Origin of the sequence: Nocardia arthritidis, assembly GCF_011801145.1 — a bacterium.
Lineage (GTDB): Bacteria > Actinomycetota > Actinomycetes > Mycobacteriales > Mycobacteriaceae > Nocardia > Nocardia arthritidis_A.
In genome coordinates, this window is record NZ_CP046172.1 from 2,181,275 (window position 1) to 2,238,945 (window position 57,671).

The window sequence follows — 57,671 nt, forward strand, 5'->3', positions numbered from 1 at the left end:
CTGGTCAAGAACGGTGGTCTGAGTCGCGCGTATTCCGGGTATCGTGAGGCATTGGTCGATATCGGCAATGAATCAAAAATGGAGTACTTCTTCACCCAGACCGAAAAGGGAACGGAGGGCCCCGACTGGGTCAAGGATGCGAACGAGAACTTCTACAATCACATCACCGCATACTCTGCCGACGACAAGACGGTTACCGCGACCGTCTGCCGATACGTTGTACCTACTAAGGGGTTGGAAAAAGGGCAGACACAGTCGAATATCTTGACCCTCGACATGTCAGTTGTCGACATTCGATTGGAAAACTCGTCTAGTCAGCCTGGAAAGGCTGGAATTGCCAACCGAGACCCAGCCACACACGACCCAGCGGCCCACCGGCCGCCGGGATGGAATGTGTTCGGAACATGGAAGATCACCAGGATCAGCAGGAACCGGGACTTCGACCCAGAAGGCTGCAAAGCTTGGTTCAAGCAGCAACTTCCAGACCTACGAGAAGTACCCGAATCGAAGCTACTGAAGGTGCCTGATTCTTTCGAGATCCCACCCAGGGCGCTCGCCGCCCAATACCCCGAATGGATCCGACAACAGTAAATTAGTCCTCGGTTCGGGCGGTAGCCCTCTATGCGGAGCCCAAGGTCGGCTCTATAAGCCCGGCGACATCGCGGATCCGGTCGCACGGCTTTTCGCTGGTGAACGGCCCACTTACGCTTGTCTGGACGTCCAGGGATCCATCATTTGTCTTCATAACTATGAAGCAGGATTCCGCATCCGGTCGGTTGTAAGTGATCGCATCCCGGCCGTTAACCTTTATTTCGGTAGCCGAGATGCCTTCTCGTTTGCGGAATTCATCCAGAGTGATGTTCGTCGAGCTGATCGTCAGCGTGCGAGTAGGAACATTCTGCCCTCGTACTACTTCTTTGTGGTCAAATTTGCAACCGATGAATGAGTAGGTGTCGTGGATTTCGTCGTCTCTCTCGCGGGTGCTGGGGTCGAATCCCGCCTGCGATACAACGGTGTCACTTACATTTGTGCATGGATCAAAATTTATAGACTGCCGACCCTGATTGTACTGCGTCGGAGCAGGCTTGACAGAAACTGAGATGCTTGGCGGCCTCGGCGTGGACGACGCACTCGGAGATTTGTTTTCCGTTTCGCTTGATGAGCATCCGGTGATGAGCAGGGCAATGGAGATCAGCGGCGTCACGATCAAGATGCGACTCATAGGCGCGTGTCATTCCTCATTGTGGATTCGTTCAAGAACTTGAGCGTATCGGCGTTGCGCTGATCCGCCTCTTCTATCAGACCGCCTGCACGGAGGTAGGCTTCCTGCAACCTCATCGCACCTTCGATGAGCTGGCTGATGACCTTGATGCCCTCGCCTGCTTTTCCGGAGAAGCCGGCCTGTAGCTCTTGCCCTGAAGAAAACCCTCCAAAGCCTTTGCGGTCGCGTAGTGTATTGAGCTTGTTTCGTACGCCAATCAGTTGCTTGATCATCGTGTCGTACAGCCGCACAGCCTCCCGTACAGCCTGCTCATCGAACTTGATGCTCCCTGCCCGCGCGGCTTCGTTGAATGCCTTGATCTCGTTGCTGCCGAAGTTGATCTGCACGTCGGCCATCGCTACCCCCGATCGAGTGTCTTGGTCGAGGCTATCAGCCGCCCAGCGCGGCGAGCCTGCTTGTCTTTCATGACACGCTCCGAGGTTCCTCATGGACCACGAGCCGTCAACTCCGGCGCTGCGGCATCAGACCAGTCTGGCGGTACAACAAGCTCGGACTTGGAGACTGCACCTACATTTTCTTCCGTGGGCAACCTTGTCACCGCATCGAACTCGCAATGTCGAGGGGCTGACCTGGCAATTTGCTATCGGGTTGCGCTGTCGAGTGATCGGTCTTACATTGGATGTGCGTCCTCTTCTTGAGGGTTCCCGGTGATCGCTGGCAGCGGATCCGGATGTAGCGCCACAAGAGCACGAACAGCGCGGTAAACGCGTAGTTGTGCTGTGGCTTCCCGACACGTGAGGTGACCGGCGCTGTTGCGTCGGAGCCGCTGGTCGGTGCGCATTCGCCTCGATCCTGTTCGAGCATCGTGTGCCGCGAACGGCGTTGATCGCCTGCGGTTTTCGCGGTCGTCGGCGGGGTCGCCGTGGAAGTGGGTCCGCCAATGCGGGAGTCCAGTCGCGATCAACGTCCCCGTTGTCGTCGAGTTTTCATTGCCAGTGCGTTGCCGGTCGCTGCTGCCGAAGCGTGCAGCGATCTCGCGGTAGCCGAGTCCGGGCAGGTCGGCGTCCTGTCTGGTCAATCGGGTGTGGCCGGGCCCGTCATGCCCAGTGGCGGGACAGTGTCCGGTGTTGAGGCCGTGGTGTGTCAGGTCCGTGGGATGGTCGTCGAGATCACGCGACAGTTCGCGCAGGTGAGACGGCACATTGACCGGTTGGTGGATGCCGCCTTAGTCCGCCTGATGTCCGGACTCGCGCGGCGGGTGCGGCGACAGCTGTATGGACAGCTGGGCCGGCCACGCCCCAGCGCCGACGGGTGGCTCGGCGATGACTAGCACGCAAGGGCCGCTGGATGGCTTCCTCACCGCGTTGGATCTGGAGCGAGTGGCTGCGACAGAGCTGCGTCACCTCGCGGACGCCGACACACAGGGCAGCAGGGTTTCCGACCTGACCGATTTGTCTGAGGACCTCGACGTTCGTTGGACGCAGATCGAGTCTCGGCGAGCACGTGACGGCGCCGTTAGAACTCGTCGCAGACTCGCGCTGACTGTGGTGAGCGTGTGCGTGGTGACCGGCGTGGTCGCCATAGTCGTATTCCTGCACGACACCGACCGAATCGGTGCGCCTATCCGCCCCCCGATGGCCACGGACCTGAACAGCTCGGGGCAGGGTCCCGCTGCGCAGGCGGGCAGGCAGACCATGACCACCACGGTCGTGGACGGCGGGGTCCTGATCACGGGGATCAATGCGCGATGAGCACCGCGTTCGAACTCGAAGAGCTGGCGTTCCCGCAGCAGATCGCTCCTGCGGTCCTGGTTGTCGGGACGGGCGGCGGCGCAGGCGTGACCACCACGACGTGGGGACTGGCGGCGGCCATCGGTGCGACCACCGACTGGGACGCGGTCGCCGTCGATGCGACTACCGCCGGCGACGACCTCGGCCTGCGCGGAGCCGACGAGCTGATGCGGCCGATGTCGTTGCAATCCTGGCTGAACGAAATCGCCGACGGCGCAACGTCGATCACGCGCGAACTGCTGCTGTCATCAAGCATCGGCGCGGGGTTGCTATGGCGAGACGACACAGCGTTGCCCGCACGAACCACCATCGGCACGACCGCGCGACTGCTGAGGATGTCGGGCTATCTGGGCATCTACGACGGCGGCGGGCACGTCTCGGCTAGGCGGCTGCTGCCGCTGATCTGCGACGGCCACACCCGCCTGATTGTCGCGACCCCGGCTCGACGCGGCGCCGCGAACCGGTTGTTTGCAAGTCTGAAATGGCTTGAGCACAACCTCGGCGGCGACGTCGTCGCCGACACCACAGTTGTTGTGACGCACCAGGATCAGCGAACGGAATCCGTCGCTGACGAGATCCGCCGAAGCCTGAGCGGCTGGGTGCGTGACGTGTTCGAGATTCCCTACGACCCGCATCTGGCGGGTGGGGTCGCTATCAGCGTCGACCAGCTGCATTCCTCAACCACCACGGCCTACGCCGACATCGTGATGGGAGTCGGCCTGTGAAGCGACCGATCGCCACCCCCGCAATCTGGATTGCGGCACTCGCCGCGACCGCAATGCTCGCCGGAACGACACCCGCCGTCGCCGCACCTGCACCGGCAGACCCGAGCGGATCGGGATGCCCCTCGGTGGCGGGGATCTTTGTGCCCGGCACGTGGGAAACCAACCCGCAGGCCGACCCCGCACGCCCGATCGGGCTGCTCGCTCCGATCGGCACCGGACTCGCCGAGCGGTTTGGTGAGCGGTTCCTGGCCCGATTTCCCGGCTATAGCGCCTCAGCGTGGGACCGCGGGATGAGCTACGGCGCCAGTGAGGCCACTGGCATCACGGCCGCCAGCGCAGAGATCACCGATCTCGCTCAACGCTGCGGCGCAGCGAAATTCGTGTTGTCCGGTTACAGCCAGGGCGCCGACATCATCGGCGACCTCGCCGCGAGCATCGGCTGCGGCAAAGGACCGATCCCGCCGGAACGTGTGATCGCGGTCGGGTTGATCGCCGACCCGAAGCAAGGCACGGCGGGCGGCAAAGTCGTCGGCCCTGCACTGGACGGGCAGGGCATCGCCGGACCGCGCCCTGGCGGGTTTTGCCAGCTGTCGGCCGTGACCGCGCAATTGTGCGATCCACGGGACAAGTACTGCAACACCAACGCCGCGACCAACCCGATCCTGGCCGGCCTGGGCCGGATCCTCAGCGGGAAAAACGACCAACCCTCCGCGCCTGGGCCCGACGGCGCGCTAGCCGTCGGCGACAACCCGGCAGGTGCCACCGACCAGGCGGGTGCGCTCGGCGTCGATGCGGGGCAACTGCAGGCACTGACCCAGTCGCTGATATCCGATTTCGGGCGCGGCGATCTGCCGAAGCTGGCTGCCGATCTCAATACCGTTGTCTCACAGGCCCTGTCCGGACGAATCGACCCCGGCGCGGTCACGGCGGTGCAGGACACATTGCGGTCTCTGACTGATCTGCTCGGCTGGACAGGCGGCAATCCATCGGCGACCGAACGGCTCGCACACGCACCGGCCGGGTCGCCCGAACACCAGGCGAGCCAGGTGCTGACCGCTGCGAAGAACAGCGACCTCGGCACGGCCCTGGATTCGTTGGCCACGATCGCTACGCAGGCTACACAGGCCAGCGGAGGTCCCGCGCCCGATGTCGCCGGAGCGGCGAACGCATTGGTGTCCTCGACCGCGCCGCTGACCGCGATGTCCGCGGACACCTTGTCGCAAGCGACGACGGTGTTGTCGATCCTGAAACCGTCGATGGTGTTCGAGCAGGTGGTCAACGTCGCGACCAACACCCTCGGCTTCGCCACCAATGTCCCGAAGATTCTGGACACCCTGCGCCAGATCGCCACCATCGTCGCGGACGGCGGCATAGACCTGCCCGCGAAAGTCCGTGGCCTACACGAGCAGTTCGGCACCTTGAACAACCTGTGCAACCCCCTGGTGAAAATGGCCGCTGGGGTCGACCTGCACGCGGTGTCGAAGCTGCTGGCAGTGATCCCAGACCCACAGGGCGTCGCCCAGATCGCGTCGGTGATCGTCGGCATCCTGGCGAACCTGGACGTCGTCAAGCTCGCGTTGCAGGTCGGCGGGCTCCAAGAACAACTCTGGGGCATCGCTGAGGCGATCACCGGCGGCGGCGACCTCGTCGACATCGGCGCCCGGCTCGTCGGCCTGATTCCGACGTTGCTCGGGTTCGCCACCACCGCGGTGAACACACTGACTGGAGCCGCCAAGACCCCCACTGCCGCGCTCGATACCCCGCAGTCGGGCGCACCGACAGCCTCGATGAGCGGCGCGTCGAACCTGGCGGGACTGGCCGAGTCCTTGGTCAACAGCGCATCGCGAGGCGCGGCTGACCTCGGCCAACTGATCGCCGACGGCGTCTCTGCTGCATCGTTCTTCGCCTCGGGCGCGCATCAGGGCTACGACCGATTCGTCGTCGATGAGTCCGGGCGCACCGCTGTCACGTGGCTGACGGACTGGTTCGCCGGGCGTATCCGGCAGGTCGGAGCCGTGTGATGAGCGCGGACATGACGGTGACTTCCGGCGGCAAGGCGATCATGGTCATCGGACTGGTTGTCTTGGCGGTCGTCATGCTGATCATCGTCTCCGGTCGATCCCGGCATACCGACCCCACCTGTCTTCCCGACATGCCCCGGGGCGAGACGTCTCGTGGGACCGCCCGTGTCGTGATGCCGATGGCGGCAGGCACTTTCGTTCCGAGTTCGCCGTACGGGCCTCGGGGAGGAGAGTTTCATCGCGGACAGGATTTCGCCGCCGCGGTCGGCACGCCGATCTACTCGGCCACCGACGGCACGGTGGTGGCAGCCGGGCCTGCCGACGGGTTCGGGAATTGGATCGTCATCGACACCACGGATAGTGACGGCCGGACTGTCTCGACGGTCTACGGGCACATGTCGGCCGCGGGCGTGCTTGTCCACACGGGCGACACCGTGCGAGCAGGCCAGCACATCGCCGATGTCGGCAATGAGGGCGAATCGTCCGGGCCGCACCTGCATTTCGAAGTCGTGCCCGGGGGACGGCTGTCCGGCGGCAAACAGACCGATCCGATGCGATGGCTAACCAGCCGCGGTGCGGACGGCACCGCGACGGACGCCGCCGTCCTGGTCGCCAACCGCGGCGGGTTGATCGGGCGACCCGGTTACCGCAGCGGGTGTGGCCCTTCGCCGGGTGCGGCGCGACTGAAGGTGGGCTCGGTGCCGGGGGCGTTCGAGCCGTGGATCGCCCGCGCGGCCGCACTGTGCCCGGAGGTGACCGCGCCGCTGCTGGCCGCCCAGTTGCAGCAGGAGTCCGGGTTCAACGTGGACGCGCGCAGCCCCGCAGGCGCGGTCGGGCCTGCCCAGTTCATGCCCGGGACGTGGGACGCGCACGGAGTCGACGCCGACGGCGACGGCCGAAAGGATCCCCGTAGCATCCCCGACGCCGTCTTGAGCCAGGGCCGCTACGACTGCGAACTGGCCGCCACCGCGAAACATGGCCTGGCAGAAGGCGCATTGCGCGGCGACCTCACCGAACTGTGGCTGTCGATGTACAACTGCGGCGCCGGGGAGACCCTGCGGCAGGGACAGGTCTGCCAGAACGACGAGACCCGCAATTACGTGCGCGCCATCCCGGCCGCCGCCCGCGCGTTCGCCAGCAGTGAATCGGTCGGCTCCTCGGTCGGCGCGGCGATCGTCGCCGAGGCGATGCACTGGAGTGGATACCCCTACGTGTGGGGCGGCGGCGGGCCAGACGGACCCACCGCAGCCCAAGGCGGCGCGCCCGGATTCGACTGCTCCGGCCTCACCATGCGCGCGGTCGCCGTCGCCACCGGAGGCCGGATCATCCTGCCGCGCACCAGCCAGGAACAAGTCGACGATCCGCGTGGGACTCCCGTACCGGAATCGGAGATCCAGCCGGGAGACCTGGTCTTCCCCGCCGGGCCCGCGCCGGGCCACGTCGCCGTCTACGTGGGCGACAAAACCGTCGTGCATGCCCCGCACACAGGCGACGTTGTCAAGACCGCCCCCATGAGCGTTGTCGGCTCCAACCCGTCAGTCAGGAGATTCGGATGAGCACCGAACACCACCACCAGCAGCAACCCCAGCCGGACGACATGTCGGCGGCCACCCAACCGGCCCACGGCCAGGGCGGCACAACGGAATACAACGCCGAGGCGATCGTAGACCTGCGCCGCCAGCGCCTGCGTCCAAGCCCGGGATCAGGCGGGCCGTTGGAGCCGGACGGTGCCGTCGAGGATCCCGACGAGGCCATCGGAGACCTGGAGGAGTCGATCCCGGACCCGTACGGGGTCGGGCAACACAATCTGCGGCCCGACACCATTCCCGGAGACGATGGCCACCGGGCTCGTCCGGTCGTGCTCAAACAGGCCGACGGCGTAGACACCGACCCGGCCGAATGGGGCTGGCGCGGCCGGGTCAACGCGTTCGGGGTCCGGCTGCGTCCCCCTCGCGACGGCAGCGAGGTCGCCTATCGGCGCGCAGTCGAACGGATCCGGCAACCATTGCCGGGCACCCCGGTGATCCTGGTCGCCAACCCCAAAGGCGGCACAGGAGTCACCCCGGTGACGATCGTGCTGGCCAACATCTTCGGCGTGCACCGCGGCGGCAGCGTCGTGGCTTGGGACGCCAACGAATCCCGCGGCACCCTCGCCGCGCGCGCCGCGGTCACCACAGACACCGAGCCGACCGTGGTCGACGTGTTGGCCAATGCACGCGCGTTGTGCTCCCCGGCTGCGGACGCCTCGAGCCTGGCGCGGTACCTGCGACTGCAACCCACTCTCGACGAAGTCCTGGCCTCGGATCACTCGGGCCGCCTTGAGGTGATCGGGCGTAACGAGTGCGCGGCGATCATGGCGGTGCTGAGACGGCACCGGTCCATGGTGGTGATCGACAGCGGCGACAACGACCGTGCAGAACCGTTTTCCTGGTCGGTCGATAACGCCACTCAGCTGGTTGTGCCGCTGGTGTGCCGCCGCGACGTCGCCTACATGGCGCTGAAAATGCTCGACACGATCGCCGCGGACGGGCGCCGGGACCTGGTGACCGGAGCGGTGGTCACCCTCGCCGCACAATCCGGGGCCGAACCGGCCGCACGCGAGGCGATCGTCGGCGCGCTCGAACACGCAGGCATCACCCGAATCGTGGATGTGCCGCACGACCCGGTGCTGGCGGGAGGTGAGCGCATCGTGTGGTCGCGCCTGGCGGCCTCGTCGGCACGCGCATGGACACAGGTGGCCGCGTCGGTCGCAGACGGGCTCGCTGAAGCGTTGACTCGCATGTCGGCACCGCTGGAAGCGGCCTACCTTCCCGACAGCTACCGCACCCCGAGCAGCCTCGACCCCCAGCGCTGCCGCCGCTGCACCCCCGATGACACGCACACCGGCACGCGGTGCGGATCCGGCTGTCCGAGCGCGAACGTCGCGGTCCCCCACCACGGCCGGCCCTACGGCGAACGGCGGTGAACGCCATGACAACCCAACCGCACCCACCGTCACGCAGAAAGGTCACACCCATGACAACCATGACCCGGTCACAACGGCTGCGCACCGCCTGGCGAACTGCGGTAAGCGCTGCCGTAGCGTGCCTGATCGTCACGATCAGCGCCGCGACAGCCGAAGCGGCGATCCCCAACCCACTCGGGGGCGTCGCCCCCGATTTCGGGCTGTTCGGACAGGCCATGGACTCCACCTGGAAACGCCTCGTTGCGTTCATCTGGGCCCTGGTACTGATCGGCTGTGTCGTGCGAGTGATCGTCGGCGCCTTCAAAGTGCGCCGCGCCAAAGCCCGCGGCTATACCAACGACCTGGCCGAAGGCTCCGAGGAACTACAAGACGCCCTGATCGCCCTCGGTCTAGTCGCGCTGGCCTCGCCGATGATCGGCACCGTCCTGTTCGTCGTCGGCGGCTGAGCCCGGCCGTACACCGAAGGGAAACCCTATGAGCACCACAGGATTCGGGTCACTCTCGCCCGACGCCGAGTCGCCGTCCACACCACCGGCACGCCCGGGAGCGGCAGGCTCGCGACGACGTAGGCTCGCACCACCAGTATCGATGCGGTGGCTGCTGGCCGCGGGCGCCGCCGGTCTGCTCTTCATAGTGGCCCCGTTGTCGATGCACGGCTGCAGCGACAACAGTCCGGGCGGCGGGCAAGTCCGCGCGGGACACGGACCGACCAACGTGACCGGTGGGGTGCCGACCGGCTACACCCGTGACCGGGCAGGCGCGGCTACCGCAGCGGTCAACATCGTGCAGGCGCTGACGCAGGCCGGGCAAGGCCGCGTGACAGCGTCCGCGGTGCGGTCGGCGTTGGCCGCGTCGAATCCCGGACCGGGGTTGACGAAATCGCTGGACATCGCGTCCGGAGGTGAGCACGACAGCAATGTCCTCAACGTGCTGCCCGCGGCGGTCACCGTCAAATCGGTGAACGCCGACACCGCCCAGGTCGCGGTCTGGACCGTCGCGGTCTCACGAGACTCGATCGCCCCCGGTGACCCGGTTTCGGTCATGACGCTGTGGTCGAGCACCACCGTGTCGCTGGTCTGGGAACACGGCGACTGGAAAGCCAAAGACCTCGTCACCCACAACGGACCGACTCCGGACCAGGTCGTGGCCCCCGGCTCCGGATCACCGCTGACCCGTCCTCTCCAGGGCGGCTACTACACCTTCTACGTCGACTAGGGGCCCGTGATGCGGCGAGTTCTGATGCTCTTGATCGTCACAGCGCTGTCCGCGCTGACACTGGTCGGCGCGGGCGCAGCCGGGGCGGACCCCGAGCCTGGCCAGGTCGCCCCGTCGGGGTCACTGCCGAACGGATTCCCCGCGGACCTGCGCAAGTTCATCGGCAACACCCTCGAATTCAAAGCGGCGTGGTTCGCGGGGACGTGCAAGGACCGCGGCGGTGACATCGGCGCCTACATCAACGCCGCGATGGCCAACGAGGACCGCCTCATCTACTGGTCGATGACCGAAGAACAGAAGAAGAGCCTGCTCTACGTCGGCGCGGGCAGGGTGCTTGGTCCCGGCCAGATGGACCCTCGGCTGGCAGCCGACGTCGAGGCAGGGCGAGAACCGCCGAAAGAGTTGCTGCCCAGGGTATTCCCGTCAGGCGACCCGGCTTACGCGTTGCCGCAGCCGGCGTGTGCGGACGACCTGAAGCGATGGGCGAATCCCCAATGGAATACATGGGGTTTCGCCTGGTCGGCTACACCGGACAAACAATCCCTGACCGAAATGCGCAAGACGAGCGGCGCGGACACGGTGCCCGACGAGGCATGGACCGCGCCATGCAGCAGCGGTCTGCCCGGAAACTACTGCACCCACGCGTTTTTCGTGAACTGCGAGCAGGCCGATGCACCGAGCGGAGACCAGCGCAACTGTGTCGCGTGGAACACGCCCGTGGCGCGTCTGTTCGCCGGTACCGCGAACTGGATTGACCAGAACAAATCGCTATCCGACCGGATCGACGACACATTGCGCGACACGGGCGTGTACGCGGCCGGCAATGCGATTGTCAGCGCGTTCAGCTGGGTGTTCGGCACCGCGATTCCGACCGCGATCAAATTCGTCGCCGACCCGCAGTCCGTAATCGACGACTGGGCCAACGCCACCAAAGCCTCAGCCGTCGACCTGAGCAGCAAGATTCTACACGGCCTCGTCGCCGTGGGCGCCTTCGACCCCTCCCAGGGATGGTTTCTACGCTGGTACGCGCTGTCCACCGCTATCGGCATCGCCGTCATGGGCCTGATGACCCTGCTCGCGTTGTGGCGAGCGGCATCCAAAGGCGAAACCGCGAAAACCATCGCCGCCGACCTGTTCGGATACCTCCCGGCAGGCGTCCTGCTCATGCTGTTCGCACCGTTCCTCGCGCAGCTGATCGTCGGCGCAGCAAACGCCATGTCCGAGAGCATCGTCCACATCTCCGGCCCGGACATGGGCGAAATGGTGAGCAACCTGGAACACTTCAGCGGCCAACTCACCGCGCCCGCGCTGCCCGGCGGTGTCGTCGTCGGACTCATCCTGTTCCTACTGCTCATCGCGGGTTCACTCGCCGTGTTCTTCGGCCTGTTGATGCACGCTGTCGCATTGCCAGCCTTGGCGATCGCGTCCGGCATCGGGTTCGGCATGTGGGTCCACCCGAAATGGCGGACCAAGGCCCTACGTCCAGTGCTGCTGTTCATCGGCCTGGTCGTCTCCAAACCTCTGCTGTTCCTACTGCTTGCGCTCGAGACATCCGTGGTCAATGCGGCCCTGACGGGGCAACCGGCCGGGCAAGGGAACCTCGGCACCCTCGGGCAACTGTGCCTGGTCGTGGTCGCCTTCATCGTCGTCGGTCTCGCACCGTGGTCACTGCTGCGGTACGCGCCGCTGCTGCCTTCACGCAGCGACGCCAACGGATTCGGCGGTCACTCCAGCTCCCTGCTCGCCGGCGCCGTGGGCGGACTCGGCGCGCACGCCCTGTCACGACGGTCCCGCCACGACTCCTCGATGTCGGACACCGAGACATCGAAGGGACAGAAGGACCGGCAAGGCGGTACTGACGGCGGCGATCCGAGTTGGCGGACCGCCGACCGGGACGACGGCCGCAGCCCGACCGAAGCCCATCTGGGCGCCACGATGGGCAGCCGCCGAAACGACGCGAGCTCCACCTCGCAAGCCGGACATAGTGACCGCAGCAGCGGGGGGATCGGCAGGAAGCTGGCGTCCGGCCTTGGCAGCGGTCTCGGCAAGGGCGCGGCGATCGTCGGTGCCGCAGGCGCGGTGGCCATTCCCGTCGCGGTGGCCGGAGCCGCGGCGGCCCTGGAGAAGGGCCGTGCCGCCGCCGAAGCCGCACCCGGGGAGGCCGAGGAATGACCGACCAGCAGCGCACCTACATGCTCGGCGGCGAGATCGCCCGCCGCTCCTGGCTCGGCCTGTCACAGCCCGTGCTGGCCACCTGGGGATGCTCGATCCTCGCCGCGATCGCGCTGTATGTGATCGGTGGCGGAGCGACCTGGTCGATCATCGTCATCGCTGTCGGGCTGTCCTCGGTGTTCGCCGCGACTATGGAATTCGGCGCCAAACGATCCTTGGCATCGCGGTGGCTGCACGCGCTGCGGACCTGGACGCGTCGCCGCCGCGGCGAACACGTCTACCGCAACCCCGCCGACCCCGCCTACGGCCGCCCCGGGCTCGACCCCGGCTGGACGGAGCCGCCGCCGTTGGCGAACACCAATCCGCTGGACGTGGCCGGAACCGGCCTGGACGAGATGTTCATCCTGCGCACCGCGAACCCGGGAGAGCGGACCTTCTTCACCGTGATGCTGGCTGTGGAAGGTGTGGCAGGTGGACTGCGCGGCGACGCCGCCTACGCCGCGACCTCGGCGGCGTTCGGTAGCCTGCAGGCACAGCTGGCCCGACCGGGCAGCTTCATCCGCGGGATGCAACTGGTCCACCGGTCGGTGCCACTGGACATGGCTCCCCACCAACGGTGGGCGGAAGAGCAGGTCGGCAGGCTCGGCGACCGACGGTTGCTGCCCGCGGTCGAGTCCTACGGTGCCTTGATCGACGTGCTCGCCCCGCTCGCCGAAGAGCATCGGGTCTTCGTCGTGCTGCGTATCCCGCAAACCGACGAGTTCATGGCCGCCACCGCACGGGCGGCGCGGGCGAAGAACGCGCCGATCGAAGGTGGGATCGCCGCGGTAATCCGCGACGAGGTCGAACGCGCCGCACGCCTGCTGGTGCTGTCCGGGATGGGTCGTGTCGAGGTCTACGGACGCAAACGTGCCTGCGCGGTGCTGCGCGGCTGTATCGATCCCGACTACCGGCTGGGCCGGCACGCCGACTCCGAGTGGGACACCTGCTGGCCCAGCTACATCGGCGGAACCGACTGCGTGGCGATCGGCGCTGCGGGCGCCTGGCGCACCCGAGTCGGGTTCATCCCGCCGAGCGCCATCGAACCGGTCCCACTCGGCCCGCTGTGGCTATCACCGTTGTTGACCGGTGTGGACGCCGATCCCGGCGACGACGAAACGCCGCCGATGCCGACCATCCGCACGGTGTCGGTGCGCATCGACTTCGTCCCCTCACACAAGGCCCGCGCCGCCGCCAAAGGCGACTTCACCGCCGACGAAGCCCGAAAACAGAAGGAACGCGCCAAAGGCAAGATCAGCGACGGCTCCGCCGAAGTGCTGGCCTCCGCATCCGACCGCCGCCGCCAGGACTTGATGCCCGGCTCCGGGTACCACGGCGCGGTCTACGCCATCACGGTCGCCGTCACCGGCCGCGACGCCGACGACCTCGACCGCGCCTGCCTGCGCGTCACCGAAGCCGCAACAGAATCCGCGCTCGCCGAAATCCGCTGGTGCTCAGGGGATCACGACGTCGCCCTGTTCTCCACGCTGCCGCTCGGGCGCGGCCTGGCCGAAACGAGGCACACCCGATGACTCGCAGACTCACTCGCAAATGCAACCGCGCCCAGCGCTCCGACAAGACTGGTGGTAAGCCGCGATTCGGCCTAAAACTCCCGTGGCGCGCACGCCGGGGTCGCAGAGCCACATCGGTGGCCCAGCACGCCGAGCAGCCGCGCCGCAGCGTGCCGAGACGACGGCGGCTGCTCGACAGGTACGGCTGGTACGAGCAACGGCCCGAAGGGGCGTGGACCACGACCCGCCAAGCCGAGGCGCTCAATCTGGCCACCAGCCGCCGCTCCTCGCGGCACGAAGGCGTGGTCGCGGGACTCAACATCGTCTCCGGCGAACTCGAGATCCTCGACCCGTTCGCTCTCTACGGCGACGCGATCTCCGGCATCAACGTCTGCGTCATCGGCGATATCGGCCAAGGAAAATCCGCCCTGATCAAAACCGCGTTCGGGCTGCGCCAACTCGTCGCCGACCGGCAAGTCGTCGTCCTGGACAAGAAACCGCAATCCGGGCGCGGCGAGTACACACCGATCGCCCGGACGCTCGGGGCGGCGTCGATCCGATTCCGAGCCGGCGGCGGTGGAGCGTGCGTCAACCTGCTCGATCCTGCGATCAGCACCGGCGGCGAACATGTCGGCGGCCTGTCGGGCATCGTGCCCGCCGGCCAAGAAGCGCTCGTGCTGGCGGTGCTGGCCGACAGCATGGGCCGCGAGCTCGACGAACGAGAGAAATCCGCCGTCGGACTCGCGCTCGAACTCGTCAATGTCGACGCCCGCGACCAAGGCCGCGCCCCCGTAATCCGAGAGTTGGCGATACGACTGCTCGATCCGCACACGGGCGACTTCGACACCGTCGGCGGTCGATGGGCCGGCCGCGGTCTCGAGTGGGGCCTCGAGCCCGGCCTCGCGTTGCTGCGACTGGCCGACCGCGACCTCAAGGGGCTGGTCGACGCGGAAACCAGCCCGGAAATCCGCGACAGCCTCGACACCCACCCTCTGGTCCATTTCGACCTGTCCGCCCTGCCGACCGACGGGCCCGCACTGCGGGTCGTGATGACCGTGATCAACACCTGGCTGGCCAACCGGCTCGCCGCCCGCTCCTCGCGCTTCGCCCAAACCATTCTCGTGGTCGAAGAAGGCTGGCACGTCGCCCAGGGCAGCACCGGCGAGGTGTTCCAGACGAACATGAAACTGTCCCGCGGGCTCGGTCTGTGCACCGTCTCGGCATTCCACCACATCAGCGACCTGCCGACAGACTCACCGGCGCGGGCACTTATGCAGGAAGCCTCGATCGTCGTGCTCATGGGGCAAGGCCGCGAAGACGACGTCCGCGAAACCTGCCGCATGTACCGGCTCCCACCGGGCACCGAGGAAACCCTGATGCGCCTGGGCCGCGGCCAAGCCCTGGTCAAAATCGGACGCCGCGACCCATTCCTGTTGCAGCACATCCGATCCCCGCTGGAGGTCGAACTCACCGACACCGATCGCGCGGTGAAAGGGGTTTCCGCAGCATGACCACCCAACGACCGCTACCCAATCCCATCCGCATGGAACCGGTCCTTCCGGCCGGGGTCGTGCTCGGCCTGCACATCGTCTGCGGCGGGTTCGTCGCCGTGTTCGGCGGCGGGGCCCTTTCTGCGTTGCTGTGTCTGCGCGGCCCTGCCGCTCCTGGCTGGCATGAACTCACCCCTACGCTGGCCCGGCTGACCGAACACTGGAGTGATCCCGCCGCCGCGTGGCCAGCCGACCCGCGACCCGGCCCCGCCTGGCTGACGTGGATCTGCATGATCCTCGTTGCCATCGCCTGGTGCAGCGCAGTGGCGATCGTCGGCGCCGAAATCGACTCCCGCCGCCGTCACCGCCGCCGCCGTGTCGGGCTGGCAACCCGTGGTGACCTGCGCCGGATCGGACTCGACCCGCACACGGCCGCCCGCAAATCCGCCGCCGAGTTCCCCGAACAAGCACGGCGCGAGCCGCGCTGGCATCGACGGAGGTGGCGGCGATGAACCTCCGCAATCGACTCCGTCGACGGCCGGTAGCGCCGGACCGGCTGACCGTCCGGGTCGGGGTCCTGGCTACCGATCCCCGATCATGGGTATGCCTGTCACCTCGCGACGGCGTCATCGTCTACGGCCCCACCGGATCCGGCAAGACCTGGCGGCTGGCGTACCAGCGTGTGTGCGACGCACCCGGATTCGTCGCCGCCACCTCGACCAAAACCGATCTGATGGCGTCGACGTTCCTCGACCGTGCAAGGCAGGGCCGCATCGCGGTGTTCGACCCCGAAGATCTCTCGGGATGGCCCGGGAAAATCCGATGGTCACTGCTGTCCGGCTGCGCGGACCCCGACGTAGCGATCCGCCGCGCCGAAGCGCTCACCAAAGCGATGCCGCTGGAAGGCACCAAGAACGGCGGCTACTTCGAATCCAAAGCCGCCACCCTGCTGCGCTGCTACCTCCACGCCGCCGCCCTCGACGACCGCTCGATTCGCGACGTTCGCGTCTGGGTGCCCAGCCGCACCAATCGCACTGCGGTCGACATCCTCGGCGCCCACCTCCCCGATTGGGCCGCCGAACTCGAACAGATCCTGGGCTCCAGCTCCGAATCCAGCGACGACGTCCTAGCCGCCGCCGCACGCCTGCTCGAACCCCTCGCCTCACCGAAAATGCTCGCTGCGGTGGACGTTCCCGGCGCGGAGTCCTTCGATGTCGAGTCGTTCGTCTTGGACACCGCGCACGCGAACACCCTCTACCTGCTGTCCAAAGGCACGTCACAGAGCATGGCCCCGTTCGTCGCCGCCCTGGCCGCCGAGGTCCACCACGTCGCCGACCGCGCCTCACAGAAACGGCCCGGCAAACGGCTCGACCCGCCCGTGCGGCTGGTCCTCGACGAAGTCAACAACGTCGCGCCCATCCCGGAACTGCCCAGCATCATGACCGACAGCGGCGGCAAAGGCATCACCGTCTGGGCGTTCGCGCACAACCAATCCCAGAACGAACTGCGCTGGGGCCAGATCGGCGGGCGCATGCTCGGCCAATCACCACCGGCCATGCTGCTGCTGCCCGGTCTGCGCGGCGACGAACTCGAAGCCGTCTCCCGGCTACTCGGGCAACGCAAACAATGGGAAGCCAGCCTGTCACGGACCATGGGCCGCAGCTATCAGCAACGCGACGAACCGGTCCTGCGCGCCGACGAAATCCGCGAACTCGACCAAGACCAAGGGCTGCTCATCTATCGCCACGCACCCGCCGCTGTACTGCGACTACCGAGCGTATGGGACGCCACCCACACCCAACGGCAGGTCCGGGTGGCGCTGGAGACCTTCGAAACCATCGTCGCCACAGGCGAAGTCCCACCACACCTGCGGCACGACGCATCGGAAGCGGGGCGGGAATGACCATCGAGCCGTACACACCCCAGGACACGACGCTCGACCGCCCCCACCGAAGCACCGGCCGCGACGGCGCCTGCCGATTCAGCTGGGTCGACCTCGGCACCGACACCGCCGCTCAGCTGTGGCGTGAACTCGCCGACTGGGTCGACTGGCTGCGCCATCGTTACCAACTCGGCAGCCGCATCCCCACCTGCTGGTACCGGCACGGCAGCGCCGTGGAAACGCTCACCGCGCTCATGGCCGCACACCACGCCGCCTACCTACCCGGACCCGACCAATACGACACGCCCCGAGAAGACCTCATCGCCTGGCACCAGCAATGGCTCTGGCCAGCCATCGACCAACTCACCCGCATCAGCGACTTCTCCAGCTGCGGGCCGGGACGCTGCGGCTATCGCACCCATCCCCAACCCACGCATCCCGGATTCGACGACTTCGTCGACAGCGACCTCGTCGACCGACCCCAACCCGCGCACGATCCTGCCGTGGCGGAGGAGATCACCGGACCGGAACTCCTCGGCGACGAGGACATGGCCGAACTCATCGCAACCCAATCCGCGCAAGCGATCCAAGCAGCCGGACGCACCGTCGCTGTCCGCTACGACGGCCGCGTCTGGGTGTACTCACGCATCGCCGGCGGCTGGATCCCCGAACGCAGCAGCAGGCGCGGGCCATGACCATCAACCGACCACACCCCGACTATCGCGAAAGGCGTTGACAGCCAATGTATGTCATCAACGGACAGGTCCTCGACGGTGGCCCGGGCAACGCCCAAGCGGTACTTGCTACAGCACACGCGACCGGGACCCGGCCACGCTGCACGTGCCAAGACGGCGACGGTGCCGACATGTACATCGCCAAGGTCAGTGGCCGATACCTGATCAAGCGAATGCCCGGCACCGGATCAACCCACGACCCGATGTGTACCTCCTACGCACCGCCACCCGAAGTCTCCGGACTGGCGCACCTACTGGGAAAGGCAGTGAAGGAGCAACCGGAAGGCACCCGGATCACCCTCGGATTCCCTCTTACCCACCACGGACGCAGCGCCGCGACCACAGCTGCGGCGACCGAGGTCGATGACAGCGGCGGCGATCCGACCAAGCTGACCCTGCGCGGTCTGCTGCACCTGCTGTGGGACGACGCCGGATTCACCCGGTGGACACCAGGCATGCTCGGCAAACGCAACTGGGCCACCATCCGCAAGTATCTACTCTGCGCCGCAGAAGACAAGACGACCAACCGGACCCCGCTGGTCGATCGGCTCTGGATACCCGAAACGTTCAACTCCGAGCGCAAGGCCGAGATCATCGCCCGGCGCACGGGCACCCTGTCCCACATCACCGGCGACCGATCGCACCGTCGGCTCATGATCGCCGTCGGCGAGATCAAACGCATCACGCCGACCACGACCGGCGCCGCACTGCTGTTCAAGCATGTACCCGACCTTCCGCTACACATCGCGAACGAGACGTACACGCGGATGGTCGCGACGTTCCACACCGAACTGTCGCTGCGAGCCGGCAACCCCGAAACGCATCTGATCGGAATCCTCACCTTCGGTGAATCCGGCACGGGCACAACCGATGTCGAACAGATCGCGGTCATGACCGTGACCCAGCACTGGATCCCCGTCAGCACACCCACCGAAAAGCACCTCGTCGACAGGCTCACCGACGATCAACGACGGTTCGTGAAATCGCTTCGCTACAACCAGGGCCCGGACATCCCCATGGCAGCGCTCACCCTCATCGATACCTCCCCGGTCACGGCGTGCTACATCATCGGCCCCGAGGACAGCGGCCTGCTGCGCAGCGGCATCGACGCGCTCATCTCGACATCGCAGCTGGATTCATGGATCTTCGACGCCGCCAATGAAACGCCCCCACCAGCGGTGGCACCGCGTGACCGTCGATCTCACGACGAACCCGACCAGCCCACCCTCGACGTCGAACTCCCAGACCCGCCTGAAGGGAATCACGGCGATGAGTGAGTTCGAATTCTGGCGCGACGTCATCGGCGACGACCCGGTGGTCGACGGCGTGGTCTACTCCGCGACCGAATGGGAGAGCGACGGCGAAGGCGGCGTCCAACGGATCGCCGACCGGGTTCGTCGGGAACTCGGCGAGCGATTCGACCCGGAGGTGCGGGCGCACGCGGACCTGACCGATCTGCTCGACTCGCCGTTCTCCGTTACCTTCGCCGCATCGGCGTCCGCCGCCGACAACCGAGTCATTCAGATCGCCTTCTACCACGTATGGACCGCATTCGAGCTGGAAGCGCAAGCGGGCCGACTACCCGAAATCGGCTCGAGCGCAATTGGTCCGTACGACCCGGCAGACCTACGGGTCGCTGGCGAATATCGAATCGAGAGCGAATCGCTGGACCGGCTGCTGCAGTACCTGGCCACCGAACCGGTACTCCAGGACCACAGTTCCCCGACCGACCAGACGACCGAACGACCGCCCATCGTCGTGCCGGAGAAGGAACGAACGGTCCTGCAACAACATCAGAGCCGGATCGACACCCTTCGTGACGCAGTACGCAGCGCCCGCAGTCCCGCAACGCTCGCGGCGGCACGGGAACAGGTCGTCGCAGAACTGCGGCGCCACGAGGCATCAGCACCCGGCCTGCACGGCGGCGCGTCCGATGTCGACACTGCCGTCTACGACATCACCCGCGACGAGTACCGGACCTTGGTCGCGTCGCTGGACGACCGCATCCAGCGGCGATCCAGCGCGCAAGCCGAGCCGACAACTCAGATGGGCGCGCAGAGAGCACGCCCCGCCGCAGTGGGCGAGCAGAACAGGGCACTCGTCCTCGCCACGAAGGAGCGTGCGCTCCGCGAAGACGAAATCATCGCTCTGCCTGATGATCTCGCAGACGCGGCCGAGGTTGTTAATCCGGGTGTCGCGAACCTTGGTGCAGCAGTGAGAACTCAGCCGACCGATGCGACGGTCCGCGATCACCGCAGTCGGATACGGGCACGCTTCGATCCGCAGTACGAGGCGTATTCCGAGCTCGAGAAGGTGCGCGGCCAGGGAGTGAGCGTCGTATTCGCCGCCGCGACCGACGCCCAGCCGCACCGCGTCGTCCAGATCACCTTCACCAAGCATCATGAGTTCGCTGCCCGAGAACTGGTCGCAGATCCCGAGTGGGTGCCCTCGCCATCGGCACCCACATCCATGTATCTCGACGGCGTTGCTTTGCGTCCGATCGGCGACTACCGCTTGGACGACGCGGAACGTCTGGGTGCGGTGGTGGACCAACTCAGGAGGGGGCCAACGCTCAACGGCGAGCAACCATCCCGCAGCGCGCCGGTCGTGGTTCCGGCGGCGCACGAAGCAATCCTTCTCGGGTTCTTGACCGATCTCGACAACCACCTCGGCCGAGTTCAGGCAAAGGGCACATTGGACGCACTACTTGCTGCTCATCAGGCCGTGAGTAGCGAAATGGGCGTCATGCGACTTGAGGATATGCACCCGGAGATCTACTGGGAGTGCGAGGTATTACAGGCCGAGCTCGACGAAAGGATCGGGCGGGTCCTGAACGGTCTCGAGCCTCTCGATGAAAAGGCAACGGGATACATCGATTCCGACCCATGGCGCGCCTACCCGGATTCACCGACCGCCGGTCTCATAGACTCCGCCGACACCAGGTCGGCGCAGATCGCCGATCGGATAGAGATTGCCGTTCGACAGCGGTTCGACCCGACATACCCGCAGTGGAAAGCACTCCACGACGCCGAAACCCGCGGGGCCTATGTCGAATTCGCCGCGCCGGCGGCCGGTAATCCCGGACGACGCGTCTCGATCACCTACAACAGCGGTGCCGGGCAGTGGCAAGCCCGCGAATACCGGCGCGAACACAACGAGCACATCAACCTGACAGAGTACGTCGGTGAATACCGGGTTGACTCCGGAGTGCACCCGTGGCTTGGCGAATTCCTCGACGGTCTGGAAACCAGGCCCGTCCTGATCGACGCCCGGACAGGAGAAGCGATTCCGCGTCCGGCGGTCCACCCTCCCGACGAGGCACAAGCACAGCTGTGGAAATACGCGACCGACGTCGCCGACCTCGCGACCGGGCTAGACAGAGCACGCGAAACAACAAGTTACCGCGCCGCTTACAAGGAGCTGGTCGACTCGATCACCGAGCCAGGACACAGCGCAGAGTGGAGCCACGCCGCCGCACAGCTGCTGTATGAATTCGGCGGCCGGATCGCGATTTCCGACGCCTTCCGCGAATCGTCCGATTGCGCAACCGACGTTATCGGCGACCGAGTGAGGCCACCCGAACCGACCAATCGCGGGGGCCGACTCTCCGACGGCTCCCGTAATGGGGCACGAGGTGGTGACCACACGCAAGGCGGCCCAGCAGAGCGCGCCGAAGCAACGAGTCCTGACTCCACCAAATCGTGGGCGCAGCGCATACGCAGGGGCCGGTCGAAACCCCCGGCGCACCGGCACCGCCGCATCTGAACTCCGCATAACCCGCAGCGAAGGAGGCTTCGCGATGACAACACCATTCACATCCCGGATCGGCGCGCACTGCGCCGTCGAGCGGCAGGGGCACGGACCATGGCCGAGCCGCTGATCGACCGGGACATCGAAGCCATCTCCGCGGTCGCCGCCCTGGTGAACTCCGGTGACCTGCGCCGCGCCAAACAGCAGGTACGCGAACTCGCCAAGACGATCGACCGTGAGCGGCTCGGCATGATCTGGCAGTGCGTCTCGATCTGGGAGCGCCACCCCTACGAGGAGGCCAAAGCCGAGATGAGACAGCTCTGGCACAACAACCCGGCACAGCGCGCGCTCATCGAAAAACTAGTGCCACCAACCGATCCCCACCTCCACGAGGCACCAGGCAACCCGCTTCCCGCACGACCAGCCGGAGGACGCAGCGTGCGAGCCAGTGCCACGAACTCCAACGGCAGCGACTTCTACCGACCACCCCGCGACACCCGCCGTCGCGTAGACCCGACGCTGCGGACCCGCCCGACCCGGCCGTCCAATCGCGAGGAACCCGGGGTCGTCGACGCGTACTTCGGCGACACCGCCGCCGACCAGCACACCCGGGCCGCCGCATTACGTCACCGCAAGCGCGCGGGCGAGGACACGATCGACGACACCGAGCTGGTGAACGAGGTGCCGGATGGGCGGGCAGGTGTCGACGGCGACAAACCGTACGCCCGCGACAGTCGAAAACCCTTCGCGTCGCTGGATATTCAGTATGACAACGACTACGACGACGACCGCTACAAGGAGGTTGAGGACTACTACCGAGACCAGGACAAGGAAGACGCTGCCCCCACGCTGCGTGGGCTGCCGTGCGTGGGCTGCCGCCTCGAACGCGCGGCACTCGATGCCAGCACCTCGCCCTACGGGCTGCCGTACAACGAACGCATCCGATCCGGACGAGGCGACGATGGGCTGTGCAACCCATGCCGGATCGACGGCGTGACGGGAATCAGGGAACTTCCACTGGGACACAGCAGGATCGACGCCATCAACGCCCGATGCGAATTCATCGCCGAACACAGCGGCCCGGCCGCGCGCAGCGTCCTTCGGCAGGAATGGCGCCTGTGCAGGGATATGGGTCACGTCGGATACCGCGCCATCGAAACCTGGGTCCGCGACCACCCCGAACTGCCGCAGTCGCCGGAACAGCCGACACCGCGCCGCTCGATCACGGGCTTCGAGCCGGTGCCGATGAGCAACGGATGGTGCGAGGGCTGCAGCGAGTTCCGCCAAGTGACCGACGGACAGTGCGTCGACTGCCGTCCCGCCTCGACTGCTCCACCCAGCAGGCTGCTCAAAGCAGGTGACGTGCGCAACCGAAGCGAGCGCATCGTGCGCACACAACAGCCCGGCGCGGCCGTCACGGCAGACCAACGGCGCCAACGACTCTGGCGAACCCAATCCGCGGCCCGGCAGAGCGGCCAGCGCCGCCACCTGTAAATCGTATCCGACTCACCCATCGAGGACCATCATGACCACGAGAGAAGCTCGGCGAGGCACCTCCTACCTGGCCGCATTCGCAATCCTCGCCGACCCTGCCCGGCCGCACGAAACACCCAAACCCAGCAGTGCCGAGTTCGACACGCTGTACGAGGCGCTGACGTGGCTGCACGACCGCGCGCACGACGACACGTCGGCGTCCGGACCAACCCTGGCCGCGGCAGCCGTGTACGCGCGATCTGCCGGCCGACAAAAATTCGCCCCGATACGCCGATTCGGTGTCGGCACCGGCTCCGTGATCGCCGACATAATCCGGACGATGGTCACGACAACTCGGGCCGCTCAACAGCCGAAAGGGCGGATGAGGTCGACCGCTGGCGATCCCGCCACCGAGGCCGCTCAAGCGCTGGACCACGCCCTCGCAGGCGGAATCAGCATCCAGTTCACCGATCCAGCTGAACCCAGCCGAATCCTCACCGTCGGCCTGATCGATCGGGAATGGACGACCGTCGAGCACCGGCAAGACCATCCGCGCGGCAGTGAACTCCGTGAAATCGGCCGCGTCGGCGTCCCGCACTACGCGCGAGTCACCGACATGCTCGGCGACCTTGCCATCGGCGCGCCCTACCTCGGCACCGCGCGCGTCGGACAGCACCTGCCCGCAGTGACCGTGCCGGCCGACATCGTCGAAGACCTCTGCGCGTTCCAAGCCCGCCTCGATGCGCTAGCGGCGAGGGCACGGATATGCGCGTGCGACCACCCGGAGATCCTGGCGGCCAGGGCACTCGGCGGCGCCGTCGTAGCAGCGGAACCCGAAACCGCTGCGATCAGCACCCGCCTCGACGACGCGGCGCGCGGTCGACGCAAGACGCACGGACGGCGCCACACGGCTGGGGCGCGAGTACGACGAAAGGCACGGTTATGAGCGGCAGGCGACCTACTTCGCCGCCCGATGATGCCCTCACGCAATAACTCTGACTTCACGCGCAATGGCGTGTGAACACCAGCAAGGAGGTCGCGATTACCATCAAGAAGACCGTGCAAGCACTACTGGACTTCTCTTATGTCCCAGAGGGCAGCACCATGCCGCTGATGCGGATCGATGAAGTCGAGATCACTGTTGCCCCCATCGGAACGGAATGCTCGCACAGAGAAACTATTTGCCCCGACTGCGCCGAACAATGGCAGGCCGGGCTCGTGCTCACCGAGCGTCTCCCGTGGGAACTCACAAAATAGACCAGACCACGAAAGAAATGACACACCAACCGATTATCGCGCTTATTCATCGTTGGGGTGCAACAGTTCTGGCGTTCCAGGCGTTTACCGTGATGATCCACCGACGTGACTCATGTCCTCCGATTCGGCGTTTCCGGATCGGAGGCAGTACAGCCTGCACGCGAAGTAGGTGATCACCGTGACCATCTTCAATTGAGCCGCGACCATTCCAACGTCGGCGGAGATCCGCAGCCTTTCGCGGTCCGATCCATGAGGGGCGATGGCCGCGAATTCCATCGACCAGAGTCCGCCATGCGCGACTCCGCTTTGCATGTTCCACATTCCGCGCAGGATTGAGCCTGCGCCTGGGTTTGCGCCGATAGCAGAGTCATGGCCGTTCACGAGCCGGTCGACTTCGGTGATTGTCTCCGCTGACCTGCAGGCACCCAGGTGGCGTTGCGGTTTGCCGCATTGCTGCGGGCATTCAAGATCATGGATTTGACTGACAGAGTGATCCATCGAGGCCAGCTCGGTATTGAACCACTACTTCCACGTAGTCGGCCGCGCGAAACCCTCGGTTTGGCCACCGAACCGGGGGAGGACGCACCCGCAGCCGCCCCTGCTCGCGTTTCCACCGACGTCACTGACTCCAGTGATAGCCAACTGGATCGGCAAAGATCCAGCTTGGATCGACTGGCAGCGTCAAGGCGATACCGAACTGATCCATCACGACGACTGGGCTGCTCTGTGTCGGACTACAGTCATGCTCGAAGCGGGACTGCCGGAACAGTGAAGCCGTTACTTCGGCCCGAATTCGAGCTCACACTGACTCCGGCTGGCAGCCGGTCACAACCGCTTCGCGCCGATACCCAGGCGAGGTCGGCAGCCGCCTGCACATCATCCGAATTACCAAGACCGACTACTGATTGAGGTGCCCTGCGGATCCGGGCAGCGGCCTGAAGGGCTATTTTATGCTGCTGTCCGTCGATTGGGTCTCGGCACAAATCCGAGCGGGATGCACCCAGGTCGGGTCCTGAATACCGTTCCATCGAAGCTCTCCGCAGGATTAAATTAGTAGCGGCACGCTCCTCAACTTGCATGAAAATTTGTCATCTATCAGCTCTCATCGGGGAGAAAAATCATGCTATTCCTGCAAACAGGTCATCTTCGGGTGTCGACGCACCCGTAGAGTTGTATATCCGAATGTGTTCCTCCGTGCGAAAAACTTCAGACCATTCACCTGCGGGTACTTTCGCGGCGGTTGAGTTATGGATCTGACTCCTGTGAGAGTAGAGCGCCGCCCGCTTACGCTCAAGCACCGAGGAGATATCAAGACTGGTTGTTATTTCTCGGTCGATTCTATCTGTGACCTGCAAGCGTTCGATACCCGGCTTCGGCCGGGCGATGCCGTTGCGGGCAAGGGCGCGACGAATACGTTCCCAATATGTTGTTCCGTGTGCGGTATAATAAAACTTCATGGGTATGTTCGTAACTTCGACAGCCATGGTTGTCGCTTGCGAGGCGTGACGGTGGTCTGGGTGACGGGTACTAGTCGGTTCGTGAGTAAGTACGACTTGAGGCCGATACTCTCGCAGGAGCGCAGTAATTTCGGAAGCTACTTCTTCCAGAGGCATGTTGCAGAATGCTATGGCCTTGTTTTTGTAATCCCATTCAACAGTGCCGGAATCGTGGTAGCCAAGTAGTTCAAGGTCGCTGACCAACAAGTGTTCGCAAGCGAGTCGCAGTTCTTCCACGCGGATGGCAGCTACTGCCTGTGTGTCGTGACCAGGACCGGGTTTGATTCCATACGGACGGTCCCCGTACTCGCCGTTGGTGCATGTTACAAGGATGGTGCGAACGCCCCGAGACGCGTAGAATGCTAGCGTTCCACCGAGAGTGGTTGATTCATCATCAGGATGCGCTAAGACTGCCATCAACGTTCTATGAGCCATCGGTTTATGCACCTTCCGATCTTGCGGTATTTGGGCTACGCTGTGGGTCGGGTACGAGAGTTGTAATAGTATCGAAAGGCGCTGTCCGAGACAATGGCCGATGACGATGCTTCTGAATTATCGCCAACATGGCTGGCGGCGATGCTGCGAGAATTGCTGGAGGAGCGATACGGCCGTGGCAGGGTTCCTGGGGTCTTGCGTATATCCAAGGATATAGGTGAAGCAAATCGTGGCGAAACGATATCCCACACTCAACTGCATAATATTTTAACAGGGAAGACGGGGAGTATATCGGAAAATACAAAAGTTATTTTAAGCAAATTCTTCGGTAGGCGGCCGAGCTATTTTTCTCCACCGCAGGATTCTGGAAGATGGAGCGCCGACTCGGTTAATGCCTTGGCGGCTCGGATCGCGAAGCTCGATGCGGCTCAGATCGCCGCAATCAGGCAGGTTATCGATTTGGTCGAAGGAGACGGGATCGGAGAGTAGGGGAGGGCGCTCGCGGGCCGTTGCGTCACTTCTATGCGGAAGTTAACATGAGCAGAAGATGCCTGGATCAGGGAGGGGGCGGGCCGATGATGTCGTCGAGCCGCATCGACGAGATCGTAACGTCATTGATTGATCAACTTCCCTTAGAGCCGCGGCCGGCGAGCGTTCGGGATTTGTGTCGTCGTGTGGCTGAACAAAGAGCCAGGCCGCTATTTGTGCGTTCTGTCAATGTGCCAGCGCTGCCATTCGGTTTATGGTACTGTGACGGGAAGCGTGATTACATCCTTTACCGTGCTGGTTGTTCAGGGTATCACTGCGATCACATTATTCTGCACGAAATATGCCACATGTTCGCCGAGGATAATCTCCGTCCGTCTTCATATACGGACGGAGGCGATGTACTAGAAGTGATCGAGTATGCAGCAACGAATCCTCGGACAGATCTTCAGGAAGAAGTTGCTGAGACCTTTGCGGCAAGAGTGCTAAAACTCCTCGACCACAGTTGGAGTCGGGAGCCGAGCGAGTTCGAGCGACGAGCAGCGGCTATGCTCGGAGCCGTAGATGTTCGCTGAGATCATACGTGAAGTAGTCTTTGCTTTAGTATGGGTCGTACTCATTGTGCGCACCCCGGTTATGATCCGTGATAAGAACCAACATCCTTTGTGGGCGGCTCTAATCGTTATCGCGTGTGGATCCATTTTTATCCAATCATGGTTTGGAACCGCGGTAAACGCAGCCAGCGGCATAGCGGACCTAAATAACTTACTTCAAGGCATGCTGGCCGTCGTTGATGTGTCAGTGATGCTTGAGCTCGTTATTTATATGACAGTTTGGGGTGGTTCGGATAGGACTAAACAGCGTGCATTCCGGATCGCTGTAGTTGGTATTATTTTGGCGGGGATGGCGGTGTCGTTTGCCTTTACGCCGCCTAAAGACCGATTCAAACCACTCAATGGGGTGGAACCGTTTGCGTGGTATGTCATTCTGGTTGGGCTCTATCTTTTCCTAGCTTCAATGGCTGTAACCTGGATAATTTGGCGTCATCTAACTCATGTGCAGGATGGAACAATATACGCTGCACTTGTCATGATCATGCTCGGCAGTGCGGCCGAGATACCATTCATTATGATCCGAACCTTAGACCGTTGGGATCATTTCGCGGTGCCTGGAGCGAAGAGAGCAGCGTTTATCTTGAGCACTTTTCGGTTTATGCTCGTTCCTCTAGGCTGCGTCCTGGTCGTGGTAGGACCGATTGTCAAAAATATCGGGTATATATACCGTCATGCGCGTTTGTACCCCATATGGTATCTTCTGCGCGGCGCTACTCCGAATCTGGTCCTTACCTCGGAGGAGGTTAACCGGTCTTCTATCTCGCTGGTCTCACGAGACCCTTGGGAAGGGTTGCATCGTCGCGTTATCGAGATACGAGATAGTGTCTTCTACTTGCTGGATAGATGGGCGTGGCCGGCGTTGCTAGAGGAAGCTGTTCGGTGCAGTCGAGTCGAACCTGATCCGAAATGGCGGAAAATGGTCGCGACCGCATGCTGGCTGGAAGTGTCCAGGCGTCTCGCCTTATCTGGGCAGGCGGCACTCGACCAACACGTCGACAGAAGTTTGCTCCCTGAAATTGTCGCTACGCGATCGACTCTCCCTGCAGAAACTAAGTACTTGCTCGCTATTCATCGTTGTATGCAATCGCGAGTGGTCAGGGATTTTGCCGATCGGATCGCACCTCCATGACCCGTCATAAAGTATGTTTTTGTGAAAGACTCGAACTGAGTATATCAACTAGTCATAAACCGCCGGTTGACAAGGAGTAGGTCTGCGAGTACGGTTTAGGACCAACGACGGGTTTCCGGCAGCGACGACTCGACCGGAACACGTTTGGAGCCTGTGACCTACAGATCCTTCAATAGTTCGTAGAATTAATCGACTACAAAATGCGGACCTTTGAGCGGTCGGCAGTGCTTATGATGTGTGGCAATCGTCAAAATGACTGTGTCGGCTCGACGACCGCACGGTTGACAGGTCCGTATGGCAAGCCCAGGCGGTCGGCGAAATATAACGACGGCAAGTCAGGCAACCTCGACCTAAGATCCTGGGCGCGGGCTTCACGATGTAGATCCGAGGGGGATCTATGAGTAGCGCTATGAGTGCCGGTTTATCCGACGAGGGCGCCTTTTCCGCAGCGAGTTCAATCCACGAGCTGCCGTTATGCTCGAATATCGTCGACCTTCCGATATCTGATGTGCTGCCCTCGGACTCACCGCCGCGAGCAGCAGGGTTGAACGCGGCTCATGTACGAATGCTCGCCGATTCGGCAACCGCGTTTCCTCCGATTGTCGTCCACCGGGGAACGATGCAGGTCATCGACGGCTGGCATCGGCTGCGTGCGGTGCAGTTGCGTGGTGAAGCGACCATTTCTGCAGTGCTTTTCGATGGAGGTCAGTCCGAAGCTTTCATCCTGGCGGTGAAACTGAATGCGGCACACGGGTTGCCGTTGTCGCTTGCCGATCGCAAGGCTGCTGCGCTCCGTATCCTCTTGCTCTATCCGGACTGGTCAGACAGATCGGTTGCCACGATAGCTGGGATCTCCCGCGGGACGGTCGCAGTGATCCGGAACAGGTCGACTGGCAAATTTGGACAGTCGACCGGTCGGATAGCGCGCAACGGAGTGCTGCACCGGCCCAACGTGCAGCAGGGCCGTCGACGTGCTGCCGAACTCTTCGCTGCCGACCCGAGCGCCTCGACGCGGAAGGTAGCTATGGCAGCGGGTATCTCGGTCACCACGGCCAAGGACGTTCGCAAACAGCTACGGGTCGGCGAGCAGCCCATATCATCTCGCAGGTCTGACAATGGCGCCGCTTCTATGCACGGACCTATGGGCCGGTCTGTCAGGAATGTACCGACGTCTGCCCCACGGAAGATTGACGCCGACGAAACGTTGCAGCGGCTGCGGAGAGACCCTTCGCTCCGATTTACCGAAACAGGGCGGAAGCTGTTGCGCTGGCTGGAGATCCCCTTCGAGCGTGGAGTTGATTGGAGCGCTATCGTCCGCAGCCTTCCGGATCACTGCACCCATGGCATCGCTGAACTTGCGCGACAACGCTCCGAGGAGTGGCGGCAGTTGGCGTACCTACTCGACCAACGATAAAAACTCTTTAGCTGCAGGATTCAATTCTATGCGAGGTCAGTTATACAGGATGCTGGAGGAAATTGTGGCGGTGTAGGAACCAGCATATTATGCATCGTGCAATCAGATAGCCGCCGCGTGTTCGGGGCCAGTCGACGTACTGTGCTATTAGTTGTTTTTGCTCAACGTGATACTTGGGGCATGTAAATCGCAAGATGCGGTGTTTTTGCAGGCGATCTGCGGCTCGTGCCGCAATGCAGGGGAGGTGCCTGAAGGATCGACGCGCAGAACGCCAATCTCAATTCATGAGACTGTCGTTTCTTTTGCGACCTTAAATTCTCGAATAGTCCTTTGTGTATACAAAAACGGCTTGAGAAAATGATGGCCACAATCGGCATATTGGGAGATGTTCACGCCGCGTATAGAGTGCACAGTGCCTTTTTCGGAATCGCGGAGTAGCCTCCGCCCCAGAGATGGACCTTCGCAATTGTCAGTTTCTGACGAAATCTGGACTCCCAGGATTAAGTACTGCGATGCTGGAAAGTCCACGATGTTTGCGAAGTTGCTCGTTGCTCGATCTGGCCATGCTTTATGGAGTCTGCATTGGAGAACTGGGAACACGTCAGGCCTGAAAATGAATGACTCGCAAATTTCATTTAAGCTGCTGAGCGCGATGTAATGTGCGCCATACTAGGGAGGCCACAAATGCGGCACGGAACCTACGACCTTACGGACCCCGCGCTGTACTCGCATGGAGATCCACATCTCGTGTGGCGGAGGATGCGGGAGGAATGTCCAATTGGTTGGCATCATCGCCACGGCGCGGACGGGTTCTGGTCAGTCACCGGCTACGAGCCTGGAAATGTAGTTCTGCACACCGCTAGCACCTATTCGTCAGAGCGTGGCGTCCAGTTGCGCTCGCGGTTGTCCGTGCCCAACTCTGCCGCAGGCCGAACCTTGGTCCTGGTCGATCCGCCAAAGCATGGCAAGTTGAGGGGACCGCTTCGGAAGCTGTTTACGCCGAGATCGATCGCGGTGATGGAACCGCGCGCTCGCCGTGTTATCAGATCGTTACTCAGGACTGTGTCGGGCGCCGGTCCGTGTGACTTTGTCGGCACTGTGGCTTCACGCATTCCTATGGCGGTTATGGCCGAACTCTTGGGTGTTGAGCCGAAAGATGTCGAGACCATGGCTACTCTAGCCGACGCTGCGGGTGATGAGTCGCTGGATTGCAATGGTTTGACGACACAGGAAGCCCATATCGCTATTCTCATGTATTATACGGATTTGCTGGAGGTGCGTCGTTGTCAACGATCTGACGACGTGATGTCCGCACTTATTGGTGCACAGGAGAGCGGTGCCGCGATCACCGACGATGAAATCGTCCTCACTTGTGAAAACGTTTTCACGGCATCCGTAGACACGACCAAATCCGCGATCGGGTCGGCTTTGCTGACGTTGCTCGATCATCCCGAGCAGTGGTCAAGGTTGGGCGGCGGGGTCTCCTTAGACGCGGCCGTCGAGGAGATTCTACGATGGGTCGCGCCTGTCACTCACGTGCTGCGTACTGCGTCGACCCCGGCAGTACTCGGCGGCGTCGACATCGCGGCAGGAGATGGAGTTGCCGTGTGGCTTCCGTCAATGAACAGGGACGACGCAGTCTTCCCGGACGCCGATAAACTGCGCCTCGACCGCATTCGCAATCCGCACCGCACGTTCGGCGCCGGGCCGCACTTTTGCATCGGTGCTCCTATCGTTCGTCTCATCCTGCGCGTGTTCCTTGAGGAACTTAGGTTGGGCGTCGGAAAGATCGCGGCTGCCGGAAAACCAAGCTTCTTTCCTTCCTATATTCTCAGCGGCCCGGCCGCTCTTCCTGTCGAACTGGGCTCCCGCTAGGCGAGCCGGAAGTACGGAGGTTCGATGTCACGAATGCGAGTACCCCGAGAGAGCTACAGCGCAACGACGTCCGGTTGCGGATGCTCCACAATTCCGACCCAGTTCGAGGCGCAGGTTGCCCGGACACCTGGGGCTATCGCGGTTGCCGGGCCGGCAGGTGTCCTCGCGGATGGGGTGCTGACCTATCGTGAATTGAATTCCCGGGCCAACCAGCTCGCCAGGTACCTCGTTGCCCATGACGCAGGTCCAGAGCGGCTTGTCGGTCTCGTTCTGGATCGCACCGTCGACGCTGTCATCGCGATCCTCGCAACCTTGAAGGCAGGCGCTGCGTATCTGCCGATCGATCCTGTCAGCCCCCCCGGCAGGATTTTGGGTCTGCTTGCCGATGCCTGCCCAGTTCATATTTTGATGACTGCGAATGTTTCGATTCCGAACATGTCGACAACATGGCTAGCGGGCGGTGTTTTTCTTGAGAGGCTACGTGCTTATGACGACTCCGATCTGGCTCCTTCTCTGTTGCCGGATAATCCCGCGTACGTGATCTACACCTCTGGCTCCGCAGGTGAGCCGAAAGGGGTCGTGGTAACACATAAGAACGTCGCTCGTCTGTTCGGTGAGATCGACCGTTTGTTTCGGTTTCGTGCCGATGATGTTTGGGTGTTGTTCCATTCATACGCGTTCGACTTCTCGGTTTGGGAGCTATGGGGATCTTTGCTCAACGGCGGCAGGCTAGTTGTGGTGCCGTACATGGTATCGAGGTCACCACGCGCATTCTTAAAGATGTTGCGTCGTGAGAAGGTGACCATTCTGAACCAGACGCCATCAGCTTTCTATCAACTCATGGACGCCGATCAGGTGGAGGCAGATTCCGAGTCCTTGGAACTCAAGGATTCCCTCGCGCTTCGGTACGTATTTTTCGGGGGGGAAACGCTCGACCTAAAACGGCTTGTAGGCTGGTACACCCGACACTCGGACAGCACTCCGACTCTGGTCAATATGTACGGCATCACCGAGACCACGGTGCATGTCACTTATATCGCACTAAATCGCCAATTGATAGCCGATGCTCAGGGGAGTTTGATCGGCGCCGCCATTCCAGATCTTGAGCTACACCTACTAGATGACAAAATGGAGCCCGTGCCGCCCGGAGTTCCTGGGGAAGTTTATGTGTCAGGTGGAGGTCTTGCGCGGGGGTATCTTAATCGACCGAGTTTGACAGCTACGCGGTTTGTGTCGAATCCGTTTGGTGGTGCTGGTTCTCGATTGTATCGGACAGGGGACGTAGCGCGAATTCAGCTCAATGGTGCGATCGAGTTTCTTGGTCGCGCTGATTACCAGGTAAAGGTTCGCGGTCATCGGATTGAGTTGAGGGAGATTGAAGAGGTATTGCGGAGCTGCACATTGGTGGACGACGCAGTTGTCGTAGCGCGGGAGGATCGAGCTGGAGATCGGCGTTTGGTGGCCTACGTGACCGGACCCGGTGTTTCCAATGTCGGAGTGTATGAATGGGCACGGAGCTGGTTGCCGGACTACATGGTGCCATCGGCATATGTAGTGCTTGACAGCTTTCCATTGACAGTAAATGGAAAATTGGACCGGCAATCATTGCCGGCACCGAGTGGGGGAGACGTGCCATCGGACGTTGATTTCGTGGCGCCGTCATCGCGGGTGGAGATGATGCTGGCGGAAATTTGGGAGGAGGTGCTGGGTATCGAACGAATAGGTATCGATGATAACTTCTTCACTCTAGGTGGGCATTCGCTATTGGCAGCGCAGATAATTTCGCGAGTGCGAGAACGCTTAGGGGTAGATATTCCTTTGCAGATATTGTACGGGGCGCCGACTATAGCTGAACTCGCCAACCGAATAGCTGGCGATGCGCCCGGACAGGAGCCTACGATCGAAGTCCTGTGAAGATGCGCTGCAGGTATGTTTCGAGTACGTATTTAAATTCGGCTGACTCCACGAAATGTTTAGAGATGGTAGATATGGCGCTAAACGCCCACGGAGGTCCGCGAGGGCATTCAGTGGTTGACTGGCTGCTATCAGAGGTGAGACGCAGGCGGATTAGAATTTGGGTCGATAATGGCCAGATTCAATACACTGCGTCCAAGGATGTGATGGATGCTGGCTTCCTAGCGGTGCTGCGAGAGCATCGGGAGGAACTCAAGAGCCGCCTTGAATACACGAGTTCCGGAAATCTGTGGCTCAGGCGTTTCACCTCCGGGGCTGGTAGCGATAGAGTTGTTTTCGTGTTGCCGGCGGCCGGATCCGGTCCAAGCGCATTTCGAAAGTGGCGACAGGCTGCACCGGCTGAGGTGGAGATTGTTGTGGTGCATCTGCCAGGGCGGGAGGAGCGAATCGAGGATGTTCCGTTCACGGACGTCGACCCCTTGGCGGATCGGATTGCCGAGCAGATTCTCGACTACGGGAAACGTCCGTTCGCCATCTTCGGCCATTGCATGGGCGCCTTGGTCGGGCGTGAGGTCGCTAAGCGGATCGATAGCCCGTACCTACGAATGCTTGCTGCCGCAGCGGCGACTCCGCCGGACATGGTCGAAGCGGACGGTGACCCGAGTGATAACGATTTGGTAGAAACTCTGCTCAAATGGGGCGAGGCGCCGGTTCAGTTGTTGTCTGATCCCAGCGTAAGGACCGTCTTACTGGCACCGCTCCGAACGGACCTGTCGGTGATGGCTACTTGCCGGAAGCCGTTGTCGAATGCTGAGAAAATCGGTATTCCAGTGGTCGCCTTCGCGGGGTCCAACGATGATTTCATCCCCGTCGAAAAATGTGCACGGTGGGCCGAATGGACGAACTCCTCATTTGAGCTTCAGACGATCAGCGGCGGCCACTTCTTTCCGGTACACCAGGCGGCGAAAGTGTTGACGGCCATCTCTGAGTATATGGACCGGGATTTGGCATGATTTGGTTGGTGCTCCACCCTCGCGGCTATTTGCGGCACTCAACTATGCAAATTGCCTTGTCGCGTAATGTGGGTAGATGTGCACGGGTTACGGAAGGATTCATGCAGTGCATTCACATCTGATAGGCAAGTTTGAAATCGATCACAACAAGGTTGCCATCGAACTTGACCCGAGAAGGGGCCTGCCTTTTATTGAGCCATACGAGGAATTCAACTGCGGACGCTCTACGCGAGGTGAAGGTCAGCTTATGCTATGTTCCCCCGGCGGAGAGATTGGTGACGGAATTATCACCAATTATGATCCGGGTGCCTCATCGGGGTTCACCGCGTATGGCGAACAGTTGCCGTATGTGTCAACGATCATCGAGCAGGTGCTTTGCGTCGAACACATTCGCTTTGCGCGCATCGTTTGTATGACTTCCAACGTGCTGATTCCGCACCGTGACTACCTGGAATTCGACTCTTCAAACTCGCGGCAGCGCCCCATGCATAGGCTGCATATTCCGCTTATTACTAATGAAGATTGCATGTTCAGCGATAACAACACGGTTTATCGTATGAAGCCAGGAGAGGTGTGGTTTCTCGACGCAACGCAAGTGCACACTGCGGCTGCACTGACAACGCTGTCGCGAATGCATTTGATAGTCGACTTCAACGATGTGCAGGATCGTTCAGAGCTGTTGAACATTGACGCGCTCGAAGAAGAAGGTATCCCCCTGTCAAGTATTGTAGTTCGCCCTCCTCTGTCAAATGCGGAGCGTTTGGCATTGCATTCATTGGCAGCTCTTATCACCGAGGCCAATATACTCGACATATTCGGTATTATCGCTAAAACGCATTTTCGGCGAGACGGCGGCGAAGATTTTTTCTGGAATACAGTCGGCGAGATTGAAGATCAGCTTGATGACCGTGATCTCGCTAAGCGGCTTGATGAACTTCGGGTCTATTACGTGATGGACCGGGATAGATGATTGCTAGCCGAATGATTGCCAAGAGCGGAGGTAAGGTGGATTTGAGTGCGCTACGGAATTGTTATCTTGCCAGATGGTTCGTGGTCTCAGTCCGGCAAGAGGTGGCGGCTGGCTGAGGAGTTCGGGTTCGACCACGCTTGGACCTTTGACCACCTGACTTGGCGTTGGTTGCAGGGCTTGCCGTGGCACTCGGCGGTGCCTACCTTGGCGGCCGCGGCCGCGTCGACTACTCGTATTCGGCTCGGGACAATGGTGGCAAGCCCAAACCTGCGGAACCCGGTCACCTTTGCCAAGGAGATGATGACCTTGGATGACATCTCCGCCGGACGGGCGATCTGTGGGATCGGTGCGGGAGCTGAAGGTCACGACTCCAAGGTGTTTGGGTCCTACCCATTGTCCCGGAGCGATCGTGCTCGTCGGTTCCATGAGTTTGTCGAGCTGACTGATCTGCTATTGCGAAACGAGAGGACTTCGTACGATGGCGACTTCTACCAGGCCAGGGACGCGCATATGTATCCCGGCTGTGTGCAGCGTCCTCGGACGCCTTTAGCGATCGCGGCCGCAGGTTCCCGAGGGATGAGACTTGTGGCTCGGGCCGCGGATGCCTGGATCACTACGGGCGTGCCCGGCCGGTTTGAGCCAAACCGGTTTGATCGGGCGATCGGTCCGCTCCGTGACCAGCTTGCAAACCTTGCCGAGGGTTGTGCTGCTGAGGGACGGAATTTCGATTCGCTCGACAAGATCGTCGTCGCAGGGGTTCAGTTGGGCGGAGTGCTCGCATCCAAGGCGGCGTTCCTCGACGCCAGAGGACTGTTTGCGGAGCTTGGGTTTACGGACATGGTGGTGTTTTGGCCAAGGCAGACCTTCCCATTCGAGGGGCAGGTTAGCGTACTCGACGACATCGCCCCGCTCCTCCTGCATCGGGGTCTGGATGCTGTGGGAGCCAAACGATGAACGGCGCCCAGTCCCTGATGGGCTCGCTGGACGCGGCGGGCGTCACGGTGTGTTTCGCGAATCCCGGTACCTCTGAACTGCACTTGGTCGCGGCTCTTGACGAGACGCCAGGAATACGGGGCGTGCTCTGCTTGTTCGAGGGTGTTGCCACAGGCGCGGCGGACGGATTCGCCCGGATGTCGTCCAATCCGGCGGCTACGCTGCTTCATCAAGGGCCAGGATTGGCGAATGGATTGGCAAATCTGCACAATGCCCAGCGGGCACGCACGCCCGTCCTCAATATTGTCGGAGCCAGCGCCACTACCCATCGGGCGCTTAACGCGCCGCTAGAGTCCGACGTGCCTGCCCTGGCCGCGCCGATGTCGCGATGGGTCCGGACAGCAGCGAGCGCCGAAGCAGTTGGAGCGGATGCTGTCGCGGCGCTGCAGGCAGCGCATCGCTATCCGCGAGGGGTGGCCACACTTATCGTGCCCGCGGACGTAGCTTGGTCACCAAACGGCGAAGTGTCGCTCCCTGTAGCCGACGTTCCACCCTCCACTGTTCCAACCTGCGAAGTCAACCGGGTAGCGAACCTGCTCCGGCGCGGTTCAGGAACGACATTGCTCCTCGGCGGCACCGCACTTCGGCAGGCGGGGCTCGCCGCTGCCAGGAGAATTGGCGAGGCGACCGGCATTCAGGTCATGGCTGAGGCGTTTCCGGCTCGATTCCAACGCGGGGCCGGTGTTTCTCAGGTACCGCAACTCAGCGGGGACTCGATCCGAGCGCGGGTTCAGTTGGCCAACACTCGGCTACTGGTCCTGGTCGATGCAACGATGCCGGTAGCTGCCTTCGGTGCCCCAGGTGTGCGTGGCGAACTGATTCCACTTGACTGCGTTGTGGACCGGCTTGGCAACGAGGGAGACGATGTAGTTACGGCACTGGCCGAACTGGCTGACGTTTTGGCACCGAATAGGCCGCTCCGCGGAACCTCTAATCGACCGCCGCCACGGACCCGGACTGCCCCGCAATCCATCCTGGCTGCTATCGCTGAGCCCATCGCCACGCTGCTGCCTGAAGACGCCATCGTCGTTGACGAGGCGAATACCGCGAGTCCGGCGCTGTCCGCCGCGATGGACTCGGCGGCTCGTCACGACCTTCTCTCGGTGTGCGGGTTCGCGATTGGCGAGGGACTTCCGCTGTCGATTGGCGCCGCGATGGCCTGTCCCCAGCGTCAAGTGGTCTGCCTTCAGGCGGATGGGAGTGCGATGTACACCATTAGCGCCCTATGGACACAGGCGCGGGAACGATTGAACGTCACCACCATCGTGATGAACAACTGCGGCTACTCGATTCTGCGCCGCGAGGACCTGCGAATCCGCGGTGTGGAAGCCGCCGCGTCGGAATTGTTCGACCTAACGGAGCCCAATCTGGATTTCGTGGCCTTGAGTATTGGTATGGGTGTCCCAGCTGTGAGGGCGCGGTCGGCGAACGAACTGGCCAACTGCCTCAGGCGAGCGTTCGCCGAGCCGGGACCACACCTGATTGACGTATCCATAGCTGATTATGTTTGATCGGAATTTGCTCATGTCAAAGGCACGCACTGATCTGACCGTCGAGTATCAAGAACTGAGCAGGCTGTTTGCGGAATGTCTTGAGCTCGGGGTGGTCCAGGCCGACGACGACTTCTTCGAGCTTGGAGGGTCCTCCCAGTCTGCGGTGAGGCTAGCCGCGGAGATCAGAAGAGTCTTTGGGTTGGAGGTGACAATCGCGGACGTGTTCCGCCACCCGAGCATCCGTAAGCTGAGCGCGATGTTAGAGACGATTGAGCCGACCGCTCAGCCGATAACTCGGGCCGATCGTCATGGCAATCTGCCGGTCTCGTTCGCCCAGGAGCGCCTGTGGATTACGGATGCCTTCAGCGGTCCCAACATTCTCTATAATGTTCCTCTTCTCATCGATCTTCATGGTGATTTGGACGTCGATGCTCTGAGCGCCGCAGTCGGAGACGTCGTTGGACGGCACGAGGCGCTGCGCACCTGTATCGTCATGAATGACCTCGATCTGCACCAAGTGGTATTACCTCCGGTCGCCATAGGTATGCGGATCGTATCCTCGACCACAGACACAGTTCGTCGGGATGTGCTCGCCACGGCGAGCAGGCCGTTCGACCTCAGCACCGGGATACCATTGCGAGCGGAGCTGTTCAAATGTGGCCCGGATCGGCATGTCCTTCTACTATTGATTCACCACATTGCTGTCGATGGCTGGTCTCTCAAGGCTATGGTCAATGACCTTGGGTTCGCATACACGATGCGTCTAGCCGGCGCGGAACCAGCCTGGCCGCCGCTGCCAGTGCAGTATGCCGATTTTACTGTGTGGCAGCGCCGAATGTTTGACCTCGACAATCCATCTGAAAATTGCCTGCGACACACAGCCTTCTGGCGTGCGACGCTTGACGGGATGCCGGAAGTGACCACGATGGACACCGACCGACCGCGCCCGGCAGTGCGAAGCCACAGGGGGAGGCAGGTCGAAATCGTGATCGATCGTGCTCGCCATCAGGCGCTCGCTGATTTTGCGCGCGGTAAAGGGCTCACAGTTTTCGTCCTTGTGCACGCTGCCATCGTGGTGTTGCTGCGACTGCGGAACTCCGGAGACGATATCGCAGTCGGCGCGACGGTAGCGGGCCGCCCCGACACGGCGTTGGAAAACCTCATCGGCTTCTTCGTGAATACGGTGATCCTGCGCGTGAATCTGTCCGGTAACCCTAAGATCAGTGAGGTGCTTCAGCGGGTATATCAAACGGATCTCACAGCCATGGACCATCAGGAGTACCCGTTCAACCATGCCATTGCGTTGCTGAACCCAACCCGATCCATGGCATACCATCCGGGGATTCAGATACTGCTCGCCTTCCAAGTGGGACAACTTCTCCCGCCCCGTATGCCGGGGCTGCGGGCCGAGGTGGAACAGTTTGACTTGGGGATCGCAAAGTTTGATCTCACTTTCGATCTCACTGAGTATTTCGAGGAATCGTCGTTGCCGGATGGAATTCGCGGGCATCTGGAGTTCTCTACGGACCTCTTCGATCTCTCGACAGCCGAGTCCATAGTCCATGATCTCGATCGTCTGCTTGGCGTGATTGTGCATGAGCCGGAACTCTGTCTGGACGAAGTCTTTGCCGAGGGCTACTGATGTTTCGTATCTGCAGATCGACAGGGGTGCACTGAGTATGGGGTGGTCGCGTTTCGCGAGAGCTAACAGGAGCTTGCGTACCGAAGAATGGGGTATTGGTCGACAAGGAGGACTTAGAGCCCGGTTATGGAGCATGACGCCGCCTCTGCTGCAGCAGACTTCCTTCCGTCGATTCTGGACGGCGCAGACGATTTCATACTTCGGCGACCAGATTACCTTTGTAGCATTGCCGCTAACTGCGGTCCTCGCACTCCACGCGAACGCCGCTCAGGTGGGGCTGTTGTCCGCGGCGGGTTCGCTGCCGAGCCTGATATTTGCGTTGCACGCTGGCGCGTTCGTTGACCAGTTCGGGAGACGGCGCAAAATGATGATCTTGGCCGACCTACTTCGCGCTGCTTTACTGCTTACGGTCCCGATAACTTACTGGCTCGGCCAGCTGACCATACAGCACCTGTACATCGTCGCCTTTCTGACTGGGTCTCTCGCAGTCGTATTCGGCATCTGCGCAAATAGTCTGTTCGTCGCTCTGGTGCCGAGAGATGATTTTGTGCGAGGAAACTCGCTAGTCAAAGGAAGCTATTATCTTTCATGGGTAGCCGGTCCGACCGCAGGTGGTGCGCTGATACAGGCCGTCTCTGGTCCGATTTCTATTTTGTGTGATGTTGTATCGTTCATCGGTTCAGCCTTGTTACTCAGGTCTATATCGCCCGAAGAACCGCCGCGGATAAAAGCGGGGCGCGGGCATCTAAGCGAAGGATTCTTGTTCATTCGCCGCGCGTCTGCTCTGTTGGCGAAGTTTTTCATCGATGCCAGTTTGAATTTCTTCTACACAATCTACTTCACCCTCCTTTTCCTATTCGCGGCAAAGGAGTTGCGGTTGTCGGCTCTCGCTATCGGCCTTGTACTCGCCGCTGGGGCAGTTGGTGCAGTTGTTGGGTCGGCACTGACCACGCGCGTGAGCCTGCGCATCGGGGTTGGCCCCGCCTTCCTTGTCGGGTCTTTCATCTATCCTGGGGCGCTAGTTCTTGCTCCTATTGCCGGCGGGCCGCAGTGGTTGGCTGCGGGCCTATTGGTCATTGCGGAATTCACCTCTGGCGTTGGCTTGATGATCTGTGATATCTCCGGGAGCTCTATCCAGCAAGCATTGACACCGGACCGGCTGCGTGGTCGCGTACAAGGGGCGTTCATGTTATTCAACAACGGATTTCGGCCGTTTGGAGCTTTGCTGGGTGGCGCGCTCGGCACGTGGCTCGGACTACGGCCGACCTTGTGGGTTGCCTCGATTGGAGGTGTTCTCAGTGTCATGCTGATTTTGCCGTCGTCGATTCGTCGAATGCGTACACTTCCGGAGGAAGCCGACTTTCCGGTTGTCGATTCGGCAGATGCGTAGGCCGCCAAGCGGCTCGATTATTCTTCGCGGCATCGCCTGTGGCTTCGGGTCTAGCTCTGATTACTGAAGTGTGCACGTTGCGAAGGCTCAATACCGCGGACTGGTGGAGTCGGTGCCCATCTGATGTGATAACGGAAGGAAGTGTGTGACTCTCACAGGTGATGGCAACTAGGCGGCAGCAGGTATGTTCTGCCAAGTTCAATTTAACTGCATTAATAGGGGTTATAATGATATCCATTGCGGAGCGAAAGAATCGCGAGCGCGTACGAGCTCTTACGATGAGAGAGAATGCGCTGGTTGTACAACGGACCAGGAAATCAGCAAAGATGCTTGAGGTCGCCAGTCGTTCTTTGTCTGGTGGAGTCGCCTCATCTTATCAATTCCGTAAACCATGTCCAATCTATATAGACCGCGGCAACGGTCCAGTCGTATGGGACGTTGATGGAAACGAGATGTGGGACTTCCACAATGGATTCGGCTCGATGATCCAAGGCCACGCACATCCGGCTATTGGTTACGCCGTTCGCGATCGCTACACCAAGGGAACCCATTTTGCGGCGCCGACAGAGGACGGAATAATCGTTGCCGATGAACTCCAACGACGCTGGGGACTCGGGCAGTGGCGGTATACTAATTCGGGTTCCGAGGCCACGATGGATGCGATCAGGATCGCCCGAGGCTTCACCGGCCGTGACACGGTCATGAAGATTTTTGGCTCATATCACGGTCATCACGATGCGGTCATGGTATCGATCGCAGGCGAGTATGAAACCATTGGACATGCCGATTCGCTTGTGTCCGTGCCATTCGGGGCCGGGATCCCGAAATCGACGGTCGATTTAACGGTCGCCGTGCCTTATAATGACGCCGCGGCAATGGAGCGTCGGATTGAAAGTTTAATCCGGCAAGGGCGTAAACCCGCCTGCGTCATTATGGAGGCCGTGCCGATGAACATGCGGGTAATTCTCCCGGAGCCCGGCTATCTTGAGGCCGTTCGAGAGATCACCAGCCGGTATGGCATCGTTCTGATCTTCGATGAGGTCAAGACCGGGTTGAGTATCGCCTCCGGTGGCGCGACGGAACGCTTCGGTGTGCGTCCAGACTTGGTCACGCTGGCAAAGGCGTTGGGTGCGGGATTGCCGATGGGGGCGGTAGGCGGAACCGAGGATGTGATGTCCGTAGTGAAGGATGGCCGTGTCTACCAGGTGGGTACGTTTAATGGAAATCCTATGTGCATGTCAGCTGCCCGCGCCAATCTTCTGGAGGTGCTGACGCCAGAGGCCTATACCCGTCTCGAAGAACTTAGTAGACGCTTGGTTAGCGCCTGTAATTCTGTTCTCGCAGATTCTGCTATTCCTGGGTATTCGCTGGGGCTAGGCGCGAAAGGTTGTGTTACGTTCTCGGCCTCGAAGATAGTCGACTATCGGAGTTTTCAGGCCAATCGAGACGAAGAACTCAGTCAATTATTCTGGCTCTACTGTTTTAACCGCGGAATATATACCGCGCCAAACCGTGATCAGGAGTGGACGCTGTCGGTGGTGCACACTGCGGAGTCCGTCGACGCGTACGCTGCAGTACTGGGTGAGATGGTATCGGACATTGCAGGTTGAAGAGGTAGATTTTGCAATCGCCGAGCACGGGCGCCTGGGAGTTATAAGGACCCGTCTGGCAAAATAATCCGCCATACCGGACCTCCGTCATAAATCGCTTCATCGACCAGACTATCGGCATGCATTATCGCGAAGGCGTAAGTCAGGGTACTGCTCGCAGCAAGCTATGCGCATTGGCGCTTAAATAGGATGCAATGGTATAGGTGAGACGTCACTGCTGTACAGCAGTGACGTCTGCTGGTCGGGCGACCTATTTATCATCTGATTCACGGGGCATTGATCGCATTTGATTCGTGAGCCGGATGGAGCTGTAACTGGCCATGCGACGCATGAGGCGAGGTGATTGGCTGCGCCGGGCTGCGTTGCCGTGCATTATCAATAAAGCCAACCTTGCTTACAGTTTCCCTGAAACAAGCGGACTATTGACTGCTCGCCAAGGGCTGCCTAGAGTTATTCCTAGATTGTCTGGTGGACGCGGGGCAGGCAGTATTTTGCGTTACTCAGTAAGCTCTTCCGCCGTGTCGGCGATTCTAGAACCGGTGTGGAATATATCGGCCGGAACGTTGAGAGGTGAAATGAATTCTTCAGCCAACGGTTTCGAAGTTTCCCAGCTGTATGATCTCGTTGGTGTCGGTTTCGGCCCTTCGAACCTCGCCTTAGCCGTTGCCGCACAGGAGATTGACCCTGTGCTGAACTGCTTGTTCGTGGAGCGCAGCCCTGAGTTCAGCTGGCATCCAGGGATGATGTTCGAGGGCTCGCGTATGCAGATCTCGTTCCTCAAAGACTTGGTCTTAATGCGCAACTTAGCTAGTCCATACTCATTCCTGAATTATCTGAAGCAACGAGGTAGACTGGAGGACTTTGTCAACCTCGGCGATATCTATCCCTCGCGCATGGAATACAGCGACTATTTGTGTTGGGTTGCGGGCCATTTTGACGATGATGTGGTGTATGGCACTGAGGTGACCAAGGTGTCTTTGGTTGACAGCCGGTTGTTTGAGATTGTCATGCACGACAACAGTACCAACCGTTCCCGGGTAGTTCGTGCCCGCAATGTGGTAGTAGCTCCCGGTGGAACGCCCAAGCTCCCGCGGGGCGTGGACCTGGACCATGTCATCCACTCCAGCCGGTTCTTGCCTAATTTCCCGCAGCGGTGGCCAGATCCTGCGACTCCCCGCCGTCTGGTGGTGGCTGGTGATGGCCAGAGTGCGGCAGAGATCGCGGCGTATGTGTTGCAGCATCATCCCGACACCGAGCTTCACCTGGTGATTGCCAGCTACGCGCTTCGTCCGGCCGACAGCAGTCCCTTCGTCAATGAGCAGTTCTACTCGACTAACTCTTCGAGCTTCTACCGCGAGTCTAAGAGCCGCAGGGCGGGGCAGCTGGCGGACTTGCGTAACACCAACTATGGCGTGGTCGAGACCACAGTGCTCAATGAGCTCTACCGCACCGCGTATCTCGATAAGGTACGTGGCTGCAACAGACTTGTCATCCATCGCTATTCCCGGATTACCGGAATTCGGTCCGACGGCGGCGCCGTAGTTACCATCGAGGACCGGTTCGACGGGACGATGCGTACCATTGACTGCGACGCTGTGGTGATGGCGACTGGTTATGAGCGGCAACTGGATTCGAGAATCTTCGAAGAGGTGATACCTCACGTTGCCTATGACGAGGCTGGCGACTTCATCGTCTCCGAGAATTACCGGGTTGAGCTGAGTCCTGGCCTTACGGCTGGGCTCTATATCCAAGGACTTGGGGAGCGGTCCTTCGGTATTGGAGATACGCTGTTATCTCTGCTGCCATTTCGGTCGGAGCAGATCGTCACTGACATTCGAGATCGCATCGTCACGGCTGTTTATCCGCCAAGACGCCACCTGGAGGAAAACAGCGATAAGCTCTATGCCGTAATCGAGCGCTTCAAGCTCGCGACAGTAGTTTCCGCTCGCGGGATCGACGATCCGGTCGTCACACGGGTGCCGTTAATCCTGGAGCGCGGACGCGGCTCGCACGGAGTCCTGTTCGGCCATTTCGACCGTGCCAACCCACATGCTCGGCTACTCGATGGCCGAGTGATCACTGTCCTTTTCCATGGGCCGGATAGCTATATCTCATCACACGTTTACGCGACGGATCAGTTGCCAACCTGGAATTCGGTGACCGTCGAGGTGCGGGGTCGAGCCCGGCTCCTGCGTGATCGCGACCGCATCGTCGCGGGGCTTTGCCGGATCGCGAAGATCTCTGAGCGCTTCGCGGTCCAATCCACACTCCGTTCTGACGACAAGCGGATTGTCCCGCTGTTAGAGCACATTGTCGCCTTCGAGATTGAGATCACTGACCTCGTGGGGCGTTTCAAGCTCTCCCAGGACCGCGACGAGGAGGACCGGCGGCTGGCCGCCGAGGAGCTAGCCACCGCAGCCGGTGGGCAGCGCGATCTCATCGGATATCTGGTCGACATGTCACTGGAGCAGAAAAGCCATGACTCCGCATTGGTGAACGGCAGCGTTGGTCAGCATCTACCCGGAGGTACACACAGTGGACAGCACACGTAACGACCTGTATGTCGTGGTACGCAACGATGAGGAGGAGTACTCCATTTGGGCGGCCGGTCGAGCCGTGCCAGCGGGTTGGGAGGTTGTCGGAGATCCCAGGCCGAGAGAGGAGTGTCTCGTCCACATCTGCGAGATCTGGACTGATCTGCGTCCCGTGAGCCTACGTCGCAACACGCAGGTGGCGGAGTCATGACGCCGATTCCGGCCTTAGCGCCCCCCGTTTTCCATCACGTTGGGGTGCAGACTGCTGACCTGGAAAATGCGCTCGCCTGGTATGTCGACTTCTTCGGGTGTGAGCCCACTTGGATGCTGACAAGCTTTTCCCCACTCACGATCAGCAGGCTGCCCGGCATCGGAACCCTGGTTGAGCTGGTAGTCGGCTGTGTGCGGTTCCACTTGTTCGACCGTCAAGAGGCAGTTTCAGAGCCGTCTCACGCAACGGTGCCGCAGTACCAGCACCTGTGCTTTCAAGTGCGGTCGCCAGACGAGCTGCGCCGCTGGCGCAGGCACTGGCAGGAACTGCATCGGTCTGCTCGCTACATCTTTGTATTGGACGAACAGCCGACCGAGGTGGTGGTAGACGCCAACGGGATCGAGTGCTTCTACTGCCGAGACGTCAATGGCCTGGAGTTTGAGTTCACCTATACCCCGGAGACCGCGCAGTGACCATGAAAATCCTTGCCGACATGCGTGACCCACAAGTGACGGAATGGAACTACGGTGCATATCGGTATGGGTTGGAGCCGCTCTACCTGCCAAACTCCAAAGAATGCGTGGAACGAGGCAGGTTCGGCGCTTTGATGCCCAAGCCCTGCGATTTGGATGCCGTGAGGTTAGCGGAGCCACCCGACCTGGACCTGCTCGACGAGGTGTTCTGGTTCCGATGGATCACCGGTCACCAAATAACCTTCGTCCTTTGGCAGCTAACAGCCCGAATACTGGGACGACCAACCATGGACCAGGAGACGGCCGAAGTCCTGACTTTTCTGGCTGAAGGCTACAGCGCCATCCTTCTCTACACGAGCTCCTGCACACGCGACTCCTACGAACGCGTGATCCGGCCCTCGATGTACCGCCAGCACCACGGCTTCAGCGGGAGCTGGGCACCGGACTACATGTTGGTGAGGTCGCTATACAACGGTCGGGCCCTAGCGTCGGAACCACGTGACACGACGGAGCGCTTGCACCGGGCTGTGCGGGTGAACCAGCTTGTGCACGCAGCAGTGGCAGCCCGGCTCGTGCCGGGCAGCGAGTCATTGTTGCGTACCTCCATATCGGAGATTCGGCTGCAACCTCGGTCCACGCTCGGGGTGGTCTACGACCAATTCTTCATGACTGTGCGCGAACCGGTCCCCGACGAAGAGATCATTAGCCAGCTAATACGGCGCTTGCGCGCCGTATTGATCGACGTGTGGCGCAACGGGCTCTATCCGGGCGGGTCCGAATCCTACGAGGGACTACCTCCAGAGCTGCGGACACCGTTTATCAGCGAGTGTGAGCACCGGTTCGACGGTATCGCGACCGGGTTGGCGCTGCTGGCCGGCGGCTTAGCGGAATCGAAGGAACGACAGAGGGTGCGAAATGCTTGACCGGAAGATGTTCGTTATGCCTCTTTCCTCAGAGGCTAGAGCCGGGTGCGCGATCCTGGCTCAAACGAATGGCTGCGATGAGACGATCGTCCTCGCCGCTGCGGTGTGCAGCGTGATATTCCGCCACACTAGAGAAGAGGATTTCGTTGTCTCAGGTCGGGTAATGCGCATAACAGACAAGACCCGGTTCCGCGATTTGCTGCTACCTGGCCCCACCGGTTGCGCCGGTCGAGTGGTAGACGTCCGACTAGTACACGAAACGGGCGAGCTTTACGTCACCGCGGAGGATGGAGCGGCCTGGCAGTCGTCGTTCGACAGTCTCCTGCGACACGCGACGGCCGAGCCGGATTGCCCCGTCGGTTCGTTGCGGTTGCTTTCTCCTGAGGAGATCAAACGCGCGTTTGCAGAGATCCAGGCCGATGTCGCGCCAGGCTCAAATCCAGAAGTCCTACACGCGCCTTTTGAGCGATTGGCTCGCGACTACCCAGAACGGTCTGCGCTGATCACCTCCGGAACGACGCTTTCGTATGGTCAACTGAACGAGCGTGCAGATCGTTTCGCTGCCCACCTCGTACGGCTAGGCGCCGGACCTGATACTCCGGTTGGTGTGCTTGTGGAGCGCTCAGCTGAGCTGGTCGTCGCACTATTGGGGGCCCTCAAGTGCGGTGCACCGTTTATCCCGCTCGACCGACGGATGCCGTTCGCTAGGGTGCAGGATGTTCTTCGGGCCGCGGGTACGCACCTACTGATTGACCGCGACGCAGTTTTGGCCGGTACCAGTGTCGAATCCCCGCCCTGCGATACGACCGTAACCCCCGCTCATCCCGCATACATGTATTTCACCTCCGGTTCGACCGGCACGCCCAAAGGCGTCGTTATCGACCATCGGTGCGCCGCGCTTCGGGTCGACTGGATTGTGAGTCGCTATGGCCTAAGTCGAGACTCGATTGTTCTCCACAAGTGCCCCCTCATCTTTGATGTGGCGGTAATCGAAATCATGGCGCCGCTGAATTCTGGAGCGGCCTGCAGGATTGCTGAGCCGGATACTGAGGCGGACGTAGAACGGTTGGCTGGGCTGCTGCAGAACGGTGATGTGACGTTCGTGCACTTCGTCCCCTCAATGCTGAAAACCTTTCTCGCAGGAGTCGGCGATATGAAGTTCCCAGCAGTGCGGTGGGTCCAAACTTCGGGAGAAGCGATGCCTGCGCGGCTGCTTGACCAGGTCAAGGAGTGTTTCGGCAACGCAGAGTTCCATTCGGTCTACGGCCAAACCGAGACCTCTGAGGTCGCCTGCTGGTCCGGGACCGACAAGTCGGGTCAGTTGGAGGTTCCAATAGGCAGGCAGGTGGGGGTCTACCGACTGTATGTGCTAGACGAGGCACTGAATCCGGTACCGCCGGGAGTCCAGGGAGAGATCTGCATCGCAGGGGTTGGAGGCCTGGCTCGCGGCTACCATAACCAGCCCGCGCTGACCGCGGAAAGGTTTGTCCCTCATCCTCAGCCGCTTGTCTCCGGAGAGCGGCTGTATCGCACCGGCGACCTAGGAGTCCTGGACGCGACAGGCGAGATACTGTTCCGTGGCAGAGCTGACACGCAGGCGAAAATCCGGGGAGCCAGGGTCGAACCCGTCGAGGTGGAGGCCATGCTAGCCCAGGCTCCGCGGGTCCGAGACTGCGCGGTGGTGGTTGTTCAGGATGGTCACGGCGACAACGAGCTGGTCGCGTACGTCGTCGGTGACAAACTGTCTCGCGACGAACTGGATGCCTGGCTGGTCGCGCGGTTGCCGAGTTACATGGTCCCTGCTGTCTACATGCTCATGGACTCGCTGCCTATGACCGGATCAGGCAAGCTGGACCGTAGCGCACTACCGGCACCGACCCCAGCTGACCGGGGGGCCCGGAGCACATCAGGGGAGGCCCGGACGCAGCTGGAAGCTGAGCTATCCGCTCTGGTCGCGTTCGTTCTAGGGGTTCCCGAGGTGGGCAGGACCGATGGCTTCTTCGCCATCGGTGGTACCTCGTTGAACGCGACCCGGGTTCTGGTGCGGATCAACGCGCTCTTCGGAGTCACCGTCGATGTTGCCGACTTCTTCGCCGATCCCACCGTTCGAGGTCTGGCCGCACAGGTCGAACGCGGGCTTTTCGAGCTGGTCTCTTCCTTAACGGAAGCAGAGGCAGCACAGCGTCTCGCTGAGCTCGACTCCGCGGCAGGCGAGACACGATGACTATGACGCCAGAGCAGCGGGAACTGATGCGGCGCATCCTCGACCGGCGTTTTTCTGCAGCTCGACGGTTACCGACCCGAGAGCGCGGCACTCGGGTGCCGCTGACCCCATCACAGGCTGGCATCTGGTTCTTCACCCAGCTGTATCCCGACAGCGCCGAGTACAACGTCTTCGATTTACTCGGGGTCCCTATGGTGCTGGGGGCGGCGGACCTGCGCCGCGCACTGGCCAGCATGGTCGAGCGCCACGACGCGTTGCGGCTTTACATCACGTTGGAGGACGGCAAACCCTATCAGTACGATCGGCCACCCTTCGAACCTCAAGTTGGCTGGCATGACCTGCGCGATCTGCCAGATGCCGAGGCTATAAGGCGGGCAGAGGACATCGCCAACGGGTGCGCCCAGACCCTGCTGCCGGTTGACGGGTCACCGCTGTTCTGTGCATCGGGGATCGCGATGCCTGGCAACCGGACACTGGTGGTGCTGGTCCTTCACCACCTCGTCACCGATTACGTATCGTTCACGGTGCTCATCGAGGAGCTGAGCGCGCTCCTGGCCGGCGGCTCACTGACGCCCGCGCCAGAAGCAGGATTTCTCGACTACGCTGCTTGGCTCGATCGGACCACCGACCCCGGCCGTGTCGCCGCCGAGCTGGTGTACTGGACCAACAAACTCACAGGCGACCTGCCTGTCCTCGACATGCCTAGTGACCGAGCCCGGCCTGAGCGGTCGAGTCGACGCGGACACGCGGTCGCTTTCGCCCTCGTGCCGGAGACGGTTGCCGCGCTGCGGCGGCTGGCTGCGGAGGAAGAGACCACGTTGTTCACAGTGGTCCTGGCGGCCTACAAGGTGCTGCTGATGCGATTGGGCGGCCAGCGTGACGTGATCGTGGGCACCGCGCTTGCGGGCCGCGACCATCCCGATGCCGAACGCATCGTTGGATGCTTCATCAAGTCGCTGCCGCTGCGCACGTACATCGACCCCGCAACCACTTTTCGCAAGCTGGTCAGGGCCGTACACACGACTGTAGTCGAAGCACAGGACCATCAAACTGTGCCCTTCGCACAGATCGTTGCCGCGCTAGGGGCACCGCATGGCATCGGCGTCCATCCAGTCTTCCAAGCGGAGTTCGGTTTGGTCGCTCTCGACGGACTGCAGCTTTCTGGAGCCGAGATCAATCCAATCACATTGCTCGACTATAACCAGGCCAAGTGGGACATTTCTGTCACGCTCTGGGATTCGGCACAGCGCGTTTCGGGCACTATGGAGTGCTCGGCTGACTTGTTCGATCAGCCGACAGTGGCCCGGTTCTGCGAGATCTACCAGCATCTCTGCGGGTTACTTGCCGCACAACCGAATTTGGCTGTGGGCCGCCACCCGTTAGTTTCCGACGCCGAGCGCCACCGCATCTTGCATGAATTTGACGGGCGAAGGTCGGTCACCATTGCCCAAGCAACCCTAGCTGAGTTGTTCGAAGCTCAGGTGCGGCGAACGCCCGACGCCGTGGCCGTCGAACAAGGCGAACGCACCTTAGCTTACCGGGAGTTCAACGCGCGGGCCAACCAAGCCGCATGGGCACTGCGGGAGCTAGGAGTCCGGCGCGGAGCGCCGGTGGCGCTGCTCATGCAGCGCAGTATGGACATGCTCGTCGCAATCTATGCGGTTACCAAAAGCGGAGGCGTATACGTTCCGCTCGATCCCGAACTACCGGACCTGCGACTGGCTCACATGCTCGAAGACACCGCCCCCGAGATCACGATCATCGACAGGCGCCGGGAGGTTCGGGTGCCGGGCCGGGCACTCCCCTACGCCGAGCTGATGGAACTCTCCGCGACCATGTCCGCGCATGACCCAGTAAACAAAGGTTCCGGCGGCAATCTGTCTCATTTGCTCTACACCTCTGGGTCTACCGGCAAGCCGAAGGCGGTGGCGTGCCCAGTAGAGACTGCAGTCGCCGACATTCTGTATATGCAACGCCAGCTGAAGTACCAGACGGATGACGCGATCCTGTTCAAGACCTCGTACGGCTTTGACACGTCGCTGTGGGAGATTTTCTGGCCCCTGTATGTCGGCGCACGCATCGTGGTGTGCCCGCCAGGTGCGGAGCGGGATCCAGCAGGGCTTATCGAGCAGATCGAGAAGCATAGCGTTACCGTCGTCGATCTGACACCGACAGTGCTGCGTGCGGTGCTCGACCTGCTTGAACCTGGCCGCTGTCCGTCGTTGCGCTACTTGCACACTGGCGGTGAAATGGTGACTGCAGACCTACGTGATGATTTCTGTTCTCGCTCCGGCGCGGAGTTGGTTAACGGCTATGGCCCGACTGAAACTGGTTGTGCAGTCACCGCGATTCTGAAGGCATCGCCAGACAACCCCACTGTGCCGCTGGGTCGTCCGCACCCCCACTTCCGTCTATACGTACTAGACGAAGCGTTGAACATGATGCCGATCGGAATCCCAGGTGAGGCGTATCTCAGTGCAGAGGTCGGAATCGCGCATGGCTATTTTCAGCGTCCCAGGTTGACCGCCGAGCGATTCCTGCCTGATCCGTACGGGCCGCCAGGTCGCCGCATGTACCGCACGGGGGATCTCTGCAAGTACATGGCGGACGGCACGGTTACGATCCGCGGCCGCGTGGACTCGCAGATTAAGGTTCGAGGGCTCCGGGTCGAGCTTGAAGAGATCGAGTCCGTGCTGCGCGGGGCGCCAGGGGTCTCCGAATGCGCTGTGATACCTGTCGGAGCAGATATGGCTTTAGCGCTAGCCGCATTCGTCGTGATGGAGTTTGGAGAGACCTTGGATGTTGGTGGAGTCCGTGGCTACCTAGCGCAGCGGCTACCTCGACACATGGTGCCCGCCGGAGTCCAGATCGTAGACAATCTGCCGGTCAATGTCAACGGCAAAATCGACCGACAAGCTCTACTCGGATTGTGGCGGGAGGACACGATCCAGACCAACTCCGCCCTGGTCGCGCCGACCGACGAGTTGGAACGACAGCTAGCCGAGGTCTTTGGCGCAGCCCTCGGCCTCTCGCATGTTGGCGTGACCGACAGTTTCTTTGACCTCGGCGGCCATTCACTTCTCGTATTTAGGCTGATTGCAGCCTGCCAACGGCAGCTAGGAATCAAGCCACAGGTCCAGGACGTATTCGCCGCGCCCACCGTGCGGGAGTTAGCCGACCTGCTACGCACTCAGGGGCCCGATCCGCAACGGAGCCTGGTGGCTCTTGGGCCAAGGCCAGGAAGGCCGCTGGTCGTGTTCGTTCATGGTTCGGACGGCTCGGCTCTACCCTTCCATAACGTCGCCCGTCATCTCGGCAGGGAGTACTCGGTCCATGCTGTGAGGGCGGTCGACGGCGAGACATATGCCGACACAATCGAAGAGTTGGCGGCCCAGTACCTGACAGAGATCGACAAGATACGCGGGCTGAGCCCTGTGTGTCTGGCTGGTTGGTCGGTGGGGGGATGCATCGCACTGGAGATGGCGAGGCAGTGGCGACTGCGTGGAATCAAGGTACCTGCAGTACTAATGCTCGACGCATGGCCGCCGCTGGCTGTAAACGCCACCGCCGCGGCCCGGGAGTCGGTGCGAGAAGCCATCCACACAACGAGAATCCCGACAGTCGATGCGGAGGAAAAAGGTCGTCTGACCCGGATCGACGAACGTCACCGCCACGCGCTTTTGGAGTACCGACCAGCGCCCTACGACGGTGAAATCATATTGCTACGGGCAGCCGATCAGACTGATCGGCTCCAGGAAATCGACTCTGTCCCTGATTACGGATGGGGCCGAGTGATCGACCGTGTAGTGGTCCGGCCGATCCCAGGCAGCCACTACACGTTATTAGAACCGGAACACGCGTTGAGTCTTGCCGCCGTGATTCGTGACCTCGTTGATGAGCGGATTTCCTTCGCCGAACTGTGACGGGTGGATTGTGATGAGTGAGGTATGGAGCCTCCTTAACCGGCTTCGCGCGGACGGTGTTCAGCTGTGGACCCACGAAGGACGGCTGCGTTACAGCTCAGAAGGCGCCCTAGACACCGACCTGCTGGTCCAAATACGCAAGCGAAAGCCCGAGATCATCGCACTGCTGGAAGGAGCTGTCTCTGATCCCCCGCTGGGAAGCATCCCGCGGTCCGCCACGCTCCCAATGTCGCTCACCCAGGAGGGTCTATGGTTCCTGGAACAGCTGGGGGTCGTTGGCTCTGCTTATAACGTAGTTACTGCCGTACGGATCGAGGGCGCGCTCGACGTGCCTGTACTAAGGCGGGCTGTACGCGAGATCGTGCGTCGACATGAGATCCTTCGCACTCGTTTCCGGTCCGTGGACGGTGTCGGTTCTCAGCTGGTCGCAAGTGACGAGGTCCAGTTCGAAGTCACGGAGACGAGTACCCCGGACGTACGGGCGATCATCCGTAAACACGCGGAACGGCAGTTCAACTTGGAACACGATGATTTATTTGTGGTCGAGGTTGCGAGGCTTGCAGCAGAGGAATACCTCCTGGTAATTAATGCGCACCATCTGATCTATGACGGGACTTCATCGGGCATCTTCTTTCGGGAACTCCAAACGCTCTACGCCGCATATCTGCAGGGGATTTCCTCGCCGCTTCCTGAGCCAACGGTGCAGTACGCCGATTTCTCGATATGGCAGCGTCAGCGACTCAAGGGCGACAATCTCGACTACCACCTGAAGTACTGGCGAAACCGGCTAGACGGAGCACCCGACAGCCTCGATCTGCCGCTGGACCATCCACGGCCGTCGGTTCCCGACTTCAAAGGCGACCTGTTCGGGTTCTATATCCCTGCGCTGCTAATGGAGTCGCTTACGGCTCTCGGTAGACGCCACCAAGCCACCCTGGCTATGGTCTTACTCGCCGGCTACCATGCCCTGCTATCGTCATGGAGCGGTCAGACGGATATCAGCGTGGGCCTTCCTGTTGACGGACGCGTCCATCCCGAGACAGAGGGCCTGATCGGCTATTTCCTCAGCACGGTCGTCGTGCGGACGGATCTAAGTGCCGTGTCCTCCTTCGCCGAGCTATTGAGGCAGGTCAGGGTCAGGGTCCTTGAGGGATATGAACACCGGGACTTGCCATTCCACCAGCTGGTAGCCGGCCTCGGCCCCGGTCGGCGAAACCTATGGCAGCCGTTGTTCCAGGTAATGTTTTCGCACCTGATCCAGGAGACCCCAGGGCTCGACTCCCTCACTCTCACTATGGTTGAGCCGGAGGATTCGGCGGCCAAGTTCGACCTTTCGCTTTTCGTCGCGGAGACGCCTGAGGGGGTTGTGGGCAGTTTTGAATACGCCGCAAGTCTTTTTGATCGGGACACTATCGCTCGCTTGTCCGAGAGATACCTCCTGCTCTTGAGGGCCGTGGCGGCGACCCCCGATACGCCGATCGGTGAGCTGGACCTGCTGTCGGACGCCGAACGACAGATGGTGCTGGTCACCTGGAATGCGACCGAGATGGCCGCTGATTCGGACCGTTGTCTGCACGCCTTGTTCGAGGATCAGGCCAATCGCCAACCTGACCGCACTATCGTCGAGTTCGAAGGCCAGACGCTCACATACGCTGCTCTTGAAGCACGGGCCAACCAAGTGGCCAACCGGCTCCGAGCACTTGGCGCATGCCCGGAACGGCCGGTCGCTATTCGTGCGGAACGGTCGTTGGACCTGGTCGCAGGACTGCTCGGCATCCTGAAGTCTGGTGCCCCCTATGTCCCGATAGACCCGGGTTATCCTCTCGACCGGCAGACGCTGATGATATCCGACAGCGGAGCCTCGATTCTGCTCTCGCAGCGAAGCCTGCTGTCGCAGCAGAGCGTGGCACCCGATCTATCCGTCATTACCTTGGACGACCCGGGGGAATGGTCTGGTTGGCCCATCGACCGGCCCCAGCCCGTGGCTTCTTCCGACAACCTCGCCTACCTGATCTATACCTCCGGCTCCACCGGCGGTCCCAAAGGTGTGGCCGTTACTCACCGTGCGGTGGTCGGCCGGATCGAGGGGATGCAGCGCTCGTACGCCCTGGACAGCAGCGACGCGGTGCTCCAGAAGACGCCGATCAGCTTCGACGTCTCGCTCTGGGAGATTTTCTGGCCTCTTATTTCGGGCGCTCGTCTGGTGCTCGCTGCCCCGGGCGGGCAGCGCGACCCAGCCTACCTGTGCGAGCTTATCGAACGCCGGCAAATCACGACTGCACACTTTGTCCCCTCGATGCTTGCAGCGTTCCTGGCCGACGAAAGCGCGAGCGGCAGCTGTCGTTCACTACGCCGGGTGATTTGCAGCGGCGAAGAACTATCGAGGGAGTTAACCGACCGTTTTTTTGAAATCTTTGGTTGCGAACTCTACAACCGTTATGGTCCCACAGAGGCAACGATCGAAGTCAGCTCTTGGCCGTGCGGTAGGGGTGAACAGGGCCGGGTTCCGATCGGTCGCCCGGTATCGAACACCACGCTCTATGTCTTGGACGACAGAATGCGACCGACCCCTATTGGTGTGGCTGGAGAGCTTTTCATAGGTGGAACTCAGCTGGCACGTGGTTACATTGGACGTCCAGGGCTTACTGCCGCAAGTTTCGTGCCCGATCCGTATGGCCCGCCGGGCTCGCGGTTGTATCGGTCCGGCGATCTGGTCAAGGCGCGGTCCGACGGAGCTATGGAGTTCCTCGGCCGACTCGACCATCAGGTGAAGATTCGCGGGTACCGGGTTGAGCTGGGCGAGATCGAGAACGCCCTTCGGGCCGTCCCCGGTGTTACGGACGCGGCTGTCGTGGCCCATGAGCTCAGGCCAGGTGATAGACGATTGGTCGGTTACGTTGCTCGGGTTGGGGAACTCTCGATGGCGGATCTCCGATCTCGGCTGAGGAAGTCGTTGCCTGAGTACATGGTGCCAGTTGCTTTCGTGCCGCTTGACCAATTACCTCTGACGACCAGTGGGAAACTGGATCGTCGGGCGTTGCCTTTGCCGGACGCTGAAAGCTTCGATTCCGGATTCGTTGCCCCTCGCACGCCGCGCGAAAGACTATTGGCCCAGATCTGGTGCGAGGTGCTGAGCATCGAGCGGGTTGGCGTTCTGGACAGCTTCTTCTCCGTGGGCGGCCACTCGCTCTTGGCGACGCAAGTAGTTACTCGAGTTAGGGAGCGTCTGGGCGCTGTGGTTACCCTGCGCGAGTTCTATTCGATGCCGACGGTTGCTGACCTTGCTCGACTTACCGAGGCTGCAGGCAAAGTGGGTGCCATGGAGCCGGGCATTCACTTGGGCTATATTCCAAGGCGGTTTGAGCCCGACAAGTGGCTGCGACGACTCACGCCCGCTGGATCTCTAGTGGTATTTGTTCTTCCCGGAGCGGGAATGGGGCCGAGTGCGCTGCGCGGCTGGCAGGTATCCAATCCTGCCGGAGTGGAGGTCGTCGCTATACACCTTCCCGGCAGGGAGGAGCGCATCGATGAGCCAGTTATGACGCACATCGACCCGCTCGCCGACCAGATCGCTCGAAGTATTGACACCTATAGCGACCGTCCATACATTGTCTTTGGTCACAGTGCCGGGGCTCTCATCGGCTATGAGGTAGTCAGACGCACCGCCCGCCCGCCTCTGCTATTTGCCGTAGCCGCCGCGCCGCCTCCAAGTCTGGCGGCCGACAACACAGACGCGACTGACGGGGAACTACTGGAGTCCCTTGCAGATTCGGGCGTTGTTCCCCCAGAGATTCTTAAAGACCCGTCGGCGGTATCGATGTTCCTACCACCGTTGCGCGCTGACCTGTCAGTTAGTGTATCGTGTCGGAGGCCTCTGATACCGACTGAACTGCCGGGAATCCCTATCCATGCTTTCGCTGGTAGTGCCGATGACGCTGTACTCGTCAGCGATTGCGCGGCCTGGGCAAATTGGACTTCCGCCGCATTCAGACTTCACATGATTGATGGAGGCCACTTTTTCGCTTTCAGTCATGGCGAAAAGATCCTGAGTGCCCTCGTCGAGGCCGCGTGCGGCTTCCACAGGAGGACAGTGTCCGACGACGGTTGAGGTCAGGCTTCTCCACAATCTAAAAAGCTCAGAGTCAGAGACATCTGCTTTGAGAACTTGATGTACTGCTTCACGCATCACCATTATTCAACGATTCTGCTGCAAATAACCGGGGCGACCTGAGACTTGAGTATGGCGCCGCCTTTTCGATTCCGCTCTCGGTAGGATATTTTGTTTGGGTGGGATCGAGAAACAAATAGAGTTTCGGGAAGACCTTGCGATGTTTGGAAGAGGTAAGGAGCTCGCATGCGCTGGAACGACATCTATATCGACTCGTGCGCCGCGAAATTGGGGCGCCGTGAGAACGTCGGTACGGCGGTCGAGGAGGGACGTTATGACGCCAAAGAAGCTGCTGTCGAAGGTTATTGGTCGGTTTGTGTAGCGGATCAGGGTCCGGCGATTGCGTTCGCTGTGACTGCGGCTGAACGAGCGCTCAAGCGGACGGAGGTCGCACCGCCTGACTTCGTAATCGTCCTTCACTCTAGTTGCAGCAACCAAGGCCTCGATCATTTCGCGCCTGCATCGTACGTTCAGGGCCGAACCATTGGCGGCGTA

43 protein-coding genes (1 of these 43 cut by a window edge) are annotated in these 57,671 nt (G+C 61.5%); 39 read left to right on the plus strand and 4 right to left on the minus strand.

Features of this window, described 5'->3' with window-relative positions; genetic code table 11:
• Nucleotides 1-51 precede the first annotated feature (51 nt).
• On the plus strand, nt 52-591 hold the full coding sequence (locus F5544_RS09720; protein ID WP_167472884.1) for a hypothetical protein: 540 nt from the start codon (nt 52-54) through the stop codon (nt 589-591).
• 28 nt (nt 592-619) lie between these two features.
• Here F5544_RS09720 and F5544_RS09725 read toward each other — a convergent pair whose 3' ends face one another.
• The gene (locus F5544_RS09725; RefSeq protein ID WP_167472885.1) at nt 620-1,204 is read right to left on the minus strand and encodes a DUF3558 domain-containing protein; all 585 of its coding nucleotides are present in this window, start codon (nt 1,202-1,204) and stop codon (nt 620-622) included.
• A gap of 14 nt (nt 1,205-1,218) precedes the next feature.
• A complete protein-coding gene (locus F5544_RS09730) occupies nt 1,219-1,617 on the minus strand; it encodes a hypothetical protein (protein WP_167472886.1) in 399 nt (132 codons plus the stop codon).
• A 927-nt stretch (nt 1,618-2,544) separates the two neighbouring features.
• Here F5544_RS09730 and F5544_RS09735 point away from each other — a divergent pair.
• The 18 genes from F5544_RS09735 (at nt 2,545) to F5544_RS09820 (ending at nt 24,246) form a co-directional block, all read left to right on the plus strand.
• Nucleotides 2,545-2,973, plus strand: coding sequence for a hypothetical protein (locus F5544_RS09735; protein WP_167472887.1), 429 nt, complete (start codon nt 2,545-2,547; stop codon nt 2,971-2,973).
• On the plus strand, nt 2,970-3,737 hold the full coding sequence (locus tag F5544_RS09740) for a hypothetical protein (protein ID WP_167472888.1): 768 nt from the start codon (nt 2,970-2,972) through the stop codon (nt 3,735-3,737). The genes F5544_RS09735 and F5544_RS09740 overlap by 4 nt, the downstream gene beginning before the upstream one ends.
• Complete coding sequence (locus tag F5544_RS09745; RefSeq protein ID WP_167472889.1) at nt 3,734-5,758, plus strand: cutinase family protein; 2,025 nt, start codon at nt 3,734-3,736, stop codon at nt 5,756-5,758. Before F5544_RS09740 ends, F5544_RS09745 begins: the two co-directional genes overlap by 4 nt.
• An 11-nt stretch (nt 5,759-5,769) precedes the next feature.
• The gene (locus F5544_RS09750) at nt 5,770-7,314 is read left to right on the plus strand and encodes a peptidoglycan DD-metalloendopeptidase family protein (protein WP_238847176.1); all 1,545 of its coding nucleotides are present in this window, start codon (nt 5,770-5,772) and stop codon (nt 7,312-7,314) included.
• Nucleotides 7,311-8,723, plus strand: coding sequence for a MinD/ParA family ATP-binding protein (locus tag F5544_RS09755; RefSeq protein ID WP_167472891.1), 1,413 nt, complete (start codon nt 7,311-7,313; stop codon nt 8,721-8,723). The genes F5544_RS09750 and F5544_RS09755 overlap by 4 nt, the downstream gene beginning before the upstream one ends.
• Before the next feature lie 50 nt (nt 8,724-8,773).
• On the plus strand, nt 8,774-9,169 hold the full coding sequence (locus tag F5544_RS09760; RefSeq protein WP_167472892.1) for a hypothetical protein: 396 nt from the start codon (nt 8,774-8,776) through the stop codon (nt 9,167-9,169).
• Nucleotides 9,170-9,311: 142 nt separating this feature from the next.
• The gene (locus F5544_RS09765) at nt 9,312-9,938 is read left to right on the plus strand and encodes a hypothetical protein (protein WP_167472893.1); all 627 of its coding nucleotides are present in this window, start codon (nt 9,312-9,314) and stop codon (nt 9,936-9,938) included.
• Between the two features lie 9 nt (nt 9,939-9,947).
• Nucleotides 9,948-12,110 (plus strand): hypothetical protein, encoded by a 2,163-nt coding sequence (locus F5544_RS09770; RefSeq protein ID WP_167472894.1) that lies wholly within the window; start codon nt 9,948-9,950, stop codon nt 12,108-12,110.
• Nucleotides 12,107-13,681, plus strand: a complete 1,575-nt coding sequence (locus F5544_RS09775; RefSeq protein WP_167472895.1) for a hypothetical protein — start codon at nt 12,107-12,109, stop codon at nt 13,679-13,681. The genes F5544_RS09770 and F5544_RS09775 overlap by 4 nt, the downstream gene beginning before the upstream one ends.
• 116 nt (nt 13,682-13,797) lie before the next feature.
• Nucleotides 13,798-15,171 (plus strand): ATP/GTP-binding protein, encoded by a 1,374-nt coding sequence (locus F5544_RS09780; RefSeq protein WP_167472896.1) that lies wholly within the window; start codon nt 13,798-13,800, stop codon nt 15,169-15,171.
• A complete protein-coding gene (locus F5544_RS09785) occupies nt 15,168-15,662 on the plus strand; it encodes a hypothetical protein (RefSeq protein WP_167472897.1) in 495 nt (164 codons plus the stop codon). Before F5544_RS09780 ends, F5544_RS09785 begins: the two co-directional genes overlap by 4 nt.
• A complete protein-coding gene (locus F5544_RS09790; protein ID WP_167472898.1) occupies nt 15,659-17,053 on the plus strand; it encodes a type IV secretory system conjugative DNA transfer family protein in 1,395 nt (464 codons plus the stop codon). Before F5544_RS09785 ends, F5544_RS09790 begins: the two co-directional genes overlap by 4 nt.
• Nucleotides 17,050-17,727: a hypothetical protein gene (locus F5544_RS09795; RefSeq protein ID WP_167472899.1), complete on the plus strand. Its 678-nt coding sequence runs from the start codon at nt 17,050-17,052 to the stop codon at nt 17,725-17,727. Before F5544_RS09790 ends, F5544_RS09795 begins: the two co-directional genes overlap by 4 nt.
• A gap of 47 nt (nt 17,728-17,774) precedes the next feature.
• Entirely contained in the window at nt 17,775-19,043 is a 1,269-nt protein-coding gene (locus F5544_RS09800; RefSeq protein ID WP_167472900.1) for a DUF1173 family protein, read from the plus strand.
• Complete coding sequence (locus tag F5544_RS09805; protein WP_167472901.1) at nt 18,955-21,531, plus strand: hypothetical protein; 2,577 nt, start codon at nt 18,955-18,957, stop codon at nt 21,529-21,531. Before F5544_RS09800 ends, F5544_RS09805 begins: the two co-directional genes overlap by 89 nt.
• A 99-nt stretch (nt 21,532-21,630) precedes the next feature.
• Nucleotides 21,631-23,010, plus strand: coding sequence for a hypothetical protein (locus F5544_RS09810; protein WP_167472902.1), 1,380 nt, complete (start codon nt 21,631-21,633; stop codon nt 23,008-23,010).
• Between the two features lie 31 nt (nt 23,011-23,041).
• Entirely contained in the window at nt 23,042-23,935 is an 894-nt protein-coding gene (locus F5544_RS09815) for a hypothetical protein (RefSeq protein WP_167472903.1), read from the plus strand.
• Nucleotides 23,936-24,006: 71 nt separating this feature from the next.
• Nucleotides 24,007-24,246, plus strand: coding sequence for a hypothetical protein (locus tag F5544_RS09820; protein WP_167472904.1), 240 nt, complete (start codon nt 24,007-24,009; stop codon nt 24,244-24,246).
• Between the two features lie 84 nt (nt 24,247-24,330).
• On the opposite strand, the gene F5544_RS09825 is transcribed toward F5544_RS09820, so the two are convergent.
• Both F5544_RS09825 and F5544_RS09830 read right to left on the minus strand, forming a co-directional pair.
• On the minus strand, nt 24,331-24,744 hold the full coding sequence (locus F5544_RS09825; RefSeq protein WP_167472905.1) for a hypothetical protein: 414 nt from the start codon (nt 24,742-24,744) through the stop codon (nt 24,331-24,333).
• A gap of 620 nt (nt 24,745-25,364) precedes the next feature.
• A complete protein-coding gene (locus F5544_RS09830; protein ID WP_342760429.1) occupies nt 25,365-26,177 on the minus strand; it encodes a PIG-L deacetylase family protein in 813 nt (270 codons plus the stop codon).
• Between the two features lie 93 nt (nt 26,178-26,270).
• Between F5544_RS09830 and F5544_RS09835 the strand changes: the two genes are divergently transcribed.
• From F5544_RS09835 to F5544_RS09930, 20 genes are all read left to right on the plus strand, one after another.
• Nucleotides 26,271-26,666, plus strand: coding sequence for a hypothetical protein (locus tag F5544_RS09835; protein WP_167472907.1), 396 nt, complete (start codon nt 26,271-26,273; stop codon nt 26,664-26,666).
• A gap of 561 nt (nt 26,667-27,227) precedes the next feature.
• Nucleotides 27,228-28,406, plus strand: coding sequence for a DUF6545 domain-containing protein (locus F5544_RS09840; protein WP_167472908.1), 1,179 nt, complete (start codon nt 27,228-27,230; stop codon nt 28,404-28,406).
• Nucleotides 28,407-28,815: 409 nt separating this feature from the next.
• Nucleotides 28,816-29,820, plus strand: a complete 1,005-nt coding sequence (locus tag F5544_RS09845; protein WP_167472909.1) for a ParB N-terminal domain-containing protein — start codon at nt 28,816-28,818, stop codon at nt 29,818-29,820.
• 1,125 nt (nt 29,821-30,945) lie between these two features.
• Nucleotides 30,946-31,695, plus strand: a complete 750-nt coding sequence (locus tag F5544_RS09850) for a cytochrome P450 (RefSeq protein WP_167472910.1) — start codon at nt 30,946-30,948, stop codon at nt 31,693-31,695.
• A gap of 33 nt (nt 31,696-31,728) precedes the next feature.
• Nucleotides 31,729-33,609, plus strand: coding sequence for an amino acid adenylation domain-containing protein (locus tag F5544_RS09855; RefSeq protein ID WP_238847429.1), 1,881 nt, complete (start codon nt 31,729-31,731; stop codon nt 33,607-33,609).
• A 74-nt stretch (nt 33,610-33,683) separates the two neighbouring features.
• Nucleotides 33,684-34,622, plus strand: coding sequence for a thioesterase II family protein (locus tag F5544_RS09860; RefSeq protein ID WP_275107019.1), 939 nt, complete (start codon nt 33,684-33,686; stop codon nt 34,620-34,622).
• A 106-nt stretch (nt 34,623-34,728) separates the two neighbouring features.
• Nucleotides 34,729-35,592 (plus strand): aspartyl/asparaginyl beta-hydroxylase domain-containing protein, encoded by an 864-nt coding sequence (locus F5544_RS09865; RefSeq protein WP_167472913.1) that lies wholly within the window; start codon nt 34,729-34,731, stop codon nt 35,590-35,592.
• Between the two features lie 45 nt (nt 35,593-35,637).
• Nucleotides 35,638-36,546 (plus strand): LLM class flavin-dependent oxidoreductase, encoded by a 909-nt coding sequence (locus F5544_RS09870; protein WP_167472914.1) that lies wholly within the window; start codon nt 35,638-35,640, stop codon nt 36,544-36,546.
• Nucleotides 36,543-38,096 (plus strand): acetolactate synthase large subunit, encoded by a 1,554-nt coding sequence (locus tag F5544_RS09875; RefSeq protein WP_167472915.1) that lies wholly within the window; start codon nt 36,543-36,545, stop codon nt 38,094-38,096. Before F5544_RS09870 ends, F5544_RS09875 begins: the two co-directional genes overlap by 4 nt.
• 13 nt (nt 38,097-38,109) lie before the next feature.
• Nucleotides 38,110-39,720 carry a condensation domain-containing protein gene (locus F5544_RS09880; protein ID WP_167472916.1) on the plus strand — a complete coding sequence of 537 codons (1,611 nt, stop codon included), beginning with the start codon at nt 38,110-38,112 and terminating at the stop codon, nt 39,718-39,720.
• 133 nt (nt 39,721-39,853) lie between these two features.
• Nucleotides 39,854-41,110: an MFS transporter gene (locus tag F5544_RS09885; protein WP_167472917.1), complete on the plus strand. Its 1,257-nt coding sequence runs from the start codon at nt 39,854-39,856 to the stop codon at nt 41,108-41,110.
• A gap of 278 nt (nt 41,111-41,388) precedes the next feature.
• A complete protein-coding gene (locus F5544_RS09890) occupies nt 41,389-42,720 on the plus strand; it encodes an aspartate aminotransferase family protein (RefSeq protein WP_238847178.1) in 1,332 nt (443 codons plus the stop codon).
• Nucleotides 42,721-43,238: 518 nt separating this feature from the next.
• Nucleotides 43,239-45,272, plus strand: a complete 2,034-nt coding sequence (locus F5544_RS09895) for a SidA/IucD/PvdA family monooxygenase (protein WP_167472919.1) — start codon at nt 43,239-43,241, stop codon at nt 45,270-45,272.
• The gene (locus F5544_RS09900) at nt 45,256-45,465 is read left to right on the plus strand and encodes an MbtH family NRPS accessory protein (protein ID WP_167472920.1); all 210 of its coding nucleotides are present in this window, start codon (nt 45,256-45,258) and stop codon (nt 45,463-45,465) included. Before F5544_RS09895 ends, F5544_RS09900 begins: the two co-directional genes overlap by 17 nt.
• A complete protein-coding gene (locus F5544_RS09905) occupies nt 45,462-45,938 on the plus strand; it encodes a VOC family protein (RefSeq protein WP_167472921.1) in 477 nt (158 codons plus the stop codon). Before F5544_RS09900 ends, F5544_RS09905 begins: the two co-directional genes overlap by 4 nt.
• Nucleotides 45,935-46,861 carry a hypothetical protein gene (locus F5544_RS09910; RefSeq protein WP_167472922.1) on the plus strand — a complete coding sequence of 309 codons (927 nt, stop codon included), beginning with the start codon at nt 45,935-45,937 and terminating at the stop codon, nt 46,859-46,861. The genes F5544_RS09905 and F5544_RS09910 overlap by 4 nt, the downstream gene beginning before the upstream one ends.
• Nucleotides 46,854-49,085, plus strand: coding sequence for a non-ribosomal peptide synthetase (locus tag F5544_RS09915; RefSeq protein ID WP_167472923.1), 2,232 nt, complete (start codon nt 46,854-46,856; stop codon nt 49,083-49,085). Before F5544_RS09910 ends, F5544_RS09915 begins: the two co-directional genes overlap by 8 nt.
• 2 nt (nt 49,086-49,087) lie before the next feature.
• Complete coding sequence (locus F5544_RS09920; RefSeq protein ID WP_167472924.1) at nt 49,088-53,008, plus strand: non-ribosomal peptide synthetase; 3,921 nt, start codon at nt 49,088-49,090, stop codon at nt 53,006-53,008.
• A 13-nt stretch (nt 53,009-53,021) separates the two neighbouring features.
• Complete coding sequence (locus tag F5544_RS09925) at nt 53,022-57,116, plus strand: non-ribosomal peptide synthetase (protein ID WP_167472925.1); 4,095 nt, start codon at nt 53,022-53,024, stop codon at nt 57,114-57,116.
• Nucleotides 57,117-57,362: 246 nt separating this feature from the next.
• Nucleotides 57,363-57,671, plus strand: partial view of a ketoacyl-ACP synthase III family protein gene (locus F5544_RS09930; protein WP_167472926.1) — the 5' end (the start) only. Its footprint extends 744 nt past the window's final position; the window shows 309 of its 1,053 coding nt (coding positions 1-309); it begins with the start codon at nt 57,363-57,365; the stop codon falls past the right edge of the window.

Excerpts from the sequence above, each read along its gene's own strand:
- F5544_RS09730 (WP_167472886.1), bottom strand. The coding sequence starts at position 1,617 with ATGGCCGACGTGCAGATCAACTTCGGCAGCAACGAGATCAAGGCATTC.
- F5544_RS09735 (WP_167472887.1), top strand. The coding sequence starts at position 2,545 with ATGACTAGCACGCAAGGGCCGCTGGATGGCTTCCTCACCGCGTTGGAT.
- F5544_RS09740 (WP_167472888.1), top strand. The coding sequence starts at position 2,970 with ATGAGCACCGCGTTCGAACTCGAAGAGCTGGCGTTCCCGCAGCAGATC.
- F5544_RS09750 (WP_238847176.1), top strand. The coding sequence starts at position 5,770 with ATGACGGTGACTTCCGGCGGCAAGGCGATCATGGTCATCGGACTGGTT.
- F5544_RS09755 (WP_167472891.1), top strand. The coding sequence starts at position 7,311 with ATGAGCACCGAACACCACCACCAGCAGCAACCCCAGCCGGACGACATG.
- F5544_RS09760 (WP_167472892.1), top strand. The coding sequence starts at position 8,774 with ATGACAACCATGACCCGGTCACAACGGCTGCGCACCGCCTGGCGAACT.
- F5544_RS09765 (WP_167472893.1), top strand. The coding sequence starts at position 9,312 with ATGCGGTGGCTGCTGGCCGCGGGCGCCGCCGGTCTGCTCTTCATAGTG.
- F5544_RS09770 (WP_167472894.1), top strand. The coding sequence starts at position 9,948 with ATGCGGCGAGTTCTGATGCTCTTGATCGTCACAGCGCTGTCCGCGCTG.
- F5544_RS09775 (WP_167472895.1), top strand. The coding sequence starts at position 12,107 with ATGACCGACCAGCAGCGCACCTACATGCTCGGCGGCGAGATCGCCCGC.
- F5544_RS09785 (WP_167472897.1), top strand. The coding sequence starts at position 15,168 with ATGACCACCCAACGACCGCTACCCAATCCCATCCGCATGGAACCGGTC.
- F5544_RS09790 (WP_167472898.1), top strand. The coding sequence starts at position 15,659 with ATGAACCTCCGCAATCGACTCCGTCGACGGCCGGTAGCGCCGGACCGG.
- F5544_RS09795 (WP_167472899.1), top strand. The coding sequence starts at position 17,050 with ATGACCATCGAGCCGTACACACCCCAGGACACGACGCTCGACCGCCCC.
- F5544_RS09800 (WP_167472900.1), top strand. The coding sequence starts at position 17,775 with ATGTATGTCATCAACGGACAGGTCCTCGACGGTGGCCCGGGCAACGCC.
- F5544_RS09810 (WP_167472902.1), top strand. The coding sequence starts at position 21,631 with ATGGCCGAGCCGCTGATCGACCGGGACATCGAAGCCATCTCCGCGGTC.
- F5544_RS09815 (WP_167472903.1), top strand. The coding sequence starts at position 23,042 with ATGACCACGAGAGAAGCTCGGCGAGGCACCTCCTACCTGGCCGCATTC.
- F5544_RS09825 (WP_167472905.1), bottom strand. The coding sequence starts at position 24,744 with ATGGATCACTCTGTCAGTCAAATCCATGATCTTGAATGCCCGCAGCAA.
- F5544_RS09830 (WP_342760429.1), bottom strand. The coding sequence starts at position 26,177 with ATGGCTCATAGAACGTTGATGGCAGTCTTAGCGCATCCTGATGATGAA.
- F5544_RS09835 (WP_167472907.1), top strand. The coding sequence starts at position 26,271 with ATGGCCGATGACGATGCTTCTGAATTATCGCCAACATGGCTGGCGGCG.
- F5544_RS09840 (WP_167472908.1), top strand. The coding sequence starts at position 27,228 with ATGTTCGCTGAGATCATACGTGAAGTAGTCTTTGCTTTAGTATGGGTC.
- F5544_RS09845 (WP_167472909.1), top strand. The coding sequence starts at position 28,816 with ATGAGTGCCGGTTTATCCGACGAGGGCGCCTTTTCCGCAGCGAGTTCA.
- F5544_RS09850 (WP_167472910.1), top strand. The coding sequence starts at position 30,946 with ATGGCCGAACTCTTGGGTGTTGAGCCGAAAGATGTCGAGACCATGGCT.
- F5544_RS09855 (WP_238847429.1), top strand. The coding sequence starts at position 31,729 with ATGCGAGTACCCCGAGAGAGCTACAGCGCAACGACGTCCGGTTGCGGA.
- F5544_RS09860 (WP_275107019.1), top strand. The coding sequence starts at position 33,684 with ATGGCGCTAAACGCCCACGGAGGTCCGCGAGGGCATTCAGTGGTTGAC.
- F5544_RS09875 (WP_167472915.1), top strand. The coding sequence starts at position 36,543 with ATGAACGGCGCCCAGTCCCTGATGGGCTCGCTGGACGCGGCGGGCGTC.
- F5544_RS09880 (WP_167472916.1), top strand. The coding sequence starts at position 38,110 with ATGTCAAAGGCACGCACTGATCTGACCGTCGAGTATCAAGAACTGAGC.
- F5544_RS09885 (WP_167472917.1), top strand. The coding sequence starts at position 39,854 with ATGACGCCGCCTCTGCTGCAGCAGACTTCCTTCCGTCGATTCTGGACG.
- F5544_RS09890 (WP_238847178.1), top strand. The coding sequence starts at position 41,389 with ATGAGAGAGAATGCGCTGGTTGTACAACGGACCAGGAAATCAGCAAAG.
- F5544_RS09905 (WP_167472921.1), top strand. The coding sequence starts at position 45,462 with ATGACGCCGATTCCGGCCTTAGCGCCCCCCGTTTTCCATCACGTTGGG.
- F5544_RS09915 (WP_167472923.1), top strand. The coding sequence starts at position 46,854 with ATGCTTGACCGGAAGATGTTCGTTATGCCTCTTTCCTCAGAGGCTAGA.
- F5544_RS09920 (WP_167472924.1), top strand. The coding sequence starts at position 49,088 with ATGACGCCAGAGCAGCGGGAACTGATGCGGCGCATCCTCGACCGGCGT.
- F5544_RS09925 (WP_167472925.1), top strand. The coding sequence starts at position 53,022 with ATGAGTGAGGTATGGAGCCTCCTTAACCGGCTTCGCGCGGACGGTGTT.